Here is a 57,671-nt window from a genome sequence, read left to right as displayed (position 1 = left end):
CAAAGACCCATTATAAGTTTAATTGCTGGTCACCTAAGGAACATATAAAAAAACTGATGGAAAAATGACCCTTACAGGAAAAGTAAGATGAATACATCTGCATTCAGATATTTAGAATATCACCAATCACTTTAAATAATCCTCTTGCCAGATTGAATAAAAGCCTAAATGGCCATATCAGGAATTCTGGGATGCAAAATAGAACATCCGCCATCACATCCTACATCGTGTACCTCTTTCTTTCCTTCTTTTGAACTTCTCTGTTGGTCTTCCACAATTTTTCCCCTTCTGCCCTTATTCTTAATACATTATACTACGGAAAACGCACTTCAATTGTTTCGTTATTTTATTTCCATAAGATATCGATATTTTTGACATTTCTATCGCCATTGTTATTGATTTTACCGAGCAAAATATCTCGAGTATCATCATAAACAATTACGTTACATCCTTACTATTCCATCTTTCATGCAGGTTATGACCCTCCTTTTCTTCAAAAAAAAATTAGGACTTTCTACATATTTTTTTAATATCAGTACAACATATCAATAAGGAGGTGATCAACATGGCAGGGCAACGTAGCAATAACAACAACAATCTATTAGTACCTGGTGTACAAGCTGCGCTTGATCAAATGAAATTCGAAATCGCCCAAGAATTTGGTGTTCAGCTTGGTCCAGATACTACCTCACGTGCTAACGGTTCTGTGGGTGGTGAGATCACAAAAAGACTAGTTCAGATGGCTGAACAGCAGTTAGGCGGAACTCGTTAATCTTCTTTAGTAGAAACAGTTTAAAAGAATGGCTAAGGGCTTTCGATTTCCGAAAGCCCCCTTACATATGAATTAATGGAATAATCCAAGAAGAAGAATATCTTCTTGGTTTTTTTATGCCTCATGTGAATTTGAATTATTTTTCTTTCTTATAATCAGCCAAATAACAATACATGGGATCGCAATTAAAATCAGCAATGGTGAATAACCAATTAAAAAGACTAAAACTCCTGAAAAAAAGCTTACAATCAAATTGATAGAATTCATAAATGCTTGTTTCATTTTGCTTCCCGTTTGGAGTTCTTCTCCTTTTGTAATTTCTGGCACATGAACAGAAGCATCTTCTATATTTAGGCTCACTTGAGCAAACTCTGTACGATTTTCTAAATATTGCTTTCTCCCTTCAATTTGTTCGATTTCCGCTTGGACCTGCCCCAAATCTTCTGAAATTTTTAGTAAGTCCTCTGTTGTTTCAGCCTGATTTAATAAATCCAATAGTCTAGACTCAACTGCCTGTTTTGCTCGGAGGCGCGATTCTAAATCGACATATTCTTCTGTCACATCTTGTCCTTCAATCGACTTTTGGATTACCTTTTCACTAATCGTACCGATTTCATCCATAAAAGTATGCAACTGCTCACTCGGAATACGAACACTTAAGGATCCGTATATTTTTTCATCCTGTTCATAGGTTGAGGATTGGACAATATACCCTTTCATTTGAGTCGTTTTATCTTCAATTAAAGAAATGGCCTCTTCAACATCAGCTACAGCCATGGTTAACGCGGCGTTATACATTACCATCCGTTCTGTTGTCTCACCTGCTGCAGTATCGCCATTTGAATTGTTTTGGTTCTCTGCACTTTGGTCTTCTCCTTGAGCAACCCTCTCACCGTCAGATACCGCAGCACTTTCCTCTGTACCTGCTTCCATGCTGGCACTATCAGCTGATTCACTTTGGTTAGAACTGCATCCAAATAGCAATGCAATCATCAAAAGTATAAATCCCGTTAATCTTTTCACAAATTGTCCCCCTATTGTTTAATCTCTTTTAAAGATAGACGGAATTTTACAGGAATTGTTACTAAATTGCCCACAAATATAACCCGCCATCCGGAAGTATTCATTCATCCTTCCGATCAATATAAACCTTTCCTAATTCATCCACCTGCGCAATCGATACCTGGGATACATCCACCATTCCATTTGCCTTTAAGACAGATAACAGCCAGGCTTCGTCCTTACCTGCCTGTTCTAAATTCTCATGAATCACTTTCCCATCTTTAATCACTGTTTTTGTAATACCTCTTGGAAGGGAATAAAGATGGGTTTGCGATTCGATTTTAGTCACAGGCTGGTTTTGAACCTTTTTCAATACGGATAAAGTTCCATCTGTTTCAAAAATAGCTAACTCCACTTCATCTAAATAAAAAGCGTTTTTCTTTCTCAAAAGAAACAGAAGTTCATTCATCGTTAGTCTGGCACGAATCATTTCCTTTTCCCGAATCTTGCCGTTTTGAATAATAATCGAAGGTTCTCCGTTCGCAATCTTTTGAAAGCGCAGCCATTTCATAGAACTAATATCAAGGACGAGTGATAATAAAGCAAAGAATATAAGTGAAGCAAGCCCCACATAAATAGGGATGTTGTTAGTAAACAGAAAAGACGCTGAAATAGATCCAAGAGTTACACCTGCGACGAAATCAAAGAAAGTCATTTGGGAAATTAGCTTTTTCCCTAATATCCTGCACAAGCCATATAAGATAATGAACGTAATCAAAGTTTTAAGCAGCATATCCAGTAAAGTCATTTTCCACCCTCCAAAACACAATTAAGTAAGTCTCCATTTTTATTGCCTTTCATTTAAATATAATTTATTAGATTATTGCTGTTGTGAGATTGGTAAAGATTCCTTATTGTTAAAGTATAACCTTCAGATTGGAGTGAACGGAATATCCGATACTGTTCTAGGGATCTAGTTCCTATTTTGCCCGAATAGCGAATCCATTGTCCTTTAAAATGGAAAATTACTTGTTTTTGTACAGAAAACGGATTCACTGTCCTATTTGGGGAGACTTCCTGGTTCAAGGAACCTGTCCCCTATCCCCATCAATAGAAAAAAGTCGACTCTTTTTGAGGCGACCTCCCTTAATGAACGTTTATTTCTGCATATAAAACTGCTCTGCAAACATCCTGATTCTCTCTAATGATACTACTCATTGAAAAATCCCGCTCAATCACTTGTTTGAATGATTCAAATACGATATCATTTTTCATCAGCAAACTGCCGGAAACAGCGATCTTCGGACTCTGAATCGGTTTGGGTGCAGCAGATAAGGATCGATTCACTAATAAAGCTAATTCAACGCCTGCTCTTCGCAAAATGGATATGGCCGCCTCTGAATTTCTCATCGCTTCTTCACTAATGAGTTCTGAAAGTCCTGCGATTTCTTGTCTGGAAGAGGTATATACAAAATTTTTAATATCGGAAACAGAATTTCCTTGAATCCTTTGCAGCAAGGCATGCGTTAATCCATCATTACTTTGCTTCATTTCAAGTTGGTGCAGAACGTATTGGATCGCTTTAATGCTAACCCAATAACCGCTGCCTTCATCCCCCAGCAAATATCCCCAGCCGCCTGTACGCCACTCCATCCCCTTGCTTCGTCCTAACGCTATCGAGCCTGTCCCGGAAATAACCAGGATTCCATCTTGTCCTTTAAGAAGGGCTGTATGAGCGAGCCGGGCATCATCGATGACACGAACATTCTGACACCATCTTGATTGAAACTCCTGTTCAGCCCTTCTGCATACTTCCTCAGAAATTGCCCCCGCAGCACCAATTAATAACTTTTTGGGCAGCTCATTTTCCATATGATGTACACAAGCTTCGATAGCCCGCGAAATTTGTTTAACACTTTCTTCAAACTGAAATAAAAAGTTTACCCTGCCGGTTTCAGCGGTATATACGGCTTTTGCCGATTCCAAATCAAAACAGGTTGCCTTTGTTTTCGTTCCGCCACCGTCAATCCCAATCACATATGTCATATGCCACCACTTTTTCGAAATTAATTTTTTCTAGTTTTAATATTTTCTCGTAAAAATCCGACTGCTTCCCTTGTTTCATCTAAATATGTAACTGTTTTTTCATAGGCTTGGGAAGCGACACACATAAAGAGAATATCAATCACATGTAATTGTGCAATCCTCGATGAAGTTGCCGCGCTTCGGAAGGTAGGCTCCAAGGTTGTCGAGGTATATAAGCGAATATCGGCCTGCTCTGAGACAACCGAAGCTCCATATTTCGTTAAACTAATAGTATTTACACCCTTTCGATTGGCGAGTTCTAAAATTTTAGCTACCTCAAAGGTTTGTCCAGAAAATGAGATTCCCACAATCACATCATCCTCATGGGCATTTGCGATTAATGTGGCAACCAGATGCATATCCGTAAAAGCGGTTGCAAATTTATTGATCCGCAAGAACTTTTGCTGCGCATCCTGTGCAATAATATGAGAGGCTCCCAATCCAAAAAAGTGTATCGTTCTTGCTTTTTTTAGAATCTCAACAGCTTTGGTCAATTCATCAATACTTAATAGTTCTGCCGTTTCCCCGATTGTTTGGATACTGTTATTGGTCATTTTTTCTATAATAGAAATCGGGGATTCGTTCGGTTCTATATCACGAACACCCTCTGTTTTCTTTTTCTGTAAATCCCCGGCGATCCGAAGCTTTAAATCCTGCAATCCTTTCAAATCCAGGGATTTACAGAGCCGAATAACAGCTGCACTGCTCGTAGCACTTCTCTTTCCTAATTCACTAGCGGTCAATGATAAAGCTTCTTGCGGATGCTCTAAAATATAGGAAGCAATTTTTTTCTCTGAAGGAGGCAGCTGTGGCAGCATTTCGTTTAGCATAACAAGGCCTCCGGTCATATTAGACATGGACATTCTCTCTCTTTCTCTTTCATTTCTATATTTTTTCTTTCCCGCATTAAATGTAATGGAGGAAAGGAAATTGTTCAACTATTTTATTTAATTGCCCCAGCTGTTAAACCTTCCATAAATTGTCTAGAAGCAATAAAGAATAAAATCAGCATGGGTAAAGAAGAAAGCGTTAAGCCAGCAAACAAAGCCCCCCAATTAGCCGAGTGTTCGCCAAACAAGGAAAGCATTCCAACCGGTATCGTCTTTTTTGCTTCTTCCGTAATAAAAATGAGAGGAAAGAAAAAGTCATTCCAGGATTGAATAAATGTAATAATCATCACGGTTCCTAACGCAGGCCGCATTAGCGGGAAAACCACATTCCACAATATTCTTATATCACTTGCGCCATCAATCCTGGCTGCTTCTTCTAACTCTTTAGGCATTGTTTTAAAAAATCCGGTTAAAATCAGGATAGAAAGAGGAAGCCCCGTAGCGGTGTACATAAAAATGAGCGACCAGAGCGAATTTGTTAAATGCAAGTCATTCATTAATATAAACAAAGGTACAATCCCGAGTTTAATCGGAATCATCATCCCCATTAAAAACAAGAGAAATAAGAGATTATTCCATTTATACCGATAGCGTGCAATATAAAAGGAAGCCAAAGATGCAGTTACAAGGACAAGAATCACAGCTCCTACACTAACAATTACACTATTGAAAAAATAGGACATAAATGGAATTTGGTCCAGTAATGTCCGATATGTTTCTAGACTTAAGGATTCTGGCCAGGATAGAGGATTCTCGAAAATTTCCGCGTTTGTTTTAAAAGAAGACATTACCATTAAAATGATTGGATAAAGACTAATCGAGGCAACCATAAAGGCAATCACATAATAGATAGGCTTTGTCCAAACCGTATGTTTCATCCCTTGCCCCCCTTATACATCTACTTCTTTCTTCTGCATGAACTTTAAATAAATGACTGTAATCACCACAATAAACAAAAACAAAACTGTCGCCAATGCAGATCCCAAGCCAATTGCAGTTGAACCTCCAGTAGAGCTGCTGAAGGCTAGTCTGTAAAAATAAACAGCTAATGTATCTGTTGAGTAATAAGGTTCTCCCATTGAACCTTGCATTGCATAGACGAGCTCAAACGCTTCAAAGGATTGGATAAAGGTTAAGACCGTCATAATCATAATAGAGGGCATCATCAAAGGAATCGTAATAAACCTCAGCGTTTTTAAGCCTTTCGCACCATCGAGCTTGGCTGCCTCAACCAATTCATTCGGAATCGACTGAAACCCCGCGAGAAAAATTAATACCCCAAAGCCTAAACCAAACCAGCAGTTAACTAAAATAATCGCGATTAAAGCTGTATCAGGATCACCGAGCCAAGCCTTTTGCAAGGATTCTAGTCCAAACTTGCCCAATAAGACATTTAAAGCACCAAAGTTCGGATTTAAAATAAGCTTCCATAGAAACCCCACGACAATAACCGATAATAATCTAGGCAAAAAATAAGCGATCTTGAAAAATTCTGCTCCGCGAATCTTCCTATAAATAATAAAGGCTAACAAAAAAGCTAACCCATTTTGAACAATCATTTGTAAAACAAAATAAAGAAAATTATGCCCAAATGCATTCCAAAACATCCCGCTAAATGGCTCTAACGTAAACAAATCAATAAAATTTTTAAAACCGACAAATGCCCCTCGTATAGTCCCATTCCAATCAAAAAAACTATAGGTAAGCGCTGCTAACAAGGGATACACAATGAACAGACCATAAACAAACAGAGCCGGAAGAGGGAAAAGATGGATGCTCCACCTTTTCCACTTCTTTGGCCAAATCGATTTCACCTTTTGCGTGTTTGTTTCTATTTGCATAAAACCGCCACCTTACGTCTATTGAAAAGGCTCAAACCATGTTTCCGCATTTTTTTGAACCGCTTCTGCTACCTCTTGCGGAGTTTTATCCCCTAAGTACATGCCCTGGAGTTCTGTTTCTAAAGTTACTTTTGTAGATGGATTACCGCCGGCAAAGTGTACAAGTATTAAGTAAGGCATCGACATATTTTCAACTGCCTGGCTTAATCCATTTACAAGCTCATCATTTGATTCAATTCCAGGAATCGCGCTGATCATCTTGAATTCTTCCGTAAATAGGGTGCCAAATTCTTCGGTTGTCAAAAACTCAAGGAATGTCTTCGCCTCTTCAACATGTTCCGAGTTGGCATTGATCGCAAAAGATCCATCGACCCATGATGTAACGGTTGGTTCATTGCCAATTGCAGATGGCATTGGGAAGAAGCCAAAATCAAGATCTGGATTCATACTTCTTAATACTTCAATTTCCCAGCTTCCTAACGGGAACATCGCTGCCTTTTCTGTAAAGAATAATGTCCGAATATCCTCCATACCAAGTCCCTCATAATTTTCAGGGAAGTACTTCTTCAGCTGATCCATGGCTTCGAGTGAAGCGACAAATTCTTCACTTGTAAAATCCTTTTCCCCGGATGTTAAGCTTTTGATAAAAGCCTCATCATAAAAAGCGGGCCCAATTATTCCGTGAGCTAAAGAAAGCAGCCATCCCTCTTTTGTACCTAATGCAATTGGAGTAATGCCTTCACTTAAAAGGGTTTCATTAAGTTCGATAAACTCATCCCAGGTTTTCGGTTCTTCTAATCCTAAGTCTGAAAAGATTTTTTTATTGTAAAACATTTGCGTCGTGCTAATATTTAACGGCACTCCGTATTGCTTTCCATCTGAACCGCGGGAAGCCTGTAAGGCAGCTTCAGGATACTTGTCTAATCCTTCCACATCATCCAGCGGCACTAAATACCCTGCATCTGCTAATTGAATCCCTGGTGCATAAGGTCTTAAATGAAAAATATCCGGTCCTTCCCCGCCTTGTAAAGCTGTGTTTAAAATCGTGTTATATTCTGTATTCTTTGATGGACTAAACTTAATCTCAATATTCGGATATTTTTCGTTAAACTTATCAATCACCTTCTGATACAAAGCCGTGTCCTCTGTCCGCCAGCTTCCCATTGTCAATGTTACTTTTTCACTGTCACCGTCTCCATCGGTTCCTTCTGAAGAACAGGCTGATAATAGTAAAATCAATAGGATTGCACATACCCCTTTGACCCAAAATTTCCCCATCCAACTCACTGTCTCACAACCTCCTAAAAAGTTTTTTTACTATATTTCGTTTCACTTCTAAAATTATATTTTAGGAGGGGAGAGCTTATTCATAAAGAAAACGCGGCTACCTCTTTAGACCATCTAAAGCGTGAAAGAAAACGTACATGGAGTTCTCCATGTACGAGGTAATTCGGAAATATATTTAGCCTTTACATAGTCTTTTTCATAACGTGGAACCTTCTTGTAATATGAAAATCCGTTTTTAAGTAAAGCTGGCCGGCAGCACTTTTCTCACCTGTCCATAAGAACCATGCTCCGTGAAGACCTTCCGCCCGCATATGCTTTAAACACTCATTTAATAATATTTTTCCTAATCCTTTTCCTTGCTGATCGGGGTCGACGCCAAACGGGCCAAACCTGTCCGGTACTCCCTCATAACCGCCGTAGATACAGAACCCAACTACTTTTTCCTGATCCCGAGCCACTAAAATTCTTTCTAAAGGCAATCCTTGCAGAACACCTTCCCGAATCGCCCGGCCCCAGTCGGGGTTAAATTTTTCATTAGCAAATGTAATCACTTCATATAAATCTTTGTCCTCAGCAAGAGAGAATGTGTACCCTTCTTTTATTCTCTGGTTCTTCAACTCTAGTACGGATTCAGGAATTTGGAACCCTACAATATTGCGGTCCATCGCAACAGGAGAATAAAGTTTTTGGAAGCCCATCTTTTGTAAAAACTGGTAGGCTTCAGGATAGGTTTCTTCGTCAATCCCTGGAAGAATATAATTTGGAGCGTAAGAAGCAAAAAATACAGAGCTTCTTCCCTCCTCTTTTAAAAATTCTAGGGCATCATTGATTAACTGTCTGCCAACACCAGACTGTCTTTTGCTTTTATCAACAAAGAAAAATGGAATCCAGCCATTTTCCGGCTCCAAATCAGTCCTGTACATTGGCAGCAATCTTCGAACAGCGTATACACAGCCTACTAGCCTCTCATTTTCAAAGGCGAGACGGAGTCCTTTTGGATCAAAGTTAGCATCCAGCAAAACCAAATTTCTGAATCTTTTTGGAGTAATAGGGTCCTTTACTAAGCATTCATTCCATAGGTTTACGATTTGTTTTTCATCACCTGACTGATAATATCTGTATGTAGTCAATGGTTCCAGCTCCTTAAATAGATTCATTAATATGGATGGCCTCTCTTACAAAACCATTCGATTGTTTAATCAGTTCCTTTGCTTTTTCATAATTGACACCCGTTTTGATCATGACAATGGCAGGCTTTACCTCATAATTAGATTGGGTGAGGATTTTCTCTGCTTCTTGGATTGATACCCCCGTTATTGTACTAACAATATTATTGGCGCGCTGTGCAAGCTTTTTATTGCTAACATGAAGATCCACCATCAGGTTTTCATAGACTTTGCCAATCTTAATCATGGATGTTGTCGAAATCATATTCAAAATCATTTTATGGGCGGTTGCTGCTTTCATTCTGGTAGAGCCAGTTACGACTTCTGGACCCGTGACAACCTCGATTTTTATATCGGCAAACTGGCTGATAATAGAATTCTCATTACTTGTTAAACTGACGGCCTTTGCCCCTATCTCCCTCGCATATTTTAATGCTCCAGCCACATAAGGTGTACGGCCGCTCGCTGCAATTCCTATCACGACATCTAATTCTGTTAGTCCTCTTGCTTCTAAATCCTTAGCTCCTTGTTCCTCTTGATCCTCGGCTCCCTCTGCCGCTTTTTCCATTGCCTGGGTTCCGCCTGCCATCACAGCTTGAACCATTTCTGGAGGGGTACTGTAGGTTGGCGGGCATTCAACCGCATCTAAAATCCCGATTCTTCCGCTCGTTCCAGCTCCAACATAAAATAATTTCCCGCCTTTTTGAAAGGACTGTACAACAGCCTCAACGGTCTTTTCTATTTGCGGCAATACCTGGTTCACTGCTAACGCAACCTTTTGATCTTCTTCATTGATGACTCTTAAAATATCAATAGTAGGCATACTATCAATGTTCATGGTTTTGCGATTTCTTAATTCAGTTGTCAATATTGAAATATTATCCATTTTCTACCATCCTATTTATATAATAAATAACTAGCTTTTTGTTTCTGAAATTGCTCAAGCTGCTCCTGACAGCTTAAAAGGAATTCACTAGATTTACAATCTAAAACGATACTCCGCAATTTCTTTGTACCCGCCAGTAAGTCAAAAAAATAGTTTCCATTGCTATGCTGTAAAAATTCAAAATCATTCGGATACATGTCTGCAATGGTTTCAATCAGGATAAGGCCAGCCTGTAGGGAGTGCAGCTCATGCCGGTTAACAACATGTAGCTGGATCCCCTCACAAACTTGATCCTTATGTTTTTGATATGTTGGTTTAAAGGTAACAGGCCTTGCTAATACTCCAGGAAGTGTTTTCTCATTCAAAACCTTAGCAAGCCGGTATCCATCAATATAAGGGGCTCCAATATATTCGAATGGTCTCGTCGTTCCTCTTCCCTCAGAGAGGTTTGTACCTTCAACGAGACACGTCCCCGGATAAAGAATGCTCATATCCAATCCTGTCGTATTTGGTGAAGGGGAAACCCAAAAGAGACCGGTTTCATCATAGTACATGCTGCGCTCCCAGCCCTCCATCTGAACGACGGTTAAATCACAATTGATGCCAATCTCATGTTTGTAAAATAATGCGATTTCACCAACTGTCATACCGTGGCGATTGGGGATCGGATAAAGCCCGACAAAGGATCGCACATCCTCCTCTACCAGATTTCCTTCCATTGCAACACCCGAAATCGGGTTCGGCCGGTCTAATACTACAAATTGTTTGCCATACTCCGCACAAGCCTCCATTACATAAGCCATTGTATAAATAAAAGTGTAATATCGGGATCCAATATCTTGTAAGTCAAATACGATTACATCGACTGGGTCCAGCATTTCTTTGCTGGGCTTTTTGGCAGCTCCATACAAGCTGTAAACAGGGATTCCAGTATAAGGGTCAATCGAAGATTCCACCTGTTCACCTTCCTTTGCATCTCCGCGAATGCCATGTTCAGGTCCATATAAAGCAGCCAAATGAATATCAGGGTGCTCATGAAATAAATCAATAGAAGGAATGAGCTTTTCATTGACCCCAGTCATGTTGGTGACAAGTCCAATCCTTTTTCCTTTAAATTGGCTATATTGCTTTTCTAAAAATAAATCTAATCCAATCCGCATACATCCACCTCCTACACTTCTTCATTTATATCAATTATTGAGTAAACTAGCACTTCTCTTTTATTTCTATTTGGTTAAATATGTATTTTATATCCGTTGTTTCAGGACTCTGCAGCATTTTTTTGGGGAAAGGATTTCATTGATATCCACATCAGGACAACACTCATTAGTCCTCCGCCTGCAAAAAGAATTAGAGCGGGCATTATTTTTAAAATAAAGAGCACCAAAATACACCCAATCATCATCAAAATACTGAGCAACGGGCGGCCAACGGCCATAACCAATGAGTATTTAATATAATCAAATGTTTTATATTTGAAATGTACAAAAACAGGAAAAATAAATAGCAGTAAAACAAAATAGATAAAAAGAAATGCAATGAATAAAAACGAGATTGCTTGAAATAAGAAAAGATCAGATGTTTGGAAAAATCGTAAATCCACATATAGAACGATTCCGAGTATAGAAAGAACGTACCCGAGAATATTAATCTGAATAAACTCAGATTTGTAGGCATCCCAAAAGGTTCGAAAAACTGGGATATCTTTCTCGCCAAGCATCCATTTCCTTGTGACAGCGAACATGGCTGCAGTGGCAGGGAAAATCCCGAAAACTCCTAAACCGGTTATTGTAAAAGCTATCCAAAGTAAATTAATATACATCACTTTCATAATCGCTTCAGATATATGATAAAACTTCCAAACTAAGCCTTCTAATCCCATTTATCGTTCGCCTCTTAGAATGTGATTTTTCTTATAGGAAGAACAGCCCGGGGTTAAAATCCGGGCAGATTCCTAATTCACGCAGTCATTATAACAAACTATCTGAATAGTAGAAAACATTGCCATTCAATTCTATTTTGCATCCGCCCAACGGTCATAAGCGGCTTGGTTAATCTCAGCTAATCTGTCAGCACCTAAACTTTTTAAAGTTTCTACATATTGATCCCATTCAGCATCTATTTCGACTTCTCCTGACACAAATTTGGCTTCCATTTGCTCCAGGTAAGAATCAATATCTGGTTTTAAAGTATTTACTTCTTCCTGTTCCTCAAGAGTCAAATATACCTGAGGGAAAGGTACTTCAGCATATGGAAGGTACTCTTCCTCAACCCAGCCAGCAATTGTGTGAATCGTTGGATTGTCTTCTTTTAAGAAGAATTCCTTATCAATAACCATTGGGACAGCCGTACCTGCACCAGGCGCATCTTGGGCATTTGCCTGGGTTGTGTTCATCCCTTCTGGAGCAAGCAGTCTCCAATATGAACCTTCTCCATCCGTCCATTCCCAGTTCTCTCCTTCTACCCCTAATCGAGCAAGAATCGAGCCTTCTTGTGAATACATATAATCTAACCAACGCATTGTTGCTTCAGGATGTTCATTTTCACTGGTTATAGCAGCTCTCCCTCTTTTAATCTCTGAAAATTGTGTGACTACCGGTTCTGGGCTAAATTCACTTGTTAAAGCTGGAAGTAATGGATATTTCGCAGCTTCAGTCACATCAGTGAAGCCGATCATTACGATTGGCCAAGTTGGGAATACACCAGCTTGATTTGCCGCACCTTTCGCGACATATTGTTCCCATGTGTGAGAAAAGATTTGCTGATCAAGCAGTCCATCTTTGTACAAACGGTTTAGATACTTAAGATATTCTTTGTATCCTTCTTGGATAAAGGCATATTTAACTTCGCCATTATCTTCCATAATCCCGTCAGATTGATTGATACCAAAAGCAGGCAGAAGAGAGTAACGCAGCTCCGCCACACTAGAAGCAGTTAAAGGAATTTCATCTGCTTCACCGTTTTGGTTGGCGTCCCCTTTTTTGAATGCTTTTAATAAATCATAGAATTCCTCTGTGGTCTTTGGTCTTTCTAATCCTAAGTTATTTAACCAATAGCTGTTCATCCACATCAGCGGCGTCATCGAGTGGCTTAAATTATCAATACCTGGAAGTGTATAGATATGCCCGTCTGGTGCAGTAATAGAAGCTTTTAGGTCAGGATATTTTTGCATGAGGGAATTAAGGTTCGGAGCATAGTCTTCAATAAGCCCCTCCAATGGAATCAAAAGTCCTTGAGAACCATAATCTACCTCCTCAGCTGCTGTAAACATACCTCCAAAGAATACATCCGGGAGTTCCATACTGGTAAAAGCTAGTTGTTTTTGTTGCTTAAATTGGTCTGTTGTAGCAGTTCTAAATTCAAAATTGATATTAGTCATCTCATTCATCTCTTTGAAGAAGCCCATTGCTCCCCACTCTGGCTGAAGCGGTGAACTTTGCCCCATCATTTCTAATGTGATCGGTTCGTCTACTATTGGATAGCCTGTCTCATTAAAATTTTCATCTTTCTCCTGCGCCTCTTCTTTTTCTTCTGCTTTACAAGCTGATAGAATCATTGCTGCGACTAATAGCAGAATTAAAATTAAGAATAAAGAACGATTTTTCTTCACCTTTATTTCTCCCCTTAATAAAAATTTGTCAATGTTTTTCCCCTCTAAACCCCAATTTAAAGAGCCCTTCACCCCCTTAAAAATACCGATTCTTATCCTTTAACAGAACCAATCATGACTCCCTTTATGAAAAAGCGCTGCAGGAATGGATACAAGATGAGCAGCGGTGCGGCTGAAACAATCATCACTGCATATTTGATACTGGCAGCAATTCTTGCCTGCTCTCCGATCGCTTCGATATTAGTTCCTTGGATCATAAGCTCAGCTGTTATTTCTTGTTCAATCAGAATTTCTCTTAAAATAAGCTGTAATGGGAACAAATCCCGATCTGTTAAGTAGATCAGTCCGCTAAAATATTGATTCCAGTGGCCAACTCCGTAAAACAAAGCCATAACTGCAATGATGGGTGCAGACAAAGGCAATACAATTTGCCAGAACGTTCTAAATACCGAAGCCCCATCTACCTCTGCCGCTTCCTCTAACCCTCTCGGTATCGTGACCTTAAAAAAGGTCATCGTCACAATAATATTCCATACAGAAGCAGCACCAGGAATCACCATCGCCCAAATTGTGTTAAACATTCCAAGATCTCTCACAAGCAAATAAGTCGGAATCAAGCCTCCGTCAAAGAACATCGTAAAGATTAAGAGTCCCATAATGATCCCTCTGCCTACTAGTTCTTGTCTGGCAAGAGCATATGCACAAGGAAGAGTGACCGCGAGATTGATCAAAGTTCCTAATAACGTGTAAAAGATGGTATTACGGTATCCAATCCATATATCATCACTCGCAAATATCCTTTTGAACCCCTCAAAGGTAATATCTTTCGGCAGCAGCCACATTTCTCCTGAATGAACATAATTAGGATCACTAATAGAAGCAAAGCAAATATAGAGCAATGGATAGGAAATAATGATGATAAAAAACCAAACTAATAGTTTGTTGCAAATATCGAAAATTTTATCAGATTTCGCTTGCTGAATTTTATTTGCTTTGACATGCATTTTCATACCGCCGGCCCCCTTTACCATAGACTCGTCCCCGTTCTTCTTGCAAGACGGTTAAAGGTAATCAGAATAATAAAGTTAACGACTGAGTTAAATAAACCAACGGCAGTAGAGTAGCTAAATTGTCCGTTTAATAAACCAATATCATAAACATAGGTTTGGATGACCTGAGATGACTCTAAATTCAATTCATTTTGCATCAATAAGATTTTTTCGAATCCAACTGCCATAAAACTCCCCATATTTAAGATGAAGAGAATTATAATGGTTGGCATAATTCCAGGGATATTGATGTGCCAGATTCTTTGCCATCTTGAGGCACCATCCACTTTTGCAGCTTCATGGAGCTGCGGGTCTATGCCAGCAAGAGCAGCCAAGTAAATAATCGCCCCCCATCCGAGGTTCTGCCACTCGCCTGAAAATACATAGATTGTTTTAAACCATTCGGGACTTGTCATAAAGTCAATTGGTTCAAAGCCAAGAAATTGAATAAAATGATTCACGATTCCTGTTACTGGATCTAAAAAGGCTATCACCATTCCAACAAAAACAACAACTGAGATAAAATGAGGGGCATATGTAATGGTTTGTGCCGTTTTCTTAAACTTCCCATCTCTCAGTTCATTTAAAGATAAAGCCACGATAATCGAAACTGGAAATAGTAAAAGCTGATATAGATTGATAGAAAGCGTGTTCCAAATCAAATCCCAGAAATAATAGGATTCAAAAAAACGGATAAAGTGATCGAATCCGACCCACTCACTGCCAAAAATCCCGTCTACAGGACGAAAGTTTTTAAAAGCAATTTGCACCCCATACATGGGGTAATATTTAAATACTAAAAAGTAAATAAGAGCCGGGCCGAGTAAGACATATAGCTGCCAATATTTAAAAATCTTTTTTAGTTTTTGTTTTCTGATTATTTTCCTTTGCGCAGATTGATCGAACTCCACTGTTCCGTAGACTGGTGCTTGATTTAAATTGATGTTGTTTTGACCATTCATTGATTTCCTAGCCAACCCCTTTCTTACACCAAATCTGAAATTTGATTATGATTATTTAGAATTATCAAAATATTCGAAGTGAAAATATGGACTGGAGACTGTTTACTGAACAGCCTCACTGTCCCTTTATCCTTTTTAAAGATCAAATCCCGGAATGCTTTTTCCCCTTCGAACGTTTGAGCCTGTTGGGTATTTTAGTGTTTGCGCATATTTCACCCGGCTCACGGCTCCCCTGACTGTTCCAAGTGCTTTATAATAATCGTAGTATCGGAAAGACTTTGAATTCATGACAAACCAATATTGCGAGATGGCTTCCAGGTATGTATCAAATTCGTCTGAAACATCTACAAAAATATCAGGAACATACCCTTCCATATCCTCCCAGTTCTCGCTATGTAAAAAACCATAATAATGAGGCGGCAGACCTTCTAAATCAAATCCGGAAAGTCCAGCTTTTAATTGTGCTGCCTGTACGATTCTTGGACAAACTGCGTGGTCGGGGTGAATACTGTTTTCCCAATGTGTCAGAACAAGATTTGGTTTTAATTTGCGCATTAAAGTTGCCACTCTGGTAATAATTTCATCATTAAAGGTAAGCTCGGCATCTTTATAGTCTAGCGTAATCGTCTCAACTCCCAAGACTTTTGCTGCTTTTTCGGATTCCTCTATTTTTTGTTTTGTGTATTCTTCTACTGAAATCCCAGGCGGATTCCCTTTTTCACCTGCAGTTAAATGAACAAATGTTACCTTATGGCCTGCTTTTGCGTACTTATGTGCAATCGCACCGACTTGCAGTTCGACATCCCCGCAATGTGCTCCAAGCGCAACTAAATGCATACTAATTTCCTCCTATTATTGTTAATATGGATTGGCTAACAGACTATTAAACTTGATAACGCTTTCACACTCTATGTTGCCATTATACAAAATATTTTCCCTTTGTGAAACAATAATTTAAAAACATATAAATATTTTTGAATTATTGTTTTAAAATATTTCTATCTATTATACACGATGTTGAGGAAATAATTCAAAATATTTTTCGAAATTTCTGAAATAAAATTTTACAATGCTCTCATAATACCAACTTTACTCAGCGTAGGTAAAAATGATTATTTTCAATAGATGTAAATTGAAAAAGAACAGGCAAAAGGGACCATTTTATGTATCTTTTATAATTTTATCTGGACTAATATTTTAAATATTCTATAATTTATTTGAAATATCAATTCAAAATGTTGGTCTAAAGAAGGCGGTTTTATTCAACTGTAGTATGGAGGTGATCGTGAAAAAAATTATGAAATATGTGTATTTATATTTTGCGCATTAGGATACGTCTTTAGCTAACTATGACCGCACTTAAAATCCTCTTTCTCATCAAGGAACCACCTGCATTTAAATTGTTTGAGTGAGCCTTTCCATTCCTTCAATTCTGCTCAACCTGAAATAAATCTAGCAATCATTAATTAAGGGGAGATACTATTTGAAAAAGACCTTTACTCTGATTACACTACTAATCTTTTTAATTGGCAGTATTTTGACTATAGCCACCCCTCTATCAAAATCTCTTGCAAATAGCACTGCTCGTATTGAGGTAACCACGACTGAAGAAGGAGGGAACACAGTCCAGGGAAGTCCGTCAGTGACAGCCATACCGGCTGATGGTAAAACTGTAAATCAAGTTACCTTTTATGCTAAGGCAATAAATGAACCGGATTCCCTCTACTACCCTTATGCTCCGGATTCATCTGCTCCTTATACATGGACTTGGCCAACGGGTGATCCATGGGTTCCGGACGGTAAATACATGTTAAAAATGGTGCTTGAGTATTCAACTGGGGAAGTTGATACCGTGACAAGAGAGATTTTTGTAGATAACTATTCAGAACCAAATGCACCTGCTTCACCTAATAATCTGACTGTTTCTAGTCGGTCAAAATCTAGTGTGACACTTTCTTGGAATCCGTCTGTATCCGATAAATTATATAATTACGTGATTTATCAAAATGGAACTGTTATTGCCGAAACAACTAGTACTTCCTATACAATTGATCAGTTATCTGTTGGATCACTCTATCAATTCCGAGTAAAGGCAAAAGATATTTATAATAATGAATCTGTTGATGATAACACAATTGGAGTATTAACAGCAGCAAAAAACGGAAAGGTTAATTCGCTCCCTTCTATCAGCCCAATTGAAGCGATTGGATCGAGCGGTGCAACACCTGGTGAAAACGGCTACTCCGGAACGGTTCAATTATCTGTAACTTCAGCCGATAAAGAGAGTTTAAACAGGGTAGATTTCTATGTAAAAACATACGAATCTCCAGAATCAGAATATTGGAAGTTCCCATCTACTAATCAAAGTGGAGGTACCTATTCGGTTAATTGGGATACAACCTCTGCACCTGAAGGAAAGGTCATCATTAAAGCGGTCGCCTATGACTCAGCTGGACAATCGAAAACTGTAACCAATGTCCTGCTTGTTGATAATGTAGGGGATGGTCAAACTTCCCCCGGCTGGGAGCCCGCCGACACACCTCCTGCAAACCGAATTGTAGGATATTTAGCGGGCTGGGCCACTTATGGAGATTATGAAATTATGAGGGATCTCGATGCGAGCAGGCTAACTCATTTAAATTATGCTTTTGCTGTAATAGGAGACGATATGAGAATTGCCTTGAGTGACCCTGCTAAAGATCTGGAGAATTTCGCGGAACTCACACAGCTTAAGGTGCAATATCCGCACTTAAAAACCTTAATTGCGGTCGGAGGCTGGGGAGGCTCAGCTAACTTTTCAGAAGCAGCTGCGACCCATGAATCGAGAGAAATTTTTGCTGATAGTGTAGTAGATTTTATTGTGGAGCACGGATTTGATGGAGTTGACCTTGACTGGGAGTACCCAGTTACCGGCGGCGGCCCTGGGACGTACCCGAACCCTGCAGATCGTGACAATTATCCGCTTTTACTCGAAACCTTACGGCAAAAATTAGATGCACAAGGACAAATCGATGGGAAGCATTATCTGCTTACCATTGCAGGAGGAGCTACAGCGGGCTTTGCGGAAAATACACAGCTTGGATATTCTCAGCAGTACTTAGATTACGTGCAAATTATGACCTATGATATTCATGGAACATGGGAAACAAGGGCTGACTATAATGCCCCGTTATTTGATGATAATGGAGCCACCTACAGTGTTGAAAACGGCGTTCAGGCATACCTGGATGCTGGTGTTCCAGCTGATAAACTCGTGATGGGCGTACCTTTTTATGGATATCGATACAACGTTACTTCTACTGAGAATAATGGATTACGTCAGCCATTTGAAGGAAGCGGATCGATTACCTATAAGCGGATTATACAAGATGGTTTGCTGAATAATGGATCCGTCCGCTATTGGGACGAAGGGACACAAGTACCGTATTTGTTTCATGCTGCGGAATCCATTTTTATTTCTTATGATGATGAAGAGTCAATCGCAAGAAAAGCACAATTTATCCGAGAACGACAGCTTGGAGGAGCGATGATTTGGGAAATAAGCCAGGATTATGGAAATGCTTTGTTAGATTCGCTTTACCAAGTACTTAAGGATCCGATTTGATATTCAAATCAACAATTATAGAGGTACTAATAGATAATTACATTCATAGATTTCGTCCTTCATATCCTATATGGAGGATTTTTTTTGTTTATGAAATCGTCATTGATACCTTGTTGGAGGGAGGACAATTTGGCTGCTTTTCTGGCTTCCTTTTGTCTCTTTCATAACCCTCGATGATGGACAATTCAGTTGCTCTTCCTAACTGCTTTTGTCCTTCATATCTCTGATGATGGACATTTCAGCTGCTCTTCCTCTTGCTTTTGTCCGTCATAACTCTCATGATAGACATTTCGGCGTTTCTTCCTCTTGCTTTTGTCTTTCATGACCCCGCTAAAGGACATTTCAGCTGCTCTTCCTCTTACTTTTGTCCTTCATAACCCCGCTGAAGGACATTTCAGCTGCTCTTCCTAACTGCTTTTGTCCTTCATATCTCTGTTGACGGACATTTCGGCTGCTCTTCCTCTTGCTTTTGTCCTTCATAACTCTGTTGACGGACATTTCGGCTGCTCTTCCTCTTGCTTTTGTCCTTCATATCTCTGTTGACGGACATTTCGGCTGCTCTTCCGCTTGCTTTTGTCCTTCATAACTCTCATGATAGACATTTCGGCGTTTCTTCCTCTTGCTTTTGTCCTTCTTGACCCCGCTAAAGGACATTTTAGCTGCTCTTCCTCATTGTTTTTGTCCTTCATCCTCCCGCTGTTAGGCGCTTCTGCCCCCTGTCACCCTTCATCACTAATGGACAACTCCTGCTCCTCTTTCATTCAATTTTTTCAAATCCCTACTAAAAAAACTGCCCTGCAAGGCAAAAATGCCTTACAGAGCAGCTGTCTCTTTTAAACCCTTATTTTATTCTTTTACTCCGCCAAGCGTCAGTCCCTTCACAAAATGACGCTGGAATAGAATAAATACGATAATCATTGGGATTGCAGCTATCGCAGCTCCGCTCATGAGAAGCTTAAAGCTGACTAAGTTAGCATCCTGCAGCGATTTTAATCCTACTGGTAATGTGTAAAGATCTGCTTCGCTTAAGACGATAATCGGCCAGAGGAAGGAGTTCCACACATTCATAAAGGTGAAGATTCCTAGTGCCGCCATCCCTGGCTTTGCTAAAGGTACTACAATTTTCCAAAATGTTCTCCACTCGCCTGCGCCATCGATTTTGGCAGCATCTAATAACTCATCTGGAATGGAGTACATGAATTGTCGCATTAAAAAGACACCAAATACCATGGATAAGTCAGGAAGTATCAATGCCCAGTGCGTATCCATGAGGTTAAGTTCACGGACCATGATAAACATTGGAACTAGCGTAACTTGTCCGGGAATCATCATCGTTGAAATAATAACCCAAAAAATAAGATTCCTGCCTGGAAATCGTTTTTTTGCCAATACATAACCGGCCATTGAGTCAAATAATAATATACCGAGTGTTACGATTACAGCGATATAAATACTATTGAAAAACCACAAACCCATATTGTTTTTGTTAAAAAGCGTCTTAAAGCCTTCGAATGTATTGTCTATGATGTGAGACATGATCCCCCGATGATATTCGGCTTGTTCCATATCTCCATTTGCTTCGGCATCTCTTGCCTTTTTCCAGTGTTCGAAATACTCTGGAATTCCCATTGGATACATTTTTGGCGGATTTGAATCCACATACGAAACTTGACGTTCTAATTCTTCATCCTGATAACTGCTCAGCTGTAAGGATGTACTGAAAACCCAATACAAAGGTAAGAGGGAAACAATTGCAAAAATTGTTAAAAGAAAGTAGGCAATTGCTTTATTGACTTTTTTTATTCCTTTAGATGACTTCATTCGTTTCCCTCCTATTCGTCATGCCGCAATACGCGGAACTGGATGATTGAGAAGAACAAGATAATTACAAACAGTACAACAGATTGTGCTGATGCAAGTCCGAATTCAAAGTCTCTGAATCCTGTTTTGTAAATTAAATGGACCAGTGTCTCGGTCGCATTACCAGGTCCGCCACCCGTCATCATAATAATTTGAGTGAAAACCTGGAATGAACCAATTGTACTTAACAGGACCAGATAAAGAGTTGATGGTTTTAATAGAGGCAATGTAATCCTAATCCACTTTTGGAATGAATTAGCCCCGTCAATAGTTGCTGCTTCATAGAGGGATTCGGAAATGGACCCCATTGATGCTAAATAAAAGATAATTCCAACTCCAAAAGGAATTAACATCTGCATGAGAATAATAGCCCATAGCGCACTATCAGATTGCCCTAGCCAGTTAACTGGTTCTCCGCCGAACAAGCGAATCACATAGTTAAAGAGACCGAATTCATAGTTATACATCCAGCGCCAAACCATAGCGATAATCACACCAGAAGCAACAGTTGGGAGATAAAAGGCTGCACGAAAGAAACTTTGTGCGACTCTGCCTAATGAATGAATTAATGTGGCAATCACAAGTGCACTGATCACGTTAAAAGGAACCGTGACAACTGTATAAATAAAGGTATTTCGGAGTGCGATCCCAAAAGCCTCGCTTTCAAAGACTTTGACATAATTGTCGAGTCCGACAAAGACACTGCCAAAGATTTTGTATTCCTGAAAGGAAAGCAGGAAAGCCCAGACAACTGGAATAGCAATAAATACCGTAAATAATACAAGTTTAGGCAAAAGAAACAGGTATGCGGGATAATTTTTTCTCATATCCCTTAAGGTCTTTTTTGTCTTTCGTTTTAGTTCAACCCATCTATTACTCTTAGATTCTTTTATTGGAAGATTTTTTTGTACGGGTATCACAGCCTAAGCCCCCAATCATCATAAAATTGGCAGACTTTAGCCAGCGCCAAAGTCTACCAATTCGTTCATACTAAACTTTTATTCTAACAAGTCCTGGACAAGTGCTTCGGCATCCTTCATAGCTTGTTCTGCCGTTTTCTCACCATTGAAGACTAGCTGCAACTCACTTTGAATTGCTTCATCAATTTTCTTCCATTCAGGATGTCTTGGCAGCATCACAACTTGTGTAGACATTTCTTGTGCACGTGCCATTTCAGGATTATCCGCGTATGGATTCTTTTCTGCAGCACTGATGCGCGCAGGGAAAATACCATATTCTTGAGCCATTCTGAATTGTTCGTCAGTAGTAGAGATGTGTTTCATGAATTCGGCAACCATTGCTTTCTTGCCTTCATCTTCTTGGTGGAACATCGTCCATCCGCCAACTCCACCTATTGTTACAGGCTCACCTGAAGAACCAGTCGGATAATTTGCTACCATAAAGTTAGTTGGATAAGCTGTTTGTGCGGATGTAATCGCCCAAGTAGCCCATGGTTCCATCGCAACAGTACGTTGTTCTGCGTTAGCCCAAGCCTGGAATGTTCCTCCTACGTCAGCTCCACCCATTGATACAGGTGCAGCCTCATTGACAAGTTTAAGATCAGCAAGAGCTTGAATTGCTTCGACAGCCTCTGGCTCATCAAATGTAAATTCAGAAAGATCATCACTTAAAGGCTGGCCGCCGTTCATGTAGAAAAATGGCCATGCTTCATAGTAACCTGGCAGGATATAGGTAGAGAATCCATACACATCAATCGTTCCATCGCCATCACGGTCGAACGTTAATTTTTCTGCTGCATCAACAAATTCTTCCCATGTCCATTCGCCGTTTTCTGGCGGTGTTACACCACGCTCTTCAAATAAATCAAGGTTAAGAAGCATAGCATGGACAGTCATAGAGTTTGGAATACCATATAATTTTCCGTCAAATGTGTATGCATCTATTGCATTTGGATAAAAGTCAGCTAATTCCTCTTCAGTAAAGAACTCATCAACCGGTTCAATAACCCCTTGCTCAATATGATCAATGCTGACAGCACTGCCGCTTATATCAACTGGCGCGATATCTGGCCATGCCTGACCAGCAATTGAGACTCCTAATTTGTCTGGAAGTTCAGCCCAAGGAACCTGAACGAGTTCAATATTGACACCTTCATGTTCTGCTTCAAATTCTGCAATTTTTTCTTCAATCCAGAAAAACTTGTTTTCATCTGGATCATCCGGCTTAGCCCAGCGCGGACCGTCCCAAATGGTGATAGTACCTTTCCAGTCCTCTGCTGGTTCATCATTGCCTTCACTCTGTTCGCCTTCGTTGCTGCAAGCGGCTAAAAATCCTAGCCCTAACACAAGGACAAGCATTAAACTCATCGTTTTAAGCTTCATTTTCATTACTTTTTCCCCCTTAATGTGAAAATTTCAATAGAAATAAAGTTTTATAGATTATCTGTATGATTGAAGCTCTCTCCCCCCTTCAAGTTCCTACCAAGCAATCTTCCCCATCACAACAGGACGTTTTGCTCCAGTTGCAGAAGGCAAGTTATTTGGTGTTTTGAAATAACATTGGTACCCTAATAACGCAAATACGATTGCTTCTTTAGCATCTGAAGGCATACCGTGTACATCGGTTCCATTTATTTCAACTTCCTTTGGAAGATGAAAACGAATTCGTTTTACAAGAGTATGGTTAAAACATCCTCCCCCGCTAATTAAAACCTCTTTAATAAAACCGGGTTCTATATAAGGCAAAAGTCCTTGAACGATTGTAATGGCTGTTAATTCAGTTATAGTAGCGATTTTATCAACATGATTTAATCCTTTCGCCTCTGCCTGCTCCCATAGCCTTTTAGCGAACTCAGTTCCAAACAGCTCCCTTCCAGTACTTTTTGGCGGAGCTAGTTTAAAATACTCATGCTGCAGGAGTTCATTTAACCACTTTTGATCAATGCTTCCTTTAACAGCCAAAGAACCATCTTTGTCATAGCTTAATGCCCCATTTGTTGCCCAATTGGCAAACGCATCTATAATCATATTGCCAGGACCGGTATCAAAGGCAACTACATCTTCTGGTGCCGGATTTTGAGGAAGTACGGTAATATTTGAAATTCCGCCAATATTCACCAAAACACGGCCAAATTCCTTTTCTTTAAATAAAAGATAATCCGCATAAGGAACTAATGGTGCCCCTTGCCCGCCAGCAGCCATATCCCGGGTTCTAAAGTCTCCTACCGTTATAATCCCTGTTCTTTCAGCAATTACACCAATATCTCCAATTTGTAAGGTAGATGTAATGGATTCACCTGCGAACGAAACAGGTGATGGCTGGTGATAAACGGTTTGTCCATGTGAACTAATCAGTAAAATATCTTCCTTATTAAACCCCGCTTGTTCAATTACTTGTATGGCAGCTCGGGAAAATAATTCTCCCAAAAGAAAATTCATATTGGATAAGTCTTCTAATCTAGAAGTTTCAGGGTCACATAGTTTTAATAGCTTATTCTTTATTTCCTTCGGATATGGATAGGTAGAGAACTGAACGGGTGTAATCTCGATGTTTCCATTTTGGTTTTCAATTTTGACAAGTGCAGCATCAATCCCATCTAAAGAAGTTCCCGACATGAGTCCGACTGCATAATGGCTTGAGACCGTTGGCATCTCTAATCCCCTTTCTTTACTGCTCATTAGGAGTAGGAGGGCAATGTAACTGGCAGCTTTCCTTTTACATTTTTTTGCCCAAATATGGCAGCCGCCGCAGTTTTCAGAGCAGGGTAGGTAAATTCATATGTACAAATATAGGCGGGTATCGTTGGAAAATAGGCAAGGTCGTATGGACTTCTCGTCGCAATAACAATAACTCGATTCCCATCCTTTTGTAAGGCCTCTACTAAACGGACTTGCTGATCGCCATCTTGTACCGTTAAAGTTCCGATCACGACTGTGTCAAATTCCTTTGCTTTTAATACCGCGTCTTCAATTTCCTCATCTGTTGGCGGATTCGAAAGTCGCATGAACTGTGCTGCTGGCTGAATTTCACGAATCGCTTCATCTAAAGCAAGATTTAAATATTTCTTGTCTTCCACCTGCATTCTAATGTTATTTTCAGGGAAAACGACTAAAACTTGATGATCTCTTAGCGGCAATGGTAATAGGTCTCCTTCATTTTTAACAATGGTTACGCCTTGCCGATAGACTTCAAGAGCTTCTAATTCATGATTCACACTTCCTACTTCTGGTGAAACTTCACTTGGAGCCAAGTTTAACTCATCCCAGCTTAAGTATTTTTCCTTTAATTTCATAACGCGATTGTAAGCGGCATCAACAGTGGTCTCAGTAATTTCTCCTGATTCAATCGCCTTAAGAATTTCATTTAATGTCTCAAAATGGCGGGTGTGCAGGTGAGAAACCATAATCAGGTCAACACCTGCTTTAAGAGCCTCTACCCCGCCGCGAGCAGTACCAATTGTTTCGGAAATAGCATTCATTTCCATACAATCGGTGGTTACAACCCCTTGAAACCCAAGCTTTTCCCGCAAAAGTCCTGTAATCACTTTTTTCGATAATGTCGCTGGTACATTTTCTGCTGATTCAATCGCAGGAAAATAAACATGGGCTGACATGACGGTATCAGCGCCTTGATTAATACAGTCGACAAATGGCTTCAGTTCTACTTTTTCTAGCCGTTCCATAGAATGCGAAATAACAGGCAAATCTAAATGGGAATCAACATTAGTATCTCCGTGGCCAGGAAAATGCTTTAACGTTGTAATGACACCAGCATCCTGCATACCTTTCATGGCTTGCTGACCAAATAAAGAGACCTTTTCAGGAGACTCACCAAAAGAGCGCACCCCAATTACTGGGTTGCTCGGATTATTATTGACGTCTAATACGGGCGCTAAATTCCAATTAATGCCCAAAGTTTTCAATTCTCTTCCTGTCAAAACCCCAATGGTATAGGCATTTTCAGGATGTTCAGTTGCACCTAGCAACATAGCACCCGGGAAAATCGTTGTACCTTCACCAAGTCGCCTAACTACTCCATTTTCCTGATCGATACAAATCAGGAGCGGATGAGTGTGGCCTGCATTTTTTGCTTCTAGCTGAAGTTCGGTAGTCAGTTTCAATACCTCATCAGGTGTACCGATGTTTCTGCCAAAAAGAATAATTCCTCCGACATGATGCTCTCGTATCAATTTTTTAATCTCTGGTGATGCCTTTTTACCTTTGAATCCAAATACCATTAATTGTCCGACTTTTTTTTGACTATCAGTAAGTCCCATGATCATGTCTCCTTCTAGTACATTCTACAAACATTAAATACTTGTACGGATGATGTTATGCAGCCGGGGTCGTAACCGTAAGATTGGGTCCTTCCTGCCAAAATGGACCCGATTGGTCAATAAGATAACGTGCAGCTTATTCTCTGGGTCAAACCAAAGGCTTGTTCCGGTAAAACCGGTGTGACCATAAGATCTCTCAGAGAAGAAATCTCCACAAGAAGAATATGTCGGACTCTTTAAAATCCAGCCAAGCCCCCGAAATTCACTGTCAAAAGGAGTAAAGTTTTTTCTGGATAATTCGATTGCCTCTTTTGAAATGATTCGTTTTCCTTGAAATACTCCGTTATTCTCTATCATGGCTGCGAAGTTGGCTAAATCCTTAACAGTGGAAAACAAACCTGCATGACCGCTAATACCTCCCATGCTTTCTGTATTATCGTCGTGAACAATTCCTTTTTTATAATCCTTTAGCTTTTCACTATACTCGGTAGCTGCGTATCGGCATTGTTCAAAGGCTGGATTAAAGCCGGTATCCGTCATTTGCAGCGGTTCAAAAATTTCCTGTTTTACATATTTGTCAAATTGGGTCCCCGTTATCTTTTCAATGATTTGATATAAAGTGATAATTCCAAGATCACTATAAATAACCTGTTGACCAATTGGCGCAGCCAATTCTTCCCGAAAAATCCTTTCTACGATTTGTCCAGTTGTTAAGGATTCAAGAAAATACTCCTTATGCGCCGGCAAGCCAGATGTATGGGTAAGCAAATGCCTGATGGTAATTTGGTCCTTCCCATTTTGCCCAAAATCAGGGAGAAAGTATGTAACTCGATCATCCAGTCTAATTTGCCCATTTTCCAGCAATTTTAAAGTAACGGGCAGCGTTGCCACTACTTTTGTTAAAGAAGCTAGATCAAACACTGTATTGATTTCCATTGGATGCTTTTCTGGATACACAGTCCTATGACCAATCGCTTCTTGCAAAATTGCTTCCCCTTGATAAGAAACATAGATAACAGCACCTGGTATGGATTCGAGTTCAATTTCCTTTTGTAAGAAGTCGAGTACTTTCTTTTTCATCTCCGTTCCCCTCCCTGTCTTGTGTTCCTATTAAGCAGAACTACAAGCTTTTTGTATATTGAGCGTAAGATTTCCAAGACTTATATCCTAGTTTTTCATAAAATTCAACTAACCCGGTCCAATCGATTACGATTTGTTTAACAGCACGCTGCCGCAAAAAATGGACGGCTGCTTTCACAATTGCAAGTCCGTATCCATTTTTTCGTTCATTTTGATCTATACCAAGCGGTCCAATCCCGCCTAATTCTTCCTCAAACAAAGGAGACCAGTACACGTTTTGTGCAATAAAAGGGGATTTTTCATCATTTATACGACAGAAGCCAATTATTCTTTCGTTTTTCTTGGCTACTACAAATTCACGACCTAAACCGCCTTTTTTAAAATAATGAATGGCTTCGTACTCCCATCTGCCCGGAAAACAACGATGAAGAAATTCAAGAAAATTTGCCTTTTCTTCAAGCGATAGAATGGAAAATGACACAGCTTTATCATCTGGAAGCGGATCGAGTATATGATTAGAATACTGGCAAATTAAATCGTATTCATGACCTTTGAATAAATAGCCACGTCTCTCAAACCATTGTTTTACTTGTTCATAATCATTTGGTATTCCAGGGAAGTAGTGCCATGGATCCCGTCCAAGATGAAGCGTTTTAATCCCGCTTTTCTTTAAATGATTTTCGGCTTTTTCTAATAATTTTGTACCAATTCCTTGATTCCGATGCTTTGAATCGACGATTAATACCTGAACCCAGCCTACTTCCGGGTTCATAGGAACATTTAATGATTCCTTCCATTTTTTTACTATGATAAAGCCTATTACGCTTTCATTATCATCAAAAGCCATACTGGAGCCATCAAAACATACATTTTCATCTTCAAGACTATTTTGTATAAATAGGTCTTTTCTTAAGGGGAACTGTTTTCCTATTTCCTTATTCCAAAGGGCAATAGCATCGTCTATATGTTCTTTGTCCCAAGAAACAATTTTCATTCTGGTTTCCCCTTCTCCTTTAGGTAAAGCATGGCTTTATTGTTAGAAAATTCATGCATCTGTTTATATACTATCATAATCCAAAGGTTCTATATTTTAAAGTTTTTTCATTGAAATTAAAATCTTATTTCATAGTTCAAATTACATCTTTTTGTCAAAAAACATTCTTTATAGTTCCACAGAGACATAGTCTGATAGGAAATCCACTAAATGAACAGCCCTCATTTTATCTGATAATCCTGCACGTTCAATTCCTAATTTCATTTGCAAAAGACAGCCAGGATTTGAGGTGACAATGACAGCTGCATTTGTCTTCTTTACCTTTTCCATTTTGTCATCCAAGATTTTCATAGACATCTTGCTTTCGATCAGGTTATAAATTCCCGCCGATCCACAACAAGAATCTGCACCCTCAAGCTCGATAAAATCAACGTTCTCAATGGAGCAAATCAGTTGCCTTGGCTGCTCAATTACTTTCGTTACGTTTCTTAGATGACATGAATCCTGATAAGTCACCGTAATATGGTAATTGGCTCTAAGCTTTAATTGATTAAATTCTAATTTTGTTAGCAAACTTGAAATATCTATTATTTTCGCTTGAAAAACCATGGCTCTTTCTTTCCATTCAGGTTCTTTCATTAACACAAATGGATAATCGTATAAAAAGGCTCCGCAGCCGCCGGCATTATTGACTATGTAATCTGCTTCGATACTTTCAAACGCTTCGATATTTTGTTTGGCCAGTAGGGCCGCATTGTTTTTTTCTCCGCTATGGGCATGAAGTGCTCCGCAGCAGGCTTGTTGTTCTGGGATCCACACATCGCAGCCGGCTTTTTGCAACAGAGAAATAGTCGAATTGTTGGTGCCAGTGAACATCGTATCCATTAAACATCCTGTAAAAAAGGCCACTGTCGCTTTCTTCTTGCCAATGGCGGGAAAAAGGCTGGCTCGATCCTTCCATTCTTTTTGTTTTGGAACCTTTGGCAGAACTGTCTCCATTTGCCGCATTGTTTCGGGGAATAAATTTAAGAACCCTATTTTTCTTGCTGCCTTTTGCAAACCTGAAGCTTGATAGAACCGCAGTAAGCCCGTTGCCTTGCTCATTTTGGACTTATCATTAAATAAGTGACCAAATGCTACATTTCTGACTGTTTTTTCAAGGAGTCCTTTTGGCGTAACTTCATTTATGACTTCTCTTGCATTCTCCAAAATATGACCATACTGAACTCCGGCAGGACACGCAGGCTCACAGGCACGGCAGCCCAGACAAACATTTAGGGAATGTTCCACATCGTCATCCCATTGAATCATTCCATCACGAACAGCTTTTATTAAAGCAATCCTGCCGCGAGGCGAATGCGTTTCATCATATCCTGTTTGAATATAGGTCGGACAAGCAGGCAGACAGAAACCGCATCGCATACAATCCAGCAGGCTTTCTTCTTCAATCTTTTCCTTAAATCCTTGACGGATTTTCTGCTGCAGGACTGTCATTGCCACCTGCTACCACCACCCGTTTCTTTGCGCTTTTGGCAAATACTTTTCCAGGGTTGAAAATATGAGTCGGATCGAGTGCATCCTTAATTTTCTTCATTACTTCAACCCCTTCTCTTCCAAGCTTCCATTCTAGATAGGGTGCCTTCATTTCACCTACCCCATGCTCGCCAGTGATGGTTCCGCCTAATTCAATAGCAGCTTGAAATATTTCCGCAAATGCTTGTTCAACTCTTTCAATTTCTTCCTTATTTCGTACATCTGTTAGACATGTAGGGTGCAAATTGCCATCCCCCGCATGACCAAAAGTACAAATCGTTACATTATATTTCGTTGCAATTCGTCGGATGGCTCTTACCATTTCAGCAATTTTAGAACGGGGAACAGTGGCATCTTCTAAAATTGTAGTAGGCGTTTTCCGTGCTAGAGCCGAGAGTGCAGCGCGCCGTGCTGTTTTAAGATTTTCTGCCTCTTTTTCATCCTTTGCAACGCTTACATTTCTGGCATGATTCTCTCTGCAAATTTGTTCAATTTGTTCCATTTCACGTTTAACAGATTCTTCTTTGCCGTCCTGCTCAATAAGTAACACCGCTTCCACATCTGTCGGCAAACCAATCTTTGCAAATTCTTCTATAACTTCAAGAGTTGCCTGATCCATAAATTCTAATGTTGCCGGAATAATCTTATTTGCAATAATACTGGACACAGTTTCTGCTGCCTGTTCTAAAGAATCATAGAAAGCTAGCATGGTTTCTTTATAGACAGGTTTAGGGATTAGTGAAAGAGTCGCTTCTGTTATGATTCCCAGTGTTCCTTCTGAACCGACAAAAAGACTAGTTAAATCATATCCCGCTACATCTTTTGCGAGCTTGCCTCCTGTTCGGATAATATCACCGTTTGCGAGCACCACCTCTAATCCGCAAACATAATCCCGTGTAACACCATATTTAAGTCCTCTTAATCCGCCAGAATTCTCATTGATATTTCCGCCAATCGTTGAAATCTTCATCGAACTTGGGTCTGGGGGATAAAAAAGATCAAATTGCTCAACATATTCAATCAAATCCTTCGTAATGACTCCTGGCTGTACCGTTACCGTTAAGTTTTCCTCGTCTAATTCCAGGATCTTATTCATATGCTTGAACAAAAGGACAATCCCGCCTGATGAGGGAACGGTCCCTGCTGCTAAATTCGTTCCGGATCCTCTTGGGATAATCGGAATCTTCTTAGATTGGCAAAGACGAACAATTTCGGATACTTCTTTTGTATTCCGAGGGGATAGCACTGCATCTGGCATTGCCTGAAACTGTGCAGTCGCATCATAGGAATAAGCGAGCCTATGCACCGAAGATGTTTGCACATTCTCTTTTCCTACAATTTCTTCAAACAAAGTAGTCAGCTGATCCGTTAATATAGTCCCCACCCCTTTAATGTAAGTGCTTACATTAAAGTATAAAACTGTACAAGCCCGTAAATCTATGTGCAATAATACAAATTTCCAGCTTATATCGTGCTATTTTTTGTGTCTTCATACAAAAATAAATATGAAATGTACAACATCACTAAATGATGAGTATTTTTTAAATTTAAAGCTGTAAGATCTTCTATTTTTTTTAATCGGTAATGAAGGGTATTAATATGAATATGCAGTACCTCTGCAGCTTCTTTATGAGATAAGTTACATTCAAACCATGTACACAAGGTTTTTAATAAAATTTCATCACTGCTAATTGGCAGAATTGTTCTTCGAATAAATTCTTGTTTTGTCTCATCTGTTAAAGCATATTGAATGATATCAAACTGAAGATCTTGTTCAAAAACAATTTCACTTCCATTGACAGCTGCCGCACTTGCACGTTCAGCTTGTTGAAAGGAAACCCGAATTTGTTCAGGGTTTACAATTTGGCCAACTCCAGCAATTAACTCTCCTTTAGTGAATCTTTTTAAAATCTTTCTTAAAGACTCCACCTCTTGTTTTTTAATACTTTGCGTACGTGATGGGATGAAAACCAGCAATTTTTCCTGACCCCAGCGGATAAATAGAGCATCTTCCAACATGCCCCAAAGCCTAGTAATCTCCTTAAAATCAGAGTAAAGAATTTTGAATGGTTCTTGTATCGATTTAAATACAATGACCTGCTGATAAGAAAACATATCAATCTGGAAAAAGGCTGCCCGATCTATTAAATCCTGATCCCAAACCTTAGTATGAAGCCAATCAAAAACAAACAATTCCAATTCACGTGCTAATCTTTCCTGTTCTTCCCGATATGCATTATCCTGGATAAAAAGCTCTGTTACCTTTTGCAATAAATGTGCATAAGGTGCCACAACCTCTGGAATCCCTGTGATTCCAATTACCCCTTGAGGCTTTCCATGGATAAATAAGGGAATAACTATCCCGAACCTAACCCCTCGTAAAGATTTCACTTTTTCCTCAGTCATATGAATTGCCCTTTTTTCTTGGATTGCTAAAAGCGCACCTTCATGAAAATTCCCAATTCTGCTTGGATCTGTACTGGCCCGGATAATTCCTTCTGTATCGGTTAAGATAACACTCTCATTTATTAATTTTTGTACTTCAACAACGATTTTTTGGGCTAGTTCTTCATTTAGCAGCATCATGATCCCCCGTGTGGCTTGTTAATTGTTCTATATTAGGCATTTTTCTGTATCTTTTTTTCTTCATTATATATGGAATTAGAGCATTTGGGACATATTGATTGATAAGAATATTGGTTTCCCAGTAAATTACACTTGCGGTACAAACAGATGTTCGTATATAGTAGTAACAAAGAGGTGATGGAAATGCAGAACAAACTTTTAAAATGGATGATTGAGGGCAAGGCAGTAGAAATTATCTATGAATCCAAACAGAAACAACTTACGCAAAGAAAAATAAAAATATTGGAGATTCAGGAATCACAGGTCAAAGCATATTGCTATTTTCGCGATCAAATACGTACCTTTCAGCTTGATCAAATCCTGTCTGCATTTCCCGTATATATGGAACGGAAGTACAAACATTACTCCACCGGCAAAAAATCAAAAACCAGCTGATTGTCGAAAATTGCTTTGGAAATAAATGAAGAAACAGGGGGACGGTTCTTGTAAAACACATGACGTCTCTTTGTTTTGAAATAAAAAAGGGCAGATTCTCACTGTATTTTAGCGAGAGTCTGCCCTTTTTGTTTAGGCTTCAACTGATGTTTTTTGATTGGAACCTTTATTTTTGCTGAATACTAATTGAACCGCAACTAGAACGATAAACATTCCTAAACCAGCAAAATCTGAATATTTTTCTGGATAGATTAATAATAAACCGGTAAGAACACTTATAATTCTAACTATCCAATTTAATTTCATATACCAGAATCCAATTAATCCTGCTCCAATTGCAATCATTCCGGTAATAGCAGTAAATATAATCCATAATATTTGTAAAATAGTCGCATCAATCATCAATAATTGTGGCTCGTATATGAACATATATGGAATGATGAATGCCGCGATAGCCAATTTAGATGCATTGACCCCCGTTTTAATTGGTTCCCCGCCAGATATTCCGCTCGCCGCAAACGCCGCTAACGCAACTGGCGGTGTAATATCGGCAACAATACCAAAATAGAAAACAAACAAATGGGCTGCCAGAACAGGAATCGCCACTTCAAGCTGACTGTTCAATGCCAAGATTGCTGGAAGAGCAATCGTTGAAGTAATGATATAGTTGGCAGTAGTAGGTGCACCCATACCTAATATAATAGATGTAATCATGGTAAATAATAAGGTTAAGAATAGGATTACGTTCGGGTTATCTGCCAAAGTAGCCGCTAAGCTAACCAGACCATTCCCCAGTTTAAGACCTAAGCCCGTTTTCGTAACTACCCCTACGATAATACCCGCACAAGCTGTTGCTGCAGCAACCCCTAATGCCGTACGGGCACCATCTGTTAATGCAGCAATAAACTTAGCCGGAGTAATTCGCGTATCCTTTCTGAATAAACTAACTAAGATAGTTATTCCAATTCCGTATAATGCCGTACGCTCAATACTGACACCAATATAGAGGAACCAAATAATTGCCAAAATAGGCAGTAATAGATAAAGCTTTTTGACCACTTCTTTTTTATTTGGTATTTCCTCTTTTGATAAACCCAATAATCCGGTACGTTTTGCTTCAAAGTGGGTCATAATCCAAATCCCTGAGAAATAAAGAAGGGCGGGAATGGCAGCAGCCTTGGCTATTTCCCAGTATCCGACGCCAGCGAATTCTATCATCAGGAACGCTGCGGCACCCATAATAGGAGGCATAATTTGTCCCCCTGTAGAAGCAGCGGCTTCGACCGCACCCGCAAATTCTTTCCGGTACCCCATTCGTTTCATTAATGGTATTGTATATGATCCTGTTGTCACAACATTTGCTACAGAGCTTCCGGATATTGTTCCTTGCAGGGCACTTGAGAAAATCGCTACCTTAGCTGGTCCCCCAATGCGGCGCCCTGCTATTGTAATTGCTAAATCATTAAAATAATTTCCGACTCCTGTCTGGACAAGAAAGGATCCAAACAGCAAGAATAGAAAAATATAAGTTGAGGAAACCTGTAAAGGCGTTCCTAATATACCTTCAGTCGTAAAAAACATCGTTTTAATTAATTGGTTTAAATCTAATCCAGGATGTGCGAGCATGCCTGGCATCGATGGACCAAATATTGCATAAATCAGGAATAAGCTTGCGATAATCGTTATCGGCAGGCCAACTACACGTCTAGTTGCTTCCAATACGAGCAAGATTGCCAATCCTCCGAAAATCATTTGCGCTGTATCGATTGGGCCAACTTTCTGAACAAGAGATTCATAGAATAATGGCCAATAGGCACTTACTGTAATTGCAATTAATGCCAACAGATAATCATACCAAGCTACCTTTCGTTTGTTCCCTTTTCTTCTTGCTGGAAATAATAGAAAAATGAGGGCTAACGCAAACCCTAAATGAACGGTTCTTTGAATTTGGGCGACTAATTGCCCAAAATAGCCTGTATATAGCTGAAACAGAGAAAAACCAATTAATCCAATAAATACAATTATAGCTGCTATTCCCGTCAGTGTGCGGGTATTGGATTCTGCATCATATTTTTGCAATAGTTCTTCCTGTTGCTCTTTCGTAATTTCATTCATGTTTTCACTCATGGATTTTCACTCCTTTCAAGTACTGCCAAAGGGATAATTGATCAACTTTAACCGTAAACCACGCTCCGGGTTCAAAATATTCATTGAACCAGACCATATGTTCATCTTTATCTCCCCATACAAGGCGATGCTCCGAAACTGTTTTTCCATTTCGGATATTCATAGAAGGGAAAACTGTATCTATTCCTTTTATATGATACTTCCCATCTTCATATACAAATGTTTCCCCTTCCCCCGCATTGGAGGGCATGCCTATTCCAAAATGTTCGTAAACGATTTCATACTGATTTATTTTCTGATCGTCTGTAACCTTATATTTTTCTACTACATCGGTTAAATGAATCGAATGCTTCCATATAATCTGAAAGGTATCTCCTTCATTAATCGGGAGAAAGGCCTGAATTTTCTCTGTATTTTCTATATAGAAAACTAATGCTGTCCGGAAAGGAACGACAAGGATAAAGAATAGGATGAAAGCTATGAGGAGGATAATGATGAGCAGTTTTTTTCTTATTGAGTTTTTCATCATATTTTCCACCTACATATTTGACGAAATGTGGGTAATAATCCAATAAATGCAATTACCCTTTTAAAAGAAGGAATGACCGGCTGTAAGCCTAATAAATAGGACTACAGCCGGTCCATTAATACTTACAAATAAACTAGACTTTTTTACTTTAAGATTCCAGCTTCTTTGAAATATTTCTCAGCACCTGGATGCAGGTCAATTCCAATTCCGTTAAGTGCTGATTCTTTTTTAATAAACTCACCTTTTGCATGTGAGATTTTATCTGCATTTTCATAAATTGCTTTTGTAATGTCATAGACGACATCTTCAGAAAGACTATCAGTAACAGCTAACATCGCTAAAACTGCTACTGTTGTTACTTCCCCTTCCATTCCATACGTACCAGCTGGTATAACATCTTTTGCATAGTATGGATATTCAGCGACTAATTCTTCAATCTTATCTTCCGCAATTGGCACGATTTTAACTTCTACTGTTGCAGAGAGACCTTCTACAGCTCCAGTAGGTGTTCCAGCCGTAATAAAGGCAGCGTCAATGTTCCCGTCTTGAATTCCGCCAGTTGATTCAGCGAAATCAAGGTTTTGTGCATTAATATCATCTTCTATTGATAATCCGTGTGCTTCAAGAATTTGCTCCGCATTGACATAAGTACCGGAGCCAGGCGCACCTACAGATACGGTTTTGCCTTTTAAATCTTCAACAGATTCGATTCCGGAATCAGCGGTTGTGACAATTTGGATTGTTTCAGGGTAAAGTGAACCAATAGCCTGAACATTATCAATTGGATTGCCTTCAAAAGAATTTATTCCTTCAATAGCGTTAGATGCAACGTCTGTTTGTGTAAAGGCAATCTGGGCACTGCCATCCGCCAATGCAGCCATGTTGTCAGCAGAAGCATTGGAAGAATTAGGTGTTGTATTAATCCCGGTTTCATCAGAAATAATTTTGGCTATTTCCCCGCCAAGCGGATAATATGTTCCGCTTGTACCGCCAGTTAGCATAGTTAGAAATTCAGGTTTTTCAGACGAATCTCCGCCGCCATCTCCAGATCCCCCGTTTCCTTCTGAAGAGCCGCACGCAGCTAAAAACAATGAAATAGTTAGTAGCATTGCTATTGATAACAATAGTTTTTTTCTTTTCACATGGATTTCCCCCTTTTAAATATTTTGTAAAGCTACGAATATTTTAACTATTAATCTCCGCAACTGTCAAACTCAACTAGTAAAAAAGTCTCTTTTTTCCTGAGTTTATCCATTTAAACAAACTAAACTCACTTCTAAAAACCCTATAAAAATACTATACTACAATACTTGTTAACCAATCAATTCTTCTTTTGCAAACGCTTCAATTTTATTGTCGCGATCTTCTAATTTTTGCCTTGCTCATTCCGTTAATTCTAGCTATGTCCTCTGTCCGCAGTCAAAAAAGTTACCCCTTCAAATTTAAACATTTTCCATGCAATCAATGGCTAGAATAAAGTAATATATAAACCATATGATACTTTTCATGTTGAAATTGACTGTTTGAACTGGAGGACAATACTATGGGTACAAATCAAGGAACAATTGAAGATCACACTCTATTCAGCCAAGAGCTGCAAGAAGAAATTCCTTTATTAATTTATAAACCTTCTCACTATTCAACCCTATATAAATATCCAGTCCTCATTGTACAAGATGGAAAAGATTATTTTCAAATGGGGAGAATTGGGAGAACTGCTGACCTTTTATATGCTGAAGGAAAAATAGAAAATCTAATCATCGTAGGAATCCCCTATCGAAATGTTAATGACAGAAGGACAAAGTATCATCCTGACGGTGAAAAACAGAATGCCTACATAAGGTTCTTAGCTCATGAATTAGTGCCTTTTATAGACCATCATTTCCCTACTTATCAGGTAGGCTTTGGAAGGGCACTTGGCGGGGATTCTCTTGGAGCGACAGTATCTATGATGGCCGCTCTAAAATATCCAAATATTTTTGGCAAAATGCTGCTCCAATCACCCTATGTCGATGAGAAGGTATTGGCTGCCATAGAAAATTTCGATCAGACGCATTTGATTAATATCTATCACGTGATTGGGAAACAGGAGACCGAAGTAAAAATGACGAATGGAGAAGTCATGGATTTTCTCCAGCCGAATCGCGAACTCCACGACTTAATAAAAGCTAAGGCAATCCAGCATTATTATGATGAATTTGAAGGAAACCATACTTGGAAATATTGGCAGCCCGATTTAAAAAGAGCCTTACAAAAGATGTTCCCTAAAAAGTAAGCGGCAATCAAAACATAAGAAGTATAGGCTATATCTTACTTTTTGGTTTTTTGTTATAATGGAAGGAAGACACCTAGCGGAAACGCTTTTTCTTACCAGTTGGTAATTCAGCTATAAAAAGGTAAAAATAAGGGAGGTTTTTTTATGAAATACGGTATTGTAATATTCCCATCTAAAAAGCTGCAGGATTTTGCGAATTCATACCGGAAACGATATGACCCTCACTATGCACTGATTCCGCCGCATTTGACTCTTAAACAGGCATTCGAAGCGGATGATGAAAAAGTAAAAGAGATTTCAGAGAAATTAGAAGAGCTTTCTGATCGTTATGAACCATTTCCTTTGAAAATAAATAAAGTGAGTTCTTTTCAGCCTGTCAATAACGTAATTTATTTAAAATGTGAACCGAATGAAACACTAACTGGACTCCATAACGACCTACATAATGACTTTTTTGGGTCAAATGCTGAATATGCTTTTGTTCCTCATATTACAATCGGCCAAAAATTATCAGATGCTGAACATTCAGATGTATTCAGTGCGTTAAGAATGCTTGACGTGAAATTTGAAGAAACGATCGACCGATTCCACTTATTATATCAATTAGAGAATGGTTCTTGGACAGTATACGAAACATTTAGACTAGGGAGAGAAGAATAAGTGGAAGTAAGGATAGTTGAAACATCTGAAGAACTGCAAGATGCATTCTCTGTCAGAAAAAAGGTATTTGTTGAAGAACAGGGAGTACCAATCGAAGAAGAAATTGATCAATATGAAGATACGGCAACCCATTTTGTCCTCTATGATAACGGCTCACCCGCAGGTGCTGGCCGCTTTCGGGTATTAGACGGATTGGGGAAAGTAGAACGAATCTGCGTCGACTCCTCCTTACGCGGAAAAGGTGCCGGAAAAGCCATTATGAAAAAAATTGAGGAGTATGCAAAAGAACAAGAGATCTCCGCACTAAAGCTCAATGCTCAAACGCATGCGATTCCATTCTATGAATCACTTGGGTATGGTGTGGTATCTGAAGAATTTATGGATGCTGGGATTCCCCATAAAACCATGAAAAAATACCTATAATATAATCTGGGCTCATTCCTTTCATATGTTTATTCATTTTTGCAAAAATGAGTAGACTTGTCAGGAACAGCCTTTTTTTATGGTCTTTTCACTTCATAAAAAACTGTCACGATGTACACCATAATATTGTAAAGGTGGGATATTGATGGATTTCCTAAAAATAGCTTTTGAATTAGTGGTGGGATACGCTGCCCTTTTTATTCTTACTAAAATTTTAGGTAAAACTCAAATTACACAAATTACTGCATTTGATTTTATCTCTGCATTAGTATTAGGTGAGCTGGTAGGAAATGCGGTGTTTGATCAAGATATTGGAATTCGGGAGATCCTCTTTGCTGTTTTTTGTTGGTGTATACTCATTTTTACAACAGAAATGGCTACCCAGAAATTCAAACGGGTACGAAAGCTTTTAGAAGGGGAACCATCCATCATTATACATAAAGGTAAAATCGTGTATAATCAGCTTAAAAAAAATCGGCTAGATATCAATCAGCTCCAGCATTTATTGAGGTCAAAAGATGTTTTTTCTATTCGCGAGTGTGAATATGCCCTTTTAGAAACAGATGGAACCGTAAGTGTTTTAAAAAAATCAGACTTTGCCTCTCCAACCCGACAGGACTTATCGCTTCCTTCTGAACAGGTAGGACTGCCGATTACGTTAGTATTAGATGGAGAAGCTGTCTATGACAACCTGAATGCGATTTCTAAGGATTTAGACTGGTTAAAAAAAGAATTAAAGCAACAGGGTATCCCCGATATTAAAAATGTGCTGTATGCAGAATGGGAAAAAGATAAAGCTTTGCACGTCCAAACCTATTAGTGCAAAGCTTTTTTTCATTAGATTGATTGTATAATCCATTGATAATCCTTAATTTCAAAAATAGCCTTCTTACTTTCGGATAAATGGGCGATATAGGCCCCGACTGTTGTACGAAATAATAAAAAGGAAGAAAGGTGACTGATTTTCACATTTCTTTCTCTGCATAAATAGGCAAACATCTCCTCGAAAGTGCATGTCCCCTGTTGCCTTATAAATTCTTCTGCTAAATTTACTATTTGCTGATGACAGTTTATATTTGCACGGACTGTTTTCTGAAACTCTTCTTCATAGTGCCCATGTCCCGGTACGGCTCCTTTTACATGGAGAAGGCTAAGTTTCTCTAAACTTTCCATGGTCAATTTATAGTTCACAATAAATGGAATTTTATGTTTATGTAAAGCCTCTGCACCAAAATACGAATCTGCCGCAAAGAGAATTCCATCATATTCTATACCAATTTGCTGATAGCTATGTCCAGGTAGGGAATGAATCTTAAATATGACCCCATCAAGTTCTTCCTGTCCAGCCATAATTTTTTTGTCAACTGTTACAGGAGGCGCTTCAATGAACTTATTTCTCAATTCCTGAACGGGAAACGTTCCTTGAAATAAATAGATTGGCTCTAACACCGGATTTTCGACGATGGCGGCTTCTAATTCCGGTGCAATTACTTTAACCTGAAAATTTTCCTTTAAATAACGGGCCCCTCCAAAATGATCTGAATGGGCATGGGTAATCATAAGGTGGGTTAGCGGCAATCCATGAGCCTGCAGATGCTTGACCACTTTTTTTGCGGCTGCAGCTTCGAGACCTGCATCAATCAAAAAACCTCTATCTTCAACGTGAATATAGCCGATATTTACTGCTGCCTGATAGTAACCACAGTGGTTGGTCATTCTTATAAATTCCATTCGACTTTTCCTTTCATTCAGGTAGGTTACTATATTGATTCATTAATGTACTTCCCTTTTCCTTCTATATTCAATAATATTTTTTGTTGTACATCATTCGTTATTGCAATTTGCTTTCTTTTACGAATGCTTGTATCGTTTATTGGATTGACACCATACCTCATCGGATCATCACGTTTTACGATTTTTGTTTTTGAAATTTTCACAGGAGCAAGGACCAGTTGATTTGGTTGTTTTTTTCTGTGGATTCTGTTTACGTATTGAGCTGAACCATAGTCATGATACGGCAAATAGTATCCCATATTCCTTCACTCCTAATCCTTTATTCATTGCTCGTAAACCTGCTTTAAACTACTTCTTGTAATATTCCCTTTTCCCTACCCTTTAGAAACGTAAAGTTTTAGTCAATTACCAACAAAAACAGACAATAGGGTGCCGAAATTTGTCCTTCCGTTCTCCCTATTGCCCTTCGTCGTGATTATTTCTTTTTATTATTCAGCATATTTGAAATCGTGTTGAAATCTAAAGATTTCCCATCTTTAGTAATCGATTCCACGATTTTATCTTCCAAGTCTTTTGATACTGGTTTATTAGCTATTTGAGAAACTCTTTTAATGACAGCACGAACTGTCTTTTCATCTTTGAAATTTGCATGTTGCAGAGAATTGGCAAGCTCTAAAATATCTTTCATATTAACGCCCGTCTTTTTTTCAATATTTTTAAAGAATGAATCCATCGATTGAAAGCCTCCTTTTTTCACTACCCTATTGTATGTAGGCTAAAAATATTTGGTGCTTTCATCAATGGAACAAAACTGAATAAATCATTCAAAAATCGCAAAAAGGCGGAGCAGCTGTTTGCTGCTCCACCTCTTTTTTCCGCATTAGCAGAAGCTTGCACCGACGATAATCAATAAGATAAACAACACGACGATCAACACGAACGTGGCACCATGTCCGTAACCAGCTCCAGCGACTGCTCCTGGGTAACCGCAGTAACCACCCCAATGCATGATTTGTCACCTCACTTTGTGTCGAACTCACTTTTAACATATGTAAAGGATGACAAATGTGTATGGGCTATACTCTAGAATTTTTGATTATTTCTAGACAACAGTCTATATTTTATCCTTTTGGCTTAAACAGTAATGCCCCTATGAAACCAAACACTATAGCAGCTGATATACCTGAGCTTGTCACTTCAAACATACCAGTTAATACCCCAATAATTCCATGGGCATCAACCTCCTGCATGGCCCCTGCAGTTAGAGAATTACCAAAGCTTGTGATCGGAATGGTTGCACCAGCACCAGCAAAATCAATTAATTTTTCATAAATGCCAAAGCCGCTTAAAATCGAACCAACTACTACAAGAATACTCAGTGTATGACCAGGTGTAAGCTTAAATACGTCCAACATGATTTGACCTATGACACAAATCGCTCCTCCCACAACAAATGCCCAAAAAAACATAGCTAGCATTGTGCATCCCTCCTTTAACGTGATTAATCATCATATTCAACTGAAACAGCATGAGCAATACATGGAATCGATTCTTTTTGCTGATAAGATAATGGTGATAACAATGCTCCTGTTGCCACCCACAAGATTCGTTTTAAATTGCCTTTTTTCATTTCATTCAATAAGTGACCGTACATAACTGTTGCAGAACTTGCCGCTCCGCTTGCGCCAGCCTGTACAGGCTGTTCAGGTCCATAAATTTTTAATCCGCAATCTTGAATACGGTCTTCCTGAATCTTTAATCCGTGCTGATTGATTAATAAATCCTTAAGCGTTTTATTGCCAATTCTCCCTAAATCACCCGTTACTATCACATCATAATAAGAAGGGTCAATTTGCATATCATTTAAGTGCGTTATGATTGTATCAGCTGCAGCAGGTGCCATTGCACCACCCATATTAAAAGGGTCCTTTAATCCCATATCAATTACTCTTCCAATGGTTGCCGAAGTTAGGACGGGTGCCGGCCCTTCAACATTTTGTCTGTTGGTCACAATTGCGACACCTGCCCCCGTAACGGTCCATTGCGCGGTAGGAGGCTTTTGTCCCCCATATTCCGTCGGATAACGGAACTGCTTTTCCACTGCCGCGTTATGACTGGAAGCCCCTGTCAAAACATAATTGGCTCCCTCATTGTTGATGATAAAACTGGCAAGTGCCAACCCTTCCATAGAGGTTGAACAAGCGCCGAAAATCCCTAAATAAGGAATTTGTTCGGTTCTAGCGGCAAAGGTAGTAGGTGTCATTTGATTGATTAGATCCCCAGCAATCATAAACTGAATTTGGTCTGGGGTTAAATTAAGCTTGCCTAAGGCACTATCGATGGCCTCTTCTAATAAAACCCGATGAGCTTTTTCGTATGAATCCTGCTCCATCCATAAGTCAGTATGTAAGACATCGAATTCATCCCGCAATGGTCCATTTGCTTCAAAAGGACCTCCTACAACCCCTGTAGCAGCAATAGCCGGACGATTTTGAAAGACCCAAGAGTATTTACCTTTTAGCATTAGATGACCCCCCATCTCATCAGGATCGTCTTAATCAAAGCAACGACAAACGCACTAAAAACACCAAATAAAACAACAGACCCTGCTAATTTAAACATATTGCCGCCTACACCAAGAACATATCCTTCTGTTTTATGTTCAATACATGCGGATATCACAGCATTACCAAATCCAGTAACGGGAACAGCACTGCCTGCTCCAGCAAACTGTCCTAACCGGTCGTATACCCCGAATCCGGTAAGTAACATAGAAAGGAATACCATGGTCGCAACCGTCGGATTACCCGCTGTTTGTTCAGTAAACGGAAAAAAATATATATAGAAGTAGCTGATTGCTTGTCCTATTGCACAAATTAATCCGCCTACCCAAAAAGCTTTAATACAATTTTTTAGGACAGGGCGTTTCGTTTCATGTTTTTGTTCTAATTGTTTATATTGATCCTGCTTTGGAGATATTTTGTCTTTTTTACCGTTCACGTCTCAAAACATCCCTTTCTACGTTAATTCCTTTTGTAAGGATAAAAGCTCTTGAAATTCTTTTTCTGCTTGTTCTTCTGTAAAGGAAGGATCCTTCATTTTGTTTTTGAGCTTAACCGCTTCTAAAAAGATCTTATAATCGCTTGATAACGTAAAATTTTCGTCCGGATAACGATCCTCCAGCATTTTTTCTAAATCCTTTTCAATGGTTTTCATGTGAAATCTTTCTAAATGCTTGACCTTGTATGCGACTAAAGTTTCATCTTTCCCTTTAATCACCATAACATCATAGATATCCTCCAATTTTTCAATATCATGTTCGATCTTCTCAGCCATCGATCTTGAATGATAATCGATACTTTGTGGGGCAGGATCTATGGTTCTTACTAAAGACCATTGTTCATCTGGCTCTTTCGGGGCTTCAAATGCACATCCGGTTATAGAGACAATGGTTAAACTAAGCATCCCTAAAAACAAAGTCCTATACATATTAGTCATCCCTTTATAGACGTTTTTCTAGATTTTATTTTCCGCTCATATCTAAAAAAATATTACCGTCCCTGTGTGACATCATTTACCATTCCAATAATGGAACGATTACAACTGCTTTTACAAAAAAAGCAGCTACCAGTTAACTGATAGCTACCATTTTTTTAACGGCGGTCTTTGCGCCAATACTTTCTTTTTGTTACAGCCGCAATCTTTTTTGATTGCTTGCGGCATCATTTTTGGCTGAGGGGCATATTGGATTTTTTTAAACATATTTAGACCTCCTTTATGAATCGGTGATATATAGTATGTGTTGCTGCGCAAACTTGTCTCCATATCAGCCTATTCACCTCTGAATGGAATGAACGATCGTTTCAATCAATGCAGCCAACCCTGCGATTGCTAAAACAACGATGATAGGCTGAAAAATGGGTGGATACACGATCAATCCACCATATAAACCGAGTGCAGACCAAACACCCATACACCAATAACAGCTCAAAAGCTCACCAATCCAGCTTTGAAGCCCTTTTTCTTTTGGCTTGATATAGGTTTCTTCCACACCATCTTGATTGACTTCAGTCCATTCCACAAAAAAAGGGCGCCTGATAAATTCGGTAATTTTGTCAAAGACTAATAATCTTGTTAAGCGAAAACTCGCAAGTGATAAAAGTAAAAAGTCAAATACGGATGGTACGCCCACTGTCTCTCCCCCTATCTCCCTCTATGTATATGCTCTTCACCTTAGTTGGACGTCCATTTTTTGCAAAAAAAAAACTCTCCCTTTTAAGGAAGAGTGTCATGGGTTTATAAAATATGGTATCCACTGTCAACGTGAATAGTCTCTCCGGTGATTCCACGAGAAAGATCGCTAAATAAGAAAGCAGCGGTGTCTCCAACTTCCTCAGGTGTGGTAGTTCTGCGAAGCGGAGCTGTTTCTTCAATTACTTTTAGAATGGAATTAAAATCCCCAATTCCTTTAGCGGAAAGTGTTCGGATTGGTCCTGCGGAAATAGCATTAACACGAATGCCCTCTTTTCCAAGATCATTGGCCAAATATTTAACACTTGCATCAAGTGAAGCCTTGGCAACACCCATTACATTGTAATTTTGTACGACTTTTTCCCCGCCGAGATAGGTTAAGGTGAGAATACTGCCACCTTCGGACATCATTGGACGCGCTTCTTTAGCAACAGCAGTTAAGGAATAAGAGCTTATATTATGAGCTAGTAAAAACCCATCACGAGTTGTATTTAAATATTCACCTACAAGTTCTTCTTTATTAGCAAATGCGATACAATGTGCGATTCCGTGAATAACTCCTGCTTTTTCCTGAATGGCTGCAAAGGCTGTCTTGATCTCTTCATCGACAGTCACATCACATGGAACTAAAAATGGCTCTTGTCCTTCAAGTGTTTCCACTAATTCCCTCAGCCCTTTTTCAAAGCGTTCACCTGCATATGTAAAAATTAAATTAGCACCCGCTTCATGCAGAGAACGGGCAATACCCCAAGCAATGCTCCGTTTATTAGCTACACCCATTACAACAATATTTTTCCCTTTTAAAGAAAGCATAATCGGCCTCCTATTATTACATGTTATTAGTACCTAGTACTAATTTTACTATACAATATTAAATTTGCAAAGGGAACAATACAAATCTAATAAAAACAAGGAGGGGGTCATCTCCCCCTCCTTATTTTTCCTGATTCAGAGTTTTGAGCTCCAGAGTCTTATGCAAGGCTTCCAGGCACGTGCAAAATTGGCAATTCGAGCATTTCGATTCCGTATCTCTTTGTTCATTCTTGTTTTCTATTTTTGGAAAAGCTGTACTCACTATAGTTCCTCCCTTCTAGTTTGTAGCGACTGTTGTATCTGCCAATGTTCTTTTACGAATAACAAATTTGCTTAAAGTAATGCTTAGTTCATATAGAAGCAACAGCGGTACAATTACAAGGATGTCAGAAATAAAATCTGGCGGAGTTATGATAATTGAGACAACCATCAGTAAAAAATAGGCGATTTTTCTAGCTTTTATAAGCTTATGGGGATTAATAATCCCCAGTCTTGTTAAGAACATCACCACTGCTGGCATTTCAAATATAAACCCAAATGGCAATGAAAGATTTAGCATGAATGCAAAGTATTTTTCCCCAGTAAAAAAGGTTTGAAATTGATCACCGGCCAGGTTCAGCAAGAAGGCAAGTACCATTGGGAATAAGATAAAATATCCAAACGCTATCCCTACAAGAAACAGGAAAAATAAGCCTGGAATAAACAGCAGGGTAATTTTTTTCTCCTCTTCGGTCAGTGCGGGTTTTACAAATTGCCATACTTGAAAGGCTGCAACAGGAATCGTAAAAGCTATTGCAAAAACGCCCGCAATCATCATATAAATCCAGAGAATATCCGCAGGTCCTAATACTGCTAATTTAGTATCCAAATCTTTTACTAAAAATTGATAAATCTCCTTTACATAGATAAACGCAAAAATAAAAAAGAAAACAAAAGCAACCAGGGTCATAATAATTCTTTTACGCAATTCGTTTAAATGATCAAAAAAATTCATTTGCGTCTTATCCATACTTGGACTCCTTTTAGAAACCGAGTTTGAACCAATCTAATCAATTTTTTTAGGAAAAAGGAAAGATGCAAGCTGATTTGGCTTACATCCTTCACTGATTAGATTCCAGTCTTACTTTGTGTATTTTCTAACGCTTGCAAATTCTTTTTTCCTTTAAGCTTCTCTGTTCCCTCAGCATCGTTAGACCCGTCATGATCATTCACAATATCATGAGCAGCTTTTTTGAATTCCTTTAAAGTGCTTCCGAATGCACGGCCAATTTCCGGCAGCTTGGAAGGTCCAAAAATAACTAACGCAATAACAAGAATTAATATAAGCCCTGGGATTCCAATGTTTTGCAGCACACATATTCACCTCACTACGAGCGTTTTAATGACCCAGTTTTCAAAAAAATTTAACTGTTACAGAATAGGCATTCCGTGCCGCTCTAATGCAGCTGCTTCCAAGATTGACATCCCTTGTTCTTCCGCAAAGGCTATAAGCTTGTCCGATACAACAGGACCAAGATTGGCCGGTGGCGCTGCAAACCCCATCGCTCTTTGCCGTGCCACATTTCTGCGCGCGAAAGGTCCCCAAATGGCAAACGTAATTCCTGGAGTTTGGATATTGACAAAGAATGTATTTCCATCAGGAGAGAATGTTGGCCCGGCAAACTCAGATCCGTTTAAGCGATTTTCGGCAAACGGATAAACATATCCATCAGGAGTCATACCAATGATTTTGTCATTTCCGTCGCCATCCTCTGCAATCCAAAGGTCACCCCAAGGAGTCATCGCAATATTGTCAGGCATTTCCAAATCATTTTTATCCGTAGACTCATAGAATAGCTCTAAAGTATTAGTTGAAGGGAAGTAACGATACACACGTCCGAGATTTCCGTCCCCTGCACTAGTATCGTCAAACCAAAACACACCCGCTGAGAAAAACGCCCCTTCAAGTCGGCTAAACTGAATGCAGCCAAGATCTTTTGCATCCTGTTGGGCCCGCTCAGGATTGACTTTTTTCCATACGATTCCAAATTTTTGTCCTGTGTTAAAAGCACTAGCGGATGAAGCAGGCAATTCATCGATGGCAGCTGCTTCAAGAATTCCGCCTTTTTGAAGCGAACCTAGTGTCTGACTGCGATCATTTGGTGTAAAGCGATAAAGAAAGCTCGGATCAGAATCCTCTGTTAAATACCAAATACCTGTTGCTGGGTCCACGGCACATGCTTCGTGAGAGAAATACCCCATGTCGCGAATCGGTGTTTTTGACATTTCATTTTCAGGATCAAGCGGATTCACTTCAAAAACAAAGCCATGTCCCATGTCGCGTGTTTCTTCACAAGTCAGCCAAGTCCCCCAAGTACTGGCACCGCCGGCACAGTTGCGGATGGTTCCTGAGCTGGAAACGTACTCTTTAATCACTTTTCGATTTTCTCCGACAATTAGAGTCGTAGTACCACCAGCTGCCCCTTTACTCCATGGATTCTTTCCGTTTACAGGATAGTCAGAATTGGTACTATTCTCATGATTTCGTACTAAGATGGTTGTATTTTTTTCTCCTTTGTAAGCAGCCATTCCATCCAACATCGCAGGGACTAAGTCGCCGTTAGACATTTTGTCTCCTGTTCTGGAAATGATTCGGTATTGAAAACCCTCCGGGAGATCTAGAATGCCGTTTGGATCTTTGACCAATGGACCATACCCGCCAAATCCGCTGGTTGGATTCTGTTCCGCTGTGAATCCTTTTGCAGCTCCGCTAAATGAATAAACTCCCGTTGCGCCTAATGCCAATGCTACTGTACTTATCCCGCCAACCTTTAAAAAGTCACGTCTGCTCAGTTCAGAATTAGAAGATTTCATCATCCTACCTCCAGCCATATTTTTTGGAAGACTATTACTAATAAGCCATCTCTAGCAATAAAGTTAACAGACTATTCTTAATCATTTGTTAAGATAGAGTAATTGTTTATATATAGCGAAGAAATAAACCGATAGTCATGTCCAATAGAGAGAAATTGGTTATTATTTGACGATTTCTTATATCAAAGGTAATACATAAAGCTGAGCGTCAAGAGAGGGAGAATATAATTAGTGAGTAAAGTCCCATAAAATCAGATGAAGGCAATATTAAATTTTTGTAAATCTCTATCAGATATTTTTATAAAAAAAGAGCCGGAATCTCAAAATTCCAGCTCTTGCTTTAATTGATCGACATATTCCTTTGACCCCGTTACGATAAGGCGGTCGCCAAACTGAAGCTCCGTATCTCCATGGGGAATAATCGATTCATTTCCTCTAAAAATCCGGACGAAAATAACATCCCCAGTAAAAGGAAACCGGCGAATCGTCATGCCGTCAAATTGTTCGTTTTGCATTTTTATTTCATAAAGTGAGGTTTCAACATTAGTTAATATACTAAGGACACTTGGCGACTCGATGAGTGCACGGAGCAGAACTTTTTGAGAATTAATCGCTGAGAATACCTCTACCCCTTGCTCCCTTAGCCTTTCACCTTTTTCCTGTGACTCAATTCTGGCAATGACACGTGCCACTCCATTTTCTTTGGCCGCTAAAGAAAGAGCTTCATTAATTTCTTCGTCACCTGTACTAAATACAACAATATCATGATGAAAAATGCCTTCACTTTTAATGGTTTCCACATTGTAATCTTTGATTTCTGTTATTTCAAATAAGGATTCTGTAATTTGTTTATCCGATTTGTCTTGTTTTGTATGATATAGACTCGGTTCATAAAGAGTTGATTTAAGCTCTCTTGAGACAGGCATTGTGAGTTGGTTAGCCCCGACAATAGCGACTTTTAATTTTTTAGGAGCCGCCACATGCTTAGGAAACAGTTTTCTAAATGCTATTGGTGTAATGACGGAACTGATAACTGCTACTAAAATCAGAGTTCCGCTCATCTCATGCGTAATGACATTCATTCTTTCACCAATCGTTGCCGCTGCAATGACTAATGACAGGGTGGATGTTAATAGAAAACCAGAAGCAATAACGGTTTTATGATCCCACCAGTTTTTCAGTAAATAAACAGGAATAATCTTTGAGATGAATAAAGCGATTAAAAGTAAAGGGATTAGAGACAGTAATTTTGGATCGCTTAATAATGCCCAAATATCTAACTCTACCCCAACCATTACAAAGAAAATCGGAATCAAAAAACCATAGCCAAAAGAATCTAACTTATGAATTAAATCCTGATCAGGCGATAATAAAGAAACTAAAGTACCAGCAACAAATGCCCCCAAAATATTTTCGGCACCAACAGATTCTGAAATAGCAACCAGCACTATGATTAAAGCAAAAATAGCACGGGTCCCAATTTGTGTCGTTCCTTTTGCCAATCCTTCCATGATTTTGCTCTTTCTGTACAACCTGCCCAGAAAATACAACACTACACCGGCTCCAAATAAAATAAAGAGAAGCCACATATTCCCCGCACCATGCGGATCATAAATAGAAACAAAAACTGCGAGTAAAATCATAGTGGCTAAATCGGCTATTACCGCAACCAGAAGAATAATTTGCCCGATTCTTGTTTTTGTCATATTGGCTTCTTTTAATGTAGGCAGGACAACTCCCAGACTAATGGTTGAAATAATAAGTGTCATCAGAAATGCGTTTTCGATAAAACCAAATAGAACAAATAAATAAGAAAGACCTAGAGACAATAAAAATATTCCGACAAATATAAAGGTAGCTACCGCAAATCCATTGGGTTCTAATTTACCTGAAGGGAGCTTTTCCTTTTTCCCTTTCTGTCTAAATGCAGAGAAATCAATTTCTAGACCGCTTAAAAACATTAAAAATATAAATCCAAGTGTGGATAATGTTTCGAGCCAGGCATCTGGTTTTACTAAATTAAAACCACTTTGACCAATGATCAGTCCTACAATTATTTCTGCCACCACAACAGGAATGACAGATAATTTAAAACGATGCAATAATATGGGTGTTAAAAACGCTGCTACCATTACAATAACAAGAGATGCAACGGATACTCCATGTTCCATTCCTATTACCTCCTTATATCAAAGCAAGGTATTTAAAAAGAAAACTTGGCTACAAGCCAAGATATTTCTTACAATCGCCTTTTTCTAGATCTTAAAGAACTAAAATACTAGCAAGACTAAAATAAATAAGAATACTGATCAGGTCATTAATCGTTGTGATAAATGGACCTGATGCAACGGCAGGATCTATTTTAAATTTGTGCATAATCAAGGGAACTAAGGTACCGGCTAAAGTAGCAACAAATAAAGAGCCTGCAATCGATATGCCCACTAGTATGCCTAAACTTATATTATTTTGCCAAATTGAAACTAAAATCGATACAATCAAACCACAAGTCAGACCAGTTATGAAACCTGTACCTGCTTCCCTTGCAATTAACTTCTGCACGGTCTCTTTTTGAATTTCCCCTGTCGAAATCCCTCTGACTGCAACCGCCAGTGCTTGAGTCCCAGAATTTCCGGCCATACCCGCAATTAGGGGGATAAAAATTGCTAATACTGCTACTTTTTCTAAAGTAGCTTCAAATATTCCAATCAGGCTCGCTGTCATCATACCTAAAAAAAGCAGGATAATCAGCCAAGGAAGTCTTTTCTTTGCTGCTGCCACTGGACTTCGATCTAATATGTCAACATCTGTAATTGCAGCAAACTTTGAATAATCCTCAGATGCCTCTTCTTCTAATACATCGATAATATCATCTACTGTTATAATTCCCACTAATCTATCCATATCATCCACCACAGGCAGAGCCAGGAAATCATAATCCTTCATCATTCGGGCCGCTTCCTCTTGGTCGGTAGAAACACTGACAGAAACTACCCGCTCGTACATGATGTCTGAAATCATCGTATCATCATCACTAATGATTAAATCACGCAATGACAACACACCGACTAGTTTTTCGTCCGCATCAACAACATAGATGTAATAAATGGTTTCGGCAGACGGTGCTTCCTTTTTTAGAATATACATAGCCGAACGAACCGTCTGGTTTGCTTCAATTTTAATATACTCGGTTGTCATAATGCTTCCGGCCGTATATTCTTCATAATGCAGCAAGTCTTTAATTTCATTTGCCGCATCTTTATCCATTATTCTTAAGAAACGTGCCACCTGTTCTTTATCTAGCTCATTTAAAACGTCTACTGCATCGTCTGCATACATATTAGAAAACATTTCTGCCGCATAATTCGAATCCATTTCAGAAAGGTAAATTTGAATTTGTTCCTTTTCAAGTCCCACATTTTCAAAAAGCTCTGCCATTTCTTCTGGAGATAAGTATTGATACAAAAGCTGTCTGTCTGATTCCTCAATTTCGCTGAAAAAACTGGCCTGGTCATAGGGATGGAGTTCAAGAAATTCTTCTCTAAATTCTTTGACATGATTATCACGAAGATACTTAAGAAGTTTTAGCTCGATGGTTTGATTTTCCTCTTCGCTCATTGTCATTACTCTCCCCTCCCTTGAAGTGTATATTGTAACAGAAGTATGTTAACCGTAACAGGATTAAAGATTAAAAACACTTTACAAAAGATTTCTTTCAAAATGGTTTGGGAATGATATACCTATTGTTTGTAAGATGCCTGCTTTTCATTTATATTGTGAATATTATTTGGAGCATTTCCCTGTTTTCATGGATACTAAACACGTACCAAATGATACATAAAAATAGACTTAGCTGTAAAATATTTTGTGGAGGGTTCACTTTGAAAATAGATATTATCGGTGATATTCACGGCTGTTACGATGAATTCGTCAGGCTTACAAAAAAATTAAAATACACATGGGAATCTGGAATTCCGATTCATCCACAAGGCAGAAAACTAGCATTCATTGGGGACCTGACTGACAGAGGCCCAAATTCGCTGCAGGTTGTAGAAATTGTCTATACCCTTGTTTGTGAAAAGAAAAATGCCATTTATGTACCGGGAAACCATTGCAACAAGCTCTATCGTTACTTTTTAGGAAACAAAGTTCAAATCACACACGGATTAGAAACAACCGTTGCAGAATGGCAAGCATTGGATTCAAGTAAGCAAAATCAGATAAAACAAAAATTTATCGAACTGTATGAGCAAGCTCCTCTTTATCAATTAGTAGATGACGGAAATCTCATTTTAGCCCATGCAGGGATTAAAGAGTCGTTAATTGGCAAATACAACTCCAAGGTCAAAACATTTGTCCTATATGGTGATATCACGGGTGAGACAGACGAAAGCGGCAGACCTGTACGGAGAGACTGGGCTTCCCATTATACCGGGAAAGCATGGATTGTTTACGGTCATACACCCGTCAAAGAAGTACGTAAGATTAATCGAACCTACAATATTGATACTGGAGCAGTCTTTGGAAATAAATTAAGCAGTCTTCGCTATCCTGAAATGGAAATTGTCGATGTTGAATCAAGTATGCCTTACATAGAAGACAGATTTAGACCCTTTGAATAAAATATGCGCAAAAAATAAAATGAGACTGTCCGTTATGGCTGTCTCATTCCTTTATATTGTCAAGTATTGCTTTCATATCAGCTGGGAGCTCTGAATGGAATTTTTTAACCTCACCAGTAACAGGATGGATAAAAGAAAGTTCTACACAGTGCAGTGCCTGTCTTTTCATCCATTTTAAACTCCCGCCATAAAGATCATCCCCAAAAAGCGGATGACCGATATATGACAAGTGAACACGAATCTGGTGAGTTCTGCCTGTTCTTAATTGAACTGCAATATGAGCAAAATCCTGGTACTGCTTAATTAGTGAAATTTGAGTTTCTGCATATTGACCTTCTTGAGTTACTTTCCGTTCAATGATACTATTTTCTTTACGGCCGATTGGGGCAACTATGATTTGATTTACCTGTTCTAAAACGCCTTCTACTAATGCCTCATATTTTCGTTTTACTGTCTTTTCTTTTTGCTGCAAAGTAAGTAAATAATGAATATAGCGATGCTTAGCTACGAGAAGCAATCCTGATGTGTCCCGATCTAATCTTGTTACAATATGAACAGCCGATTCGATTTGCTTTGCCTGATAGTAATGAAGCAAACCGTTTGCAATCGCATGAGTTGGTTGCTCACGCGAAGGAATCGTCAGAATTCCGGCGGGCTTATTAATCACTAGTACACTTTCATCTTCATATACAATGTCTAACGGAATAGGTTTAGTAATCAAAGATTCACTCGGAATCTCAGTTGGGAACTGGATTCGGACAAGGTCATTTTCTTTTAAGATATATCTGACATTCACTTCTTTGCCGTTGACTTCGATCTTGCCGCCCTCGAACTTTATAGCCGTTAATGTCCGGCGGGATATTTCCTTCGCAAAGAGAAATTCCCGCAGCATTTGTCCTTCCTCACTTTTTTGAACAATCCATCTAAGCTGAAATGGTGCCATATATTGCTGCTCCCTTAGTGTAAAAATTAAAATAGGAAAAATGTAACCAACCGAAAAGTTATACGGTTTATTCTTCACCGATAAAGGAATCATGGACCCGTTTCCAGAACGGAAATGGGCGAAATCTGGCAAATCGGACTTTTTGATCTGCTACCCTAAATTGAATCGATTTAACATCCTTATGTAATAAAGTTAAGTGGTCAACTGTTATATGGAAATCTGGAGAGTTGACGGGCTTCAGCACACAAGTATGATGGGAAGGCAATATAAGCGGTGACCCGATTGTCCGGAATACCCGATTATTAATAGACGCCATTTCAGCGATTTGAATCGCCGGCAAAGAAGGGTGGATGATAGCTCCTCCAAGTGCTTTGTTATAGGCTGTACTTCCCGAAGGAGTCGAAACACAAAGGCCATCTCCCCTAAAGCGCTCAAAGTGCTGCCCTCTAATTTCAACGTCAATCACAAAGGTGGCATCTACGCTCTTAACTGTAGATTCATTTAATGCCAAATAAGTTGTTTCCTTTCCTCCATGCTGATATCGAATCATGACCTCAAGCAGAGGATATTCAATTGTTTGATATGGCGTTTTCGCAATCGCAATAACGAGCTTTTCTAATTCGTCCGGTGTCCAGTCTGCATAAAATCCCAGATGTCCCGTATGAACCCCGACAAAGGCTGTTTTATCTAAGCGCCGGCTGTATCGGTGAAAAGCATAAAGAAGGGTTCCGTCTCCCCCCACCGAAATGACAATGTCAGGCTGATCCTCATCATAGATCAGCTCAAAATCAGTTAAATATGTACGAATTTTATGGGATAATACGTTTGATTTTGAGTCCCCTTTGGACGTAATCGCAAATCTTTTCATAAGTCATCCATCCCTACGATCAGTTTTATTCTGATTCTCCTTTTTTCTCGAAAAAAAGGCTTGTGCTTCTTGAATCTCCCCGCGAATTTGTGACATCTCTTCATCCAGTAAAAAGGCTGCCTCTGCTGCGCGCTGTAATCGTATCTTGATGTCCTCCGGGAACTGACCTTTATACTTATAGTTCAAAGAGTGTTCGATAGTAGCCCAAAAATTCATGGCAAGTGTACGAATCTGAATTTCAACCAATATCTTTTTTTCACCATGTATGGTTTGAACCGGATACCTAATCACAACATGATAGGAGCGGTACCCGCTCGATTTTTTATGTGATATATAATCTCTTTCTTCAAAAATCTCAAAATCATTTCTCATTTTTAAAAGCTTAACGACCCGATTTATATCATCAACAAATTGACACATTACTCTCAGACCAGCAATATCTTGCATCTCATCTTCAAGCCGATCTAACGGAATTCCTTTTTGTAAGGCCTTATCCAGAATACTTGCAATCGGCTTCACCCTTCCGGTTACAAATTCAATCGGAGACAAGGACGAATCCTGTTCGAATTGTGCCCGAATTCCCTTTAATTTAACTTTCAATTCATCAACCGCTTGCTTGTAAGGTGAGAGAAACAAATCCCAATGGTTCAATGCTTTCCCCTCCACTGATTATCCAAAAATGAGGCTAACTTTCTATATAATCATGATAAAATCAATTAAACATTCTATGTAATACGAATGTAGTCAGTACTCTCTTAATACTGAGTTTAGACTAGCAACTTTTTATCAAAGTTTATTTACTTCCAATGAAGTTTCTTTAAAATTCTCATTAGCATCTTTTATTTTAACATACTGTATATAGGCATGGGAAAAGTGGGATACATGGCATCCAATAATTTTTTCATTTGGCCTAATCTCTTTTTCTCTACGACGAAACGAGATACAATAAGGATAGTGTTTTAGAAAGGGGTGGGCAAATCGGTTGGCACAACAAATAGAAATTGAGTTTAAAAATATGCTCACTAAAGCTGACTTTGAAAAATTAATAAAGGGATTTAAGCTTAATAAGGGAAACTTTAAAAAACAAGTTAATTTTTACTTTGATACATATGATTTTATTTTGAAACAGCACAAAGCTGCTCTTAGAATTCGCGAAAAGAATGGTCTGTATGAGCTTACGTTAAAGGAACCCTTAGGTCAGGGACTGTTAGAAACAACTGATATCCTCGAACCGGTGGTAGCTTTGGATCTCATAAAAGGTAAAACTTCGATTCCTGAAGGAGATGTGTATGTCCAGCTTCAAAAGTATCCGCTCCAACTGGAACAAATCCGCTTATTTGGATCATTAGAAACGGAACGGGCTGAGGTTACATATGAAGCAGGATTACTAGTCTTTGATAAAAGCAGATACTTTGGGAAAGTCGATTATGAAATCGAATATGAGGTGACAGATATTGAAATTGGCAAGGCATCCTTTCTAGCCTTATTAGAACAATACGACATACCAATCAATCCAGCTGAAAATAAAATGATTCGCTTTTATAAAGAAAAACAAATGGAACATGAAAAGAGGGTGGAAACAGAATGAAAGTCCAAGATATAAAAGCATTGATGGAAATTCAAGCTTTGCAAACACTGCAAGGGAAAGAATCAACGATTGACTCCTCCCAGGTTTTTCAGACTTTATTAATTGAATCATTAAAAGAAAAAACAGAAGTAAATCCTGCAGAGAGTGTAATAAACAATTTAAATCAAATTCATTCAAACGCAAGTGTGCCAGTCTCCAGCACTCACGGAAATGAAACCATCCAAAGTATTATTGAACTAGCAGCTGACCAATATAATGTTCCGAGCCAGCTCATCCATGCAGTCATTCAGCATGAGTCTAATTATGACCCATCTGCCACCAGCAGGGCAGGTGCCAAGGGACTGATGCAATTAATGCCACAGACTGCTAAAAGTCTCGGAGTTACTGATATTTATGATCCGATGCAAAATATTTTAGGTGGAACAAAATATTTAAAATCTATGATTGATAAATATGACGGCAATATCCAATTAGCACTGGCTGCTTATAATGCTGGCCCAGGCAATGTCGATCGTTATAATGGGATCCCCCCATTTACTGAAACACAAAACTACGTAAATAAAGTTTGGACTACCTATACTAAACTAATTTCCTTGTGATGAGACCTTAAACGAGGTCTCTTTTAAATTTCGGATGCACCCCAGTAAATAACGGATCGTATGTCCTATCGTATCGTCAAAACAGCGTTTTTTATGCAAATAACGTATTGTATGTCCAAAAAGTGATCCCTCCCAATTCCAAGCTTGGGCAAACTTTTCTGTCACAAAGTTCTCCTCCATCAGCACCTCCATTATTTAACAAAACCACACGTTGCTCATGAAATCTGCTTTCTAGCAATCCCGTGTAAGCTATTTGTTTGTTTTATCCCCTTCTCGCTGGTAAAATACTATCATAATATAAGAAAAGCGAGATGACAGTTTCGCATCGTGCACTGAGCTAGAAAGGAATAAAGTTCCGGCACGATTCATTGTTATTATTAGAAAAGCCCAGTGGTAATATGTCAAGCACCAAAATCAAATGAATTGGAAATTAAAACGTAAGTTGTCTAAACCAAAGCAGATTTTGGGCATGACAAATAAACTTCGCTTTTTCTCTTTTAAAAAAAGAAAA

Annotated in this window: 56 protein-coding genes and 1 pseudogene; 10 read left to right on the top strand and 47 right to left on the bottom strand. The window is 39.0% G+C overall.

Going from position 1 to position 57,671, the window contains the following annotated elements; translation table 11 throughout:
• The first annotated feature begins 565 nt into the window (after nt 1-565).
• Complete coding sequence (locus MLE14_RS13370) at nt 566-772, top strand: alpha/beta-type small acid-soluble spore protein (protein ID WP_243298885.1); 207 nt, start codon at nt 566-568, stop codon at nt 770-772.
• A gap of 114 nt (nt 773-886) precedes the next feature.
• Here MLE14_RS13370 and MLE14_RS13365 read toward each other — a convergent pair whose 3' ends face one another.
• From MLE14_RS13365 to MLE14_RS13295, 15 genes are all read right to left on the bottom strand, one after another.
• Nucleotides 887-1,795, bottom strand: coding sequence for a DUF4349 domain-containing protein (locus MLE14_RS13365; RefSeq protein WP_243298884.1), 909 nt, complete (start codon nt 1,793-1,795; stop codon nt 887-889).
• 100 nt (nt 1,796-1,895) lie between these two features.
• Complete coding sequence (locus tag MLE14_RS13360; RefSeq protein WP_243298883.1) at nt 1,896-2,582, bottom strand: DUF421 domain-containing protein; 687 nt, start codon at nt 2,580-2,582, stop codon at nt 1,896-1,898.
• 338 nt (nt 2,583-2,920) lie between these two features.
• Nucleotides 2,921-3,820 carry a BadF/BadG/BcrA/BcrD ATPase family protein gene (locus MLE14_RS13355; RefSeq protein WP_243298882.1) on the bottom strand — a complete coding sequence of 300 codons (900 nt, stop codon included), beginning with the start codon at nt 3,818-3,820 and terminating at the stop codon, nt 2,921-2,923.
• A 20-nt stretch (nt 3,821-3,840) separates the two neighbouring features.
• Nucleotides 3,841-4,689, bottom strand: a complete 849-nt coding sequence (locus MLE14_RS13350) for a MurR/RpiR family transcriptional regulator (protein ID WP_243298881.1) — start codon at nt 4,687-4,689, stop codon at nt 3,841-3,843.
• Between the two features lie 113 nt (nt 4,690-4,802).
• On the bottom strand, nt 4,803-5,627 hold the full coding sequence (locus MLE14_RS13345; protein WP_243298880.1) for a carbohydrate ABC transporter permease: 825 nt from the start codon (nt 5,625-5,627) through the stop codon (nt 4,803-4,805).
• Nucleotides 5,628-5,639: 12 nt separating this feature from the next.
• A complete protein-coding gene (locus MLE14_RS13340; RefSeq protein ID WP_243298879.1) occupies nt 5,640-6,590 on the bottom strand; it encodes a carbohydrate ABC transporter permease in 951 nt (316 codons plus the stop codon).
• A gap of 18 nt (nt 6,591-6,608) precedes the next feature.
• Entirely contained in the window at nt 6,609-7,868 is a 1,260-nt protein-coding gene (locus MLE14_RS13335) for an ABC transporter substrate-binding protein (protein WP_243298894.1), read from the bottom strand.
• 191 nt (nt 7,869-8,059) lie between these two features.
• Nucleotides 8,060-9,007 (bottom strand): GNAT family N-acetyltransferase, encoded by a 948-nt coding sequence (locus tag MLE14_RS13330; RefSeq protein WP_243298878.1) that lies wholly within the window; start codon nt 9,005-9,007, stop codon nt 8,060-8,062.
• A 13-nt stretch (nt 9,008-9,020) separates the two neighbouring features.
• Complete coding sequence (gene murQ, locus MLE14_RS13325) at nt 9,021-9,929, bottom strand: N-acetylmuramic acid 6-phosphate etherase (RefSeq protein WP_243298877.1); 909 nt, start codon at nt 9,927-9,929, stop codon at nt 9,021-9,023.
• 11 nt (nt 9,930-9,940) lie between these two features.
• The gene (locus tag MLE14_RS13320; protein WP_243298876.1) at nt 9,941-11,089 is read right to left on the bottom strand and encodes an exo-beta-N-acetylmuramidase NamZ family protein; all 1,149 of its coding nucleotides are present in this window, start codon (nt 11,087-11,089) and stop codon (nt 9,941-9,943) included.
• A gap of 101 nt (nt 11,090-11,190) precedes the next feature.
• On the bottom strand, nt 11,191-11,811 hold the full coding sequence (locus MLE14_RS13315; protein WP_243298875.1) for a YesL family protein: 621 nt from the start codon (nt 11,809-11,811) through the stop codon (nt 11,191-11,193).
• 132 nt (nt 11,812-11,943) lie between these two features.
• The gene (locus MLE14_RS13310) at nt 11,944-13,539 is read right to left on the bottom strand and encodes an extracellular solute-binding protein (RefSeq protein WP_243298874.1); all 1,596 of its coding nucleotides are present in this window, start codon (nt 13,537-13,539) and stop codon (nt 11,944-11,946) included.
• A gap of 92 nt (nt 13,540-13,631) precedes the next feature.
• The gene (locus MLE14_RS13305) at nt 13,632-14,549 is read right to left on the bottom strand and encodes a carbohydrate ABC transporter permease (RefSeq protein ID WP_243298873.1); all 918 of its coding nucleotides are present in this window, start codon (nt 14,547-14,549) and stop codon (nt 13,632-13,634) included.
• Nucleotides 14,550-14,563: 14 nt separating this feature from the next.
• Entirely contained in the window at nt 14,564-15,550 is a 987-nt protein-coding gene (locus MLE14_RS13300) for an ABC transporter permease (RefSeq protein WP_243298872.1), read from the bottom strand.
• Between the two features lie 135 nt (nt 15,551-15,685).
• Nucleotides 15,686-16,387: a PIG-L deacetylase family protein gene (locus tag MLE14_RS13295; protein ID WP_243298871.1), complete on the bottom strand. Its 702-nt coding sequence runs from the start codon at nt 16,385-16,387 to the stop codon at nt 15,686-15,688.
• Between the two features lie 646 nt (nt 16,388-17,033).
• Between MLE14_RS13295 and MLE14_RS13290 the strand changes: the two genes are divergently transcribed.
• Nucleotides 17,034-19,154, top strand: coding sequence for a glycosyl hydrolase family 18 protein (locus tag MLE14_RS13290; protein ID WP_243298870.1), 2,121 nt, complete (start codon nt 17,034-17,036; stop codon nt 19,152-19,154).
• 476 nt (nt 19,155-19,630) lie between these two features.
• On the opposite strand, the gene MLE14_RS13285 is transcribed toward MLE14_RS13290, so the two are convergent.
• From MLE14_RS13285 to MLE14_RS13235, 11 genes are all read right to left on the bottom strand, one after another.
• Nucleotides 19,631-19,843, bottom strand: coding sequence for a hypothetical protein (locus MLE14_RS13285; RefSeq protein ID WP_243298869.1), 213 nt, complete (start codon nt 19,841-19,843; stop codon nt 19,631-19,633).
• 157 nt (nt 19,844-20,000) lie between these two features.
• The gene (locus MLE14_RS13280; protein ID WP_243298868.1) at nt 20,001-20,975 is read right to left on the bottom strand and encodes a carbohydrate ABC transporter permease; all 975 of its coding nucleotides are present in this window, start codon (nt 20,973-20,975) and stop codon (nt 20,001-20,003) included.
• Nucleotides 20,976-20,986: 11 nt separating this feature from the next.
• On the bottom strand, nt 20,987-21,934 hold the full coding sequence (locus MLE14_RS13275; RefSeq protein ID WP_243298867.1) for a carbohydrate ABC transporter permease: 948 nt from the start codon (nt 21,932-21,934) through the stop codon (nt 20,987-20,989).
• A 78-nt stretch (nt 21,935-22,012) separates the two neighbouring features.
• A complete protein-coding gene (locus MLE14_RS13270; RefSeq protein ID WP_243298866.1) occupies nt 22,013-23,362 on the bottom strand; it encodes an extracellular solute-binding protein in 1,350 nt (449 codons plus the stop codon).
• A 90-nt stretch (nt 23,363-23,452) separates the two neighbouring features.
• Nucleotides 23,453-24,625, bottom strand: a complete 1,173-nt coding sequence (locus MLE14_RS13265; RefSeq protein ID WP_243298865.1) for an anhydro-N-acetylmuramic acid kinase — start codon at nt 24,623-24,625, stop codon at nt 23,453-23,455.
• A 26-nt stretch (nt 24,626-24,651) separates the two neighbouring features.
• On the bottom strand, nt 24,652-26,250 hold the full coding sequence (nagZ, locus tag MLE14_RS13260) for a beta-N-acetylhexosaminidase (RefSeq protein WP_243298864.1): 1,599 nt from the start codon (nt 26,248-26,250) through the stop codon (nt 24,652-24,654).
• A gap of 33 nt (nt 26,251-26,283) precedes the next feature.
• The gene (locus MLE14_RS13255; RefSeq protein WP_243298863.1) at nt 26,284-27,330 is read right to left on the bottom strand and encodes a serine hydrolase domain-containing protein; all 1,047 of its coding nucleotides are present in this window, start codon (nt 27,328-27,330) and stop codon (nt 26,284-26,286) included.
• Between the two features lie 40 nt (nt 27,331-27,370).
• Entirely contained in the window at nt 27,371-28,324 is a 954-nt protein-coding gene (locus MLE14_RS13250; protein ID WP_243298862.1) for a GNAT family N-acetyltransferase, read from the bottom strand.
• 168 nt (nt 28,325-28,492) lie between these two features.
• Nucleotides 28,493-29,818 carry a (Fe-S)-binding protein gene (locus MLE14_RS13245; RefSeq protein ID WP_243298893.1) on the bottom strand — a complete coding sequence of 442 codons (1,326 nt, stop codon included), beginning with the start codon at nt 29,816-29,818 and terminating at the stop codon, nt 28,493-28,495.
• Nucleotides 29,781-31,232 carry a glycolate oxidase subunit GlcD gene (gene glcD, locus MLE14_RS13240; protein WP_243298892.1) on the bottom strand — a complete coding sequence of 484 codons (1,452 nt, stop codon included), beginning with the start codon at nt 31,230-31,232 and terminating at the stop codon, nt 29,781-29,783. Before glcD ends, MLE14_RS13245 begins: the two co-directional genes overlap by 38 nt.
• A gap of 89 nt (nt 31,233-31,321) precedes the next feature.
• Nucleotides 31,322-32,440, bottom strand: a complete 1,119-nt coding sequence (locus tag MLE14_RS13235; protein ID WP_243298861.1) for a CdaR family transcriptional regulator — start codon at nt 32,438-32,440, stop codon at nt 31,322-31,324.
• 186 nt (nt 32,441-32,626) lie between these two features.
• Here MLE14_RS13235 and MLE14_RS13230 point away from each other — a divergent pair, with 186 nt between their 5' ends.
• Nucleotides 32,627-32,878, top strand: coding sequence for a WYL domain-containing protein (locus MLE14_RS13230; RefSeq protein WP_243298860.1), 252 nt, complete (start codon nt 32,627-32,629; stop codon nt 32,876-32,878).
• A gap of 132 nt (nt 32,879-33,010) precedes the next feature.
• Here MLE14_RS13230 and MLE14_RS13225 read toward each other — a convergent pair whose 3' ends face one another.
• From MLE14_RS13225 to MLE14_RS13215, 3 genes are all read right to left on the bottom strand, one after another.
• Complete coding sequence (locus MLE14_RS13225; protein ID WP_243298859.1) at nt 33,011-35,005, bottom strand: TRAP transporter permease; 1,995 nt, start codon at nt 35,003-35,005, stop codon at nt 33,011-33,013.
• A complete protein-coding gene (locus tag MLE14_RS13220; protein WP_243298858.1) occupies nt 34,998-35,531 on the bottom strand; it encodes a DUF1850 domain-containing protein in 534 nt (177 codons plus the stop codon). The genes MLE14_RS13225 and MLE14_RS13220 overlap by 8 nt, the downstream gene beginning before the upstream one ends.
• A 146-nt stretch (nt 35,532-35,677) precedes the next feature.
• A complete protein-coding gene (locus MLE14_RS13215) occupies nt 35,678-36,676 on the bottom strand; it encodes a TAXI family TRAP transporter solute-binding subunit (protein WP_243298857.1) in 999 nt (332 codons plus the stop codon).
• A gap of 401 nt (nt 36,677-37,077) precedes the next feature.
• Here MLE14_RS13215 and MLE14_RS13210 point away from each other — a divergent pair, with 401 nt between their 5' ends.
• The 4 genes from MLE14_RS13210 to MLE14_RS13195 all read left to right on the top strand — a co-directional run bounded on the left by MLE14_RS13210 (nt 37,078) and on the right by MLE14_RS13195 (nt 39,712).
• Entirely contained in the window at nt 37,078-37,809 is a 732-nt protein-coding gene (locus tag MLE14_RS13210) for an alpha/beta hydrolase (protein ID WP_243298856.1), read from the top strand.
• Between the two features lie 144 nt (nt 37,810-37,953).
• Nucleotides 37,954-38,469, top strand: coding sequence for a YjcG family protein (locus MLE14_RS13205; RefSeq protein WP_243298855.1), 516 nt, complete (start codon nt 37,954-37,956; stop codon nt 38,467-38,469).
• Nucleotides 38,470-38,892 (top strand): GNAT family N-acetyltransferase, encoded by a 423-nt coding sequence (locus tag MLE14_RS13200; RefSeq protein ID WP_243298854.1) that lies wholly within the window; start codon nt 38,470-38,472, stop codon nt 38,890-38,892.
• A gap of 145 nt (nt 38,893-39,037) precedes the next feature.
• Entirely contained in the window at nt 39,038-39,712 is a 675-nt protein-coding gene (locus tag MLE14_RS13195) for a DUF421 domain-containing protein (protein WP_243298853.1), read from the top strand.
• A 17-nt stretch (nt 39,713-39,729) separates the two neighbouring features.
• Here MLE14_RS13195 and MLE14_RS13190 read toward each other — a convergent pair whose 3' ends face one another.
• The 15 genes and pseudogenes from MLE14_RS13190 to mgtE all read right to left on the bottom strand — a co-directional run bounded on the left by MLE14_RS13190 (nt 39,730) and on the right by mgtE (nt 52,164).
• Nucleotides 39,730-40,623: an MBL fold metallo-hydrolase gene (locus tag MLE14_RS13190; RefSeq protein ID WP_243298852.1), complete on the bottom strand. Its 894-nt coding sequence runs from the start codon at nt 40,621-40,623 to the stop codon at nt 39,730-39,732.
• A 29-nt stretch (nt 40,624-40,652) separates the two neighbouring features.
• Nucleotides 40,653-40,925, bottom strand: a complete 273-nt coding sequence (locus MLE14_RS13185; protein ID WP_243298851.1) for a hypothetical protein — start codon at nt 40,923-40,925, stop codon at nt 40,653-40,655.
• A 176-nt stretch (nt 40,926-41,101) separates the two neighbouring features.
• Nucleotides 41,102-41,359, bottom strand: coding sequence for a stage VI sporulation protein F (locus MLE14_RS13180; protein WP_243298850.1), 258 nt, complete (start codon nt 41,357-41,359; stop codon nt 41,102-41,104).
• Nucleotides 41,360-41,506: 147 nt separating this feature from the next.
• Nucleotides 41,507-41,623, bottom strand: a pseudogene (locus MLE14_RS13175) (YjcZ family sporulation protein); the annotation flags it as partial.
• Between the two features lie 124 nt (nt 41,624-41,747).
• The gene (gene spoVAE / locus MLE14_RS13170) at nt 41,748-42,104 is read right to left on the bottom strand and encodes a stage V sporulation protein AE (RefSeq protein ID WP_243298848.1); all 357 of its coding nucleotides are present in this window, start codon (nt 42,102-42,104) and stop codon (nt 41,748-41,750) included.
• 23 nt (nt 42,105-42,127) lie between these two features.
• Nucleotides 42,128-43,150 carry a stage V sporulation protein AD gene (gene spoVAD / locus MLE14_RS13165; RefSeq protein ID WP_243298847.1) on the bottom strand — a complete coding sequence of 341 codons (1,023 nt, stop codon included), beginning with the start codon at nt 43,148-43,150 and terminating at the stop codon, nt 42,128-42,130.
• On the bottom strand, nt 43,150-43,626 hold the full coding sequence (gene spoVAC, locus MLE14_RS13160) for a stage V sporulation protein AC (protein ID WP_243298846.1): 477 nt from the start codon (nt 43,624-43,626) through the stop codon (nt 43,150-43,152). Before spoVAC ends, spoVAD begins: the two co-directional genes overlap by 1 nt.
• An 18-nt stretch (nt 43,627-43,644) precedes the next feature.
• On the bottom strand, nt 43,645-44,115 hold the full coding sequence (locus MLE14_RS13155; RefSeq protein ID WP_243298845.1) for a sporulation protein: 471 nt from the start codon (nt 44,113-44,115) through the stop codon (nt 43,645-43,647).
• A 346-nt stretch (nt 44,116-44,461) separates the two neighbouring features.
• Nucleotides 44,462-44,818: a DUF1360 domain-containing protein gene (locus tag MLE14_RS13150; protein ID WP_243298844.1), complete on the bottom strand. Its 357-nt coding sequence runs from the start codon at nt 44,816-44,818 to the stop codon at nt 44,462-44,464.
• A 104-nt stretch (nt 44,819-44,922) separates the two neighbouring features.
• Entirely contained in the window at nt 44,923-45,693 is a 771-nt protein-coding gene (gene fabI, locus MLE14_RS13145; RefSeq protein ID WP_243298891.1) for an enoyl-ACP reductase FabI, read from the bottom strand.
• A gap of 274 nt (nt 45,694-45,967) precedes the next feature.
• Nucleotides 45,968-46,699, bottom strand: coding sequence for a twin-arginine translocase subunit TatC (tatC, locus tag MLE14_RS13140; protein WP_243298843.1), 732 nt, complete (start codon nt 46,697-46,699; stop codon nt 45,968-45,970).
• A 98-nt stretch (nt 46,700-46,797) separates the two neighbouring features.
• Complete coding sequence (locus tag MLE14_RS13135; protein ID WP_243298842.1) at nt 46,798-47,043, bottom strand: twin-arginine translocase TatA/TatE family subunit; 246 nt, start codon at nt 47,041-47,043, stop codon at nt 46,798-46,800.
• A 57-nt stretch (nt 47,044-47,100) separates the two neighbouring features.
• A complete protein-coding gene (locus MLE14_RS13130) occupies nt 47,101-48,543 on the bottom strand; it encodes an alkaline phosphatase PhoX (protein WP_243298841.1) in 1,443 nt (480 codons plus the stop codon).
• Nucleotides 48,544-48,863: 320 nt separating this feature from the next.
• Nucleotides 48,864-50,714, bottom strand: coding sequence for a monovalent cation:proton antiporter family protein (locus tag MLE14_RS13125; RefSeq protein ID WP_243298840.1), 1,851 nt, complete (start codon nt 50,712-50,714; stop codon nt 48,864-48,866).
• 91 nt (nt 50,715-50,805) lie between these two features.
• The gene (gene mgtE, locus MLE14_RS13120) at nt 50,806-52,164 is read right to left on the bottom strand and encodes a magnesium transporter (RefSeq protein WP_243298839.1); all 1,359 of its coding nucleotides are present in this window, start codon (nt 52,162-52,164) and stop codon (nt 50,806-50,808) included.
• Between the two features lie 257 nt (nt 52,165-52,421).
• Between mgtE and prpE the strand changes: the two genes are divergently transcribed.
• The gene (prpE, locus tag MLE14_RS13115) at nt 52,422-53,162 is read left to right on the top strand and encodes a bis(5'-nucleosyl)-tetraphosphatase PrpE (protein ID WP_243298838.1); all 741 of its coding nucleotides are present in this window, start codon (nt 52,422-52,424) and stop codon (nt 53,160-53,162) included.
• A gap of 43 nt (nt 53,163-53,205) precedes the next feature.
• On the opposite strand, the gene MLE14_RS13110 is transcribed toward prpE, so the two are convergent.
• The 3 genes from MLE14_RS13110 to MLE14_RS13100 form a co-directional block, all read right to left on the bottom strand.
• The gene (locus MLE14_RS13110; RefSeq protein WP_243298837.1) at nt 53,206-54,105 is read right to left on the bottom strand and encodes an RluA family pseudouridine synthase; all 900 of its coding nucleotides are present in this window, start codon (nt 54,103-54,105) and stop codon (nt 53,206-53,208) included.
• Between the two features lie 67 nt (nt 54,106-54,172).
• Nucleotides 54,173-54,973: an NAD kinase gene (locus MLE14_RS13105; protein WP_243298836.1), complete on the bottom strand. Its 801-nt coding sequence runs from the start codon at nt 54,971-54,973 to the stop codon at nt 54,173-54,175.
• Between the two features lie 3 nt (nt 54,974-54,976).
• Entirely contained in the window at nt 54,977-55,624 is a 648-nt protein-coding gene (locus tag MLE14_RS13100; RefSeq protein WP_243298835.1) for a GTP pyrophosphokinase, read from the bottom strand.
• A gap of 331 nt (nt 55,625-55,955) precedes the next feature.
• Here MLE14_RS13100 and MLE14_RS13095 point away from each other — a divergent pair, with 331 nt between their 5' ends.
• Together MLE14_RS13095 and MLE14_RS13090 are read left to right on the top strand one after the other, a co-directional pair.
• Nucleotides 55,956-56,561, top strand: a complete 606-nt coding sequence (locus MLE14_RS13095) for a CYTH domain-containing protein (RefSeq protein ID WP_243298834.1) — start codon at nt 55,956-55,958, stop codon at nt 56,559-56,561.
• Complete coding sequence (locus tag MLE14_RS13090) at nt 56,558-57,160, top strand: lytic transglycosylase domain-containing protein (protein WP_243298833.1); 603 nt, start codon at nt 56,558-56,560, stop codon at nt 57,158-57,160. Before MLE14_RS13095 ends, MLE14_RS13090 begins: the two co-directional genes overlap by 4 nt.
• Nucleotides 57,161-57,671 lie beyond the last annotated feature (511 nt).

The organism is Bacillus litorisediminis (genome assembly GCF_022808645.1).
GTDB lineage: Bacteria > Bacillota > Bacilli > Bacillales > JC228 > Bacillus_BF > Bacillus_BF litorisediminis.
The sequence above is the reverse complement of the archived record's forward strand: the minus strand, read 5'-3'. Positions and strand labels throughout refer to the sequence as shown.

Excerpts from the sequence above, each read along its gene's own strand:
- MLE14_RS13370 (WP_243298885.1), top strand. The coding sequence starts at position 566 with ATGGCAGGGCAACGTAGCAATAACAACAACAATCTATTAGTACCTGGT.
- MLE14_RS13220 (WP_243298858.1), bottom strand. The coding sequence starts at position 35,531 with ATGAAAAACTCAATAAGAAAAAAACTGCTCATCATTATCCTCCTCATA.
- murQ (WP_243298877.1), bottom strand. The coding sequence starts at position 9,929 with ATGGATAATATTTCAATATTGACAACTGAATTAAGAAATCGCAAAACC.
- MLE14_RS13195 (WP_243298853.1), top strand. The coding sequence starts at position 39,038 with ATGGATTTCCTAAAAATAGCTTTTGAATTAGTGGTGGGATACGCTGCC.
- MLE14_RS13280 (WP_243298868.1), bottom strand. The coding sequence starts at position 20,975 with ATGAAGTCATCTAAAGGAATAAAAAAAGTCAATAAAGCAATTGCCTAC.
- MLE14_RS13230 (WP_243298860.1), top strand. The coding sequence starts at position 32,627 with ATGCAGAACAAACTTTTAAAATGGATGATTGAGGGCAAGGCAGTAGAA.
- MLE14_RS13350 (WP_243298881.1), bottom strand. The coding sequence starts at position 4,689 with ATGCTAAACGAAATGCTGCCACAGCTGCCTCCTTCAGAGAAAAAAATT.
- MLE14_RS13340 (WP_243298879.1), bottom strand. The coding sequence starts at position 6,590 with ATGCAAATAGAAACAAACACGCAAAAGGTGAAATCGATTTGGCCAAAG.
- MLE14_RS13250 (WP_243298862.1), bottom strand. The coding sequence starts at position 28,324 with ATGAAAATTGTTTCTTGGGACAAAGAACATATAGACGATGCTATTGCC.
- tatC (WP_243298843.1), bottom strand. The coding sequence starts at position 46,699 with ATGGATAAGACGCAAATGAATTTTTTTGATCATTTAAACGAATTGCGT.
- MLE14_RS13265 (WP_243298865.1), bottom strand. The coding sequence starts at position 24,625 with ATGCCAACGGTCTCAAGCCATTATGCAGTCGGACTCATGTCGGGAACT.
- MLE14_RS13295 (WP_243298871.1), bottom strand. The coding sequence starts at position 16,387 with ATGCATTTAGTTGCGCTTGGAGCACATTGCGGGGATGTCGAACTGCAA.
- MLE14_RS13225 (WP_243298859.1), bottom strand. The coding sequence starts at position 35,005 with ATGAGTGAAAACATGAATGAAATTACGAAAGAGCAACAGGAAGAACTA.
- MLE14_RS13305 (WP_243298873.1), bottom strand. The coding sequence starts at position 14,549 with ATGAAAATGCATGTCAAAGCAAATAAAATTCAGCAAGCGAAATCTGAT.
- MLE14_RS13155 (WP_243298845.1), bottom strand. The coding sequence starts at position 44,115 with ATGTATAGGACTTTGTTTTTAGGGATGCTTAGTTTAACCATTGTCTCT.
- nagZ (WP_243298864.1), bottom strand. The coding sequence starts at position 26,250 with ATGGGACTTACTGATAGTCAAAAAAAAGTCGGACAATTAATGGTATTT.
- MLE14_RS13360 (WP_243298883.1), bottom strand. The coding sequence starts at position 2,582 with ATGACTTTACTGGATATGCTGCTTAAAACTTTGATTACGTTCATTATC.
- MLE14_RS13320 (WP_243298876.1), bottom strand. The coding sequence starts at position 11,089 with ATGCGGATTGGATTAGATTTATTTTTAGAAAAGCAATATAGCCAATTT.
- MLE14_RS13105 (WP_243298836.1), bottom strand. The coding sequence starts at position 54,973 with ATGAAAAGATTTGCGATTACGTCCAAAGGGGACTCAAAATCAAACGTA.
- spoVAD (WP_243298847.1), bottom strand. The coding sequence starts at position 43,150 with ATGCTAAAAGGTAAATACTCTTGGGTCTTTCAAAATCGTCCGGCTATT.
- MLE14_RS13255 (WP_243298863.1), bottom strand. The coding sequence starts at position 27,330 with ATGAAAAAGAAAGTACTCGACTTCTTACAAAAGGAAATTGAACTCGAA.
- MLE14_RS13335 (WP_243298894.1), bottom strand. The coding sequence starts at position 7,868 with ATGGGGAAATTTTGGGTCAAAGGGGTATGTGCAATCCTATTGATTTTA.
- MLE14_RS13245 (WP_243298893.1), bottom strand. The coding sequence starts at position 29,818 with ATGACAGTCCTGCAGCAGAAAATCCGTCAAGGATTTAAGGAAAAGATT.
- MLE14_RS13315 (WP_243298875.1), bottom strand. The coding sequence starts at position 11,811 with ATGGGATTAGAAGGCTTAGTTTGGAAGTTTTATCATATATCTGAAGCG.
- spoVAE (WP_243298848.1), bottom strand. The coding sequence starts at position 42,104 with ATGCTAGCTATGTTTTTTTGGGCATTTGTTGTGGGAGGAGCGATTTGT.
- MLE14_RS13185 (WP_243298851.1), bottom strand. The coding sequence starts at position 40,925 with ATGGGATACTATTTGCCGTATCATGACTATGGTTCAGCTCAATACGTA.
- MLE14_RS13205 (WP_243298855.1), top strand. The coding sequence starts at position 37,954 with ATGAAATACGGTATTGTAATATTCCCATCTAAAAAGCTGCAGGATTTT.
- mgtE (WP_243298839.1), bottom strand. The coding sequence starts at position 52,164 with ATGACAATGAGCGAAGAGGAAAATCAAACCATCGAGCTAAAACTTCTT.
- MLE14_RS13300 (WP_243298872.1), bottom strand. The coding sequence starts at position 15,550 with ATGAATGGTCAAAACAACATCAATTTAAATCAAGCACCAGTCTACGGA.
- MLE14_RS13190 (WP_243298852.1), bottom strand. The coding sequence starts at position 40,623 with ATGGAATTTATAAGAATGACCAACCACTGTGGTTACTATCAGGCAGCA.
- MLE14_RS13270 (WP_243298866.1), bottom strand. The coding sequence starts at position 23,362 with ATGAAAATGAAGCTTAAAACGATGAGTTTAATGCTTGTCCTTGTGTTA.
- MLE14_RS13180 (WP_243298850.1), bottom strand. The coding sequence starts at position 41,359 with ATGGATTCATTCTTTAAAAATATTGAAAAAAAGACGGGCGTTAATATG.
- MLE14_RS13125 (WP_243298840.1), bottom strand. The coding sequence starts at position 50,714 with ATGGAACATGGAGTATCCGTTGCATCTCTTGTTATTGTAATGGTAGCA.
- MLE14_RS13355 (WP_243298882.1), bottom strand. The coding sequence starts at position 3,820 with ATGACATATGTGATTGGGATTGACGGTGGCGGAACGAAAACAAAGGCA.
- MLE14_RS13345 (WP_243298880.1), bottom strand. The coding sequence starts at position 5,627 with ATGAAACATACGGTTTGGACAAAGCCTATCTATTATGTGATTGCCTTT.
- MLE14_RS13090 (WP_243298833.1), top strand. The coding sequence starts at position 56,558 with ATGAAAGTCCAAGATATAAAAGCATTGATGGAAATTCAAGCTTTGCAA.
- MLE14_RS13210 (WP_243298856.1), top strand. The coding sequence starts at position 37,078 with ATGGGTACAAATCAAGGAACAATTGAAGATCACACTCTATTCAGCCAA.
- MLE14_RS13130 (WP_243298841.1), bottom strand. The coding sequence starts at position 48,543 with ATGAAATCTTCTAATTCTGAACTGAGCAGACGTGACTTTTTAAAGGTT.
- MLE14_RS13235 (WP_243298861.1), bottom strand. The coding sequence starts at position 32,440 with ATGCTGCTAAATGAAGAACTAGCCCAAAAAATCGTTGTTGAAGTACAA.
- MLE14_RS13110 (WP_243298837.1), bottom strand. The coding sequence starts at position 54,105 with ATGGCACCATTTCAGCTTAGATGGATTGTTCAAAAAAGTGAGGAAGGA.
- MLE14_RS13285 (WP_243298869.1), bottom strand. The coding sequence starts at position 19,843 with ATGAAGGACAAAAACAATGAGGAAGAGCAGCTAAAATGTCCTTTAGCG.